Raw genomic sequence first — 57,671 nt, 5'->3', positions numbered from 1 at the left:
AAAGATGGACGCTGAGAAGAACAAATGTCGTGGCGTTGAGCGCATTATCTCTGCAGACGACTCGAAGGTGAAGGTGCTTCTGATTCCTACAGACGAGGAGATTGTGATTGCTCGCGATACTCAAGAACTTGTGTCAGAGGCTCGAAAGTAAACAACAACACTCATACCAACGGGTGCAAACAACGGATAGCCAACATTTGTTGATTGTTGCAAACTTCTATCCTTGTTTCGCTCCATAGTCTTTCCCCGTTAGCTAATAGTAGCGTGCTATTGCTAACGAGGAAAGACTTTTTTTATGCAATGCCATAACAACATTCGCCAGTAAAGAAACTTACATCTATTTGTTTTAAACCGCTATACCTGTGAAACAACATTTAAATGCCGATAAAACGATGTTTAAATGCTGATGTAATGATATTCTCATACTAGTGTCGTACTATTATTTACGTGTAAGTAGAGTTTTACTTACGTGTAAGTAAAGTTCTACTTACGTGTAAATAAAGTTTTACTTACGTGTAAGTAAAGCCATGTGTTGCGTGTGAAATTAAACTGCAGACGTGAGAGAAGTAACTCCGTGTAGTGAATAAATAGTTGTGCACACGTGTTTCGGCACCTCTTCCTTAGTATGCCACTCAGTGTTCAGCGCATAGTAGTGTTTCGCTCAATAGTTTCGCTCCGCATAAAAAGTGATAGGAGTGGATAGCCTATTTAAAATATGTGCCGTAGAATATATGCTATTTATAGAACGCCAACTACTTATAATAAGCGAGTTGCCTACAGTTACAAAGTTTTTAGTAACTTTGCACGTAAATAAAAAACAAAACAAACAATATGACGATAGAAAACCAAATAGCTGTTGCAGCATTGGCTGCCATAAAAGAACTGTATGGTGCTGATGTTCCAGCAAAAATGATACAGTTGCAAAAGACGAAAGCAAACTTTGAAGGAAACCTTACATTGGTAATGTTTCCGTTGCTAAAAACCTCGCGTAAAAGCCCAGAAGCAACGGCGCAAGAGGTGGGCGAATATCTAAAAAACAACTGCACGGCTATTGCCGACTTTAATGTTGTAAAGGGTTTCCTGAACCTTGTTATTGCTCCCGCAGCGTGGATAGGGCTTCTTAACGATATAAATGCCAATGCGAAGTTTGGCGAACAACAAGTAACGGCAGATAGTCCGCTCGCTATGGTTGAATATTCATCACCCAACACCAACAAGCCGCTACACTTAGGCCACGTACGCAACAACCTTTTAGGTTGGTCGCTTGCAAAGATAATGGAAGCTAACGGCTACAAAGTGGTGAAGACAAATATAGTGAACGACCGTGGTATACACATTTGTAAGTCGATGCTTGCATGGCAGAAGTGGGGCAACGGCATAACACCAGAGCAGGCAGGCAAAAAGGGCGACCACCTTATAGGCGACTTCTATGTTCTGTTCGATAAACATTATAGAGCAGAAGTAGCAGAACTAACCGCGAAATTTAAAGAAGAGGGCTTAAACGACGAAGAGGCAAAGGCAAAAGCCGAACAAGAATCGCCATTAATGAAAGAAGCCCACGAAATGTTAGTGAAGTGGGAAGCAAACAACACCGAAGTTCGTGCACTATGGGAGAAGATGAACAACTGGGTGTATGCAGGCTTCGACGAAACTTATAAAGCACTCGGCGTAGGTTTCGACAAGATATATTACGAAAGCAATACCTACCTCGAAGGAAAGAAGAAAGTGGAAGAAGGCTTGGCTAAGGGCTTATTTATTCGCAAACCAGATAACTCTGTGTGGGCAGACTTAACCAACGAAGGCTTAGACCAAAAGCTACTTTTGAGAAGCGATGGCACTTCGGTTTATATGACGCAAGATATAGGAACAGCCGAAATGCGTTTTAAAGACTATCCAATAGATAAGATGATTTATGTTGTGGGCAACGAACAGAACTACCATTTTCAAGTACTTTCCATTCTTTTAGACCGTCTCGGCTTCAAGTGGGGTAAAGATTTGGTACACTTCTCTTACGGTATGGTAGAACTTCCAAACGGCAAAATGAAGAGCCGCGAAGGAACAGTGGTAGATGCCGACGACCTTGTTGCTTCGATGATACAAAACGCTCGTGCACTTAGCGAAGATAAGATGAACAAGCTGGACGATATTACGGAAGAAGAGAAAAACGAAATAGCACGCATTGTGGGTTTAGGTGCACTGAAGTATTTCATTCTGAAAGTAGACGCACGTAAGAATATGCTCTTCAATCCAGAAGAGTCAATCGACTTTAATGGCAATACGGGACCATTCATTCAATATACCTATGCACGCATTAGAAGTATCTTGCGTAAAGCAGCGGCACAAGGTATAACCATTCCAAAGACAGTTGCAAACAATGCTCCGCTCAACGAAAAAGAAATTGCACTCATACAGAAAATGAACGACTTTGGTGCTGTTGTTGCGCAAGCAGGCATAGACTACAGTCCGAGTGGTATTGCAAACTATTGTTACGAACTAACAAAAGAATTCAACCAGTTCTACCACGATTACAGCATACTAAATGCAGACACCGACGACGAGAAAACCACTCGACTAGTTTTAGCGCAGAATGTAGCCAAAGTTATAAAGAACGGTATGGAACTTCTGGGAATAGAAGTGCCAGAACGTATGTAGTAGAGCAGCGTTTCCTTCTTGTTGCAGAGAAGGAAACGCTTGCCAAATGGTCGCACAACATATACTTTAGTTATACACTTATGAAACATATATTTTTAAGTTTTCTCATTACAATCTTTATGGCTATACCTTGTAATGTAAGTGCACAGAACAACGATGCACCAGTAGCAGAAGCTCCTTCTGCCGATTATGTAGCTACAATAGACAAATTATTGGAAGTATCGGGTTCCAAAGAAACAATGAAAGCACAGTTCCCTGTTCTTATGAATACATTGAAAAATATGTTGCCAAACATTCCAGAAGATGTATTCGCCAAAATAGAAGCTAAATATAGAGAGCTGTTTATTAACCGAATGGTAGAATTTTATGCACCCATTTACAATCGTTACTTTACACTAGAAGAGTTAAAGAACTACATTGCCTTCTACGAAACAGACTTAGGACGTAAGATTGCGAAAGTAAATCCAACGTTGATGGGCGATTTATTCCAGGTAGGCGAACAAGCAGGCGCATTTATTATGCAAAGTGTAATAGCCGAACTGAAGTCAAAAGGCTTCGATACAAAAGGCTTGTAAACACCTCTTCTATCACTATGTCGAGAATGGAAGAACATTAGAGTCGCAATTGTTTGTTTTATACATTTACTATATGTAAGATATTATATTAAAGACCAATGGAACTACAAAATCCACCTGAAAACAGACACGACACAGTGTTGCCTTTGCCATTGTGTGTAAATGCAAATGCATGGGCAGTAGATGCCGCATGTTCGGGAAATCCTGGACCAATGGAATATCAATGCATCGATCTTGCTACGGGGCAGCGCATTTTTCATTTTGGTCCAACAATGGGAACAAATAACATAGGAGAGTTTCTGGCAATAGTCCATGCATTAGCATTGATGGAAAAACAGGGCATTACAAACAAGGTTATTTACAGCGACTCGTACAATGCTATTTTGTGGGTGAACAAAAAGAAATGTAAAACAACTTTAGAACACAACAATAAAACTACAGAGCTGCACAACATAATAGCACGAGCAGAACAATGGTTGCGTACCCATAATGTTACTACACCAATAATAAAGTGGGAAACAAAAGAGTGGGGAGAAATTCCAGCCGATTTCGGTCGTAAGAAGTAATATTATTAATAATACATTGAGTTATTAATAATAGTGTTTGATGATGTTACAGCTTAACAAACCAATTTGGATTAATCAACAACAACCTTCAGTGTAGATTAGAAGATACATATTTATTGTTTAACCCAAATTGGTTGTGTTCGTTTGTATATGCGTTAATAAGCGCAAAGAATAGTGCAAAGCGTAGCAAGCATAGCACTTCTATCTTGAATGCTTCACTAATTTGCCTTTATAAACATAGTTTCCTATACATAGTTTGTAAGTATATACTCCGTTGTTTAAGAAACTTATATTGGCTTTTCCATTAATTAGAGCAATATTCCTCTTAATACCATTCACGTCAAAAATGTCTATTGTAACATTGTCTTCTATATTCGAACACAGCGTGTAGCCATCTATGTAAATGGAAATGTTCTTGTTTCTGTTAGCTCTCTCTATACCTGCTGCCGGTGTTAGCTCTGTTTTCTTAAATCGGTATAATCCACTTTTCTTCGAAACGCCTTGTGGTTCGTAAACCGAAACATATATGTAGTTTGTTGTTGCGAACAGTTGTGTAGGCGTTAAGTATATGTTTCCCATCTGTTCCATTTTAGGATAACCCTGACTGAAGTTTACCCACTTATTTCCTTTATTAGATGTATAGAATAAGCCCCCTTTTTGTAGTCCTACATATATATATGTATCGTCGCTTGCCATAGCCCTAATGTTGTTGTCCATAACGCCAGTAGGTCTTGGCAGACTGCCCCACTTGTCTTCATCTTCGAGCGTAAGAATGAATGGCGTTTTAAAGTCATCGTTCGGTACGCTTCTACCCAATAGTAAAGTATTATCGAATATAGTAGATACAGCCATAAAGTTACTTTTATCGCTTATAGTTTTCCACGTGTTGTTCGTTTCATCGAGACAGAAAACAAAATATACACCAAAAGCATATAGCTTTCCTTTATACGATACTAGTTGGTATATGTTTTCAGTGTTTTCAACAGGAACGCCATCATCGTCTTCTGCTTTATATTTTAAAGACGATAAGTCTGTTCTCTTCCAAGTTTGTGCAAAGTCTTCAGAATACAATATACCACCCCCACAGAAGTCAGCTACATACAGCTTGTTTTTGTGGTATGCACACGCATAGCATACGGTATATGGCATGTTGTCTTCGCTAAAAATATCTCTCACCGCATTGGCGTAAGTACATTCTGTCCAAGTATGTCCTCCATCGGACGACCGTGCAATATTTGCACCATACCCAATAGCGAAGATATAGTTGCCTACTTCAACAAACTTATTGTAATTATAGTCTTTTGCGTTTGTCTTTGTCCACGTATCTCCTTCGTTGGTTGAAATGTAGATACCTCCATCTCTTTCTATACGAAAATCAGATAAGAGAATGTTTCCCGACTTAGTAACAAAGGTAGCATACGTTGCATCTAATTGTTTAACCTGTTCCCAATCGGCGTACGAATTGATAGTTACAAAGAACAACAATAAGAATAGTAGTACTGATCTGTTTTGTTTAGCGAGTTGTTTTTTCATAATTCAATTTGTTAAGTTAATGTACGATATATGTGTGTTGCAAATATAGATATTTTTTCTTATTTACACAACACAACAATAATATTATATATATAATGTAGTCATATTTACTTTTGTATTGTATGCGGTGTGCTAACGAGTTATTTTTGCAACCTTACATTCAAATATCTATCTTTCGCTTGCTTTGTTTGTTCTGCTGTCATTAAATTACTATATTTGCAAGCAAAGAACAAATAACCCAAATCATTATTATTCTTTAAAAGTTAAATGTTATGAAGAAACCTATTATTATTATCTGCATCTCGTTATTGGCAATAATGAGTGTGCAAGCACAAAGACAAAATGTGTGGGGAAAAGTATTAAACCAATCAAACAAAGTTGCAAGAACCTCAGAAAGCGGAGAGATGATTGTAACACAACCCGAAGGTAAAGTCTATAAAAATCTTTATAGCTATGCTGAAGGATTTTACTCTATGTGGGGGCTTATATTTGATGGAAAGAAAGACGGTGTGGCGCGTGATGTGGTTGTTGCCAATGACGGAACAGTCTATATTCAAAATCCCATGACCTTCTTTCCTACTAATTCGTGGATAAAGGGACACAAGACAATTGGCGACACTATTGCTGTAGAACTTCCACAACTTATTTATGTAAATGATAACGATGTTAATTACTACGCTACACGAATGAACTTTGAAGTGGTAGATGGTAATAATCAATATGTAAAAGACTCGCTTTCACAGACAGTCAAGTATGTATGGCGCAACGATTCGCTTATAAAGACAGAAAACAATGTATTGATAGGAATGACTAATGCAGATGGCGATTGGAATGGTATTGGCGATTTAGTGTCGTCGTCTGCTCTTTGTACCTATACTAACATAGCACCATCGTCTACAGCGAATGCTAAAAAGTACATCTTCTCTTTCAATAATGGTGGCAGAGAGATATTTGAACGTATGTCTGAAGTTGTATTCGAAGGTAACTATGTTTATGTTAATAATATAGATTCGGATATACCTGATGCATGGGTGAGAGGAGATATTAAAGGCGACAAGATTATTTTTAATAATGCTCAATTTATGGGGCTCTTTTCAAGTAAACACGCTTATAAATGGGTAATGCCAGCCGATGTTAGCTATAATTCGCAAGATGGTACAACCGATTATAAGTCGTTACCATTTGTAAGTTTCAACTATGATAGTAAAACCCAATCATTCTCTTGTCCTGAACACGGTTTTATGGCAAACTACGGTTATCGTTTAATAGATTTAGAGATGCAAGTGATGATGCAGCCTACTTTTAGACTATTGGTTGAGAATATTGCCAAACCAAAGAATCCGATATTCACAGGAATACAGGAAATGGGTGGAGATACAAAGCGGTTTATATTTAGTCTTGATAGATATAATGAACGAGGTAGTTTTATGAATTCGAAGAATGTGTATTACAATATTTATCTCAACGATAAGAAGTACACTTTCACTCCATCGGTTTATCCGTGGTTAAATGCTGAAATAACAGACATTCCAATCGATTTCTCCGATAAAACCCGCTACGATTTTGAGAATCATGGTAGTGCACATGCCATAATGATTTACGACAAGGCAACTCGTATTGGTGTGCAAGCTTTCTATCAAGATGGCGATAAACGACTTGTTACTGATATTGTGTACAGCGATGGTACAACGGTTTCGAGCATTAATGGTATTACCGATGTTGTTACTGGTGAAACATTCTACACCGATTTGAGTGGGCGCAGAGTTGTAAAGCTAACGAAAGGCATTTATATTAAAAGTGTACGAATGGCTGATGGAACTATTAAGTCGGAAAAGATAATAGTTCAATAGTCTGTTTTCTTTAAACTATTTCATAGGAAAGTGTGCCCACTGTGGTACACTTTCTTTTTTGTTAAGTTACAATTTACTAATTAACTGGTTAGAACTTTATTTGTGTGTTTTCAGTGCCTTTGCCACGTTTATTCTAACAGCTTGTTTATTTCTTCTTTCACTTGTTGGGCAGGCACTACTTGTAATCCGTTTTTGTTTAACTCTACTAAACGGTCGGCAATACGTAGAGCTAATTCCAAATCGTGTGTGGATAAGAATACCACTTTATTAGTTTCTTTTGCCAACCGATGAAGTAACTGCAACATTTCTACTTTCGATGGGAAGTCTAAGAACGATGTAGGCTCGTCTAACAATATAACGGGAGTTTGCTGTGCAAGTGCTTTCGCTATCATTACCTTCTGTCGTTCGCCGTCCGACAGTGTTTGTATCATTCTGTTTTTTAAGTGTTCTATGCCTACCATCTCTATAGCCTCAGCCACAATTGTTTGGTCGCTGGTATTAAGTTTACCCCAAAAGCCAGTGTACGGCATACGTCCCATTCCTACCATTTCTGTAACACTAAGGTTTTGTACATCGCTTTTGTAAGTAAGCACAATGCTTATATATTTAGCTCGTTCGCGTTGCGAAAGCATATTAATGTCGTGCCCATCGAGCAGTAGTCGCCCACTAAGTTTAGGCAGAAATCCTGTTAGTGTTTTTAGCAATGTTGATTTCCCAATTCCGTTTGAGCCTATTAAACAAGTAAGTTCTCCACTTTTAATCTCTACGTTTATATTAGAAACTACGGGTGGAAAGCCTTTATAGCCAACCGATAATTGTTCGAGTGTTATGTTCATTGGTTTACGATTTGTTTGTATTGAGTTTGTTTACTCGTTTAAAATACTGTGCAATTTGGCTATCTTCTCTTTTCTGTCAATAGAGTATATATTTTGTTTCTCGTCTACATATATGAACAGCAGATAAGCTTTCTCTAGCAACATATTGCGTAATGGGTTTGTTTTGTAGCTGCCCTCAGCATACAGAAGTTCTGCCAGCATTTCTAAACGGTCTATCCTCTCGTTGTTGTTCCATTCGTTTGCAGCATACTCCATAAGTTCGTCTACACTCATATTGCGCAGCAGTGTGTAATCGCCAACATACTGTCGGTATAAGTCTTTCAAACTATCGTCGCGCTCGTCTTCCTTTTTCTTCATCATTGTGGCAAGCGCAGTAGCAAACTCTTCTATCAATCGAATGAAATAATCTTGTCGTATCATTATTCTATTATAAAACGAAGATAAATTGTTAAACCGCAGCAAAGGTAATAAAAGTTTTAAGAACAGCATATAGTGCTTGTGCTTTTATGGATAAACTTGTATAGAAAGATGAACGAAGAGCTATTTTGGAATATCTCATCGCTCTACAGTGTGGTTATTATGTGCTATAAGATTATATTTCTACATTAATGTTACCAGAATAGCATTTAAAACAACTATCTTTGTAGCGATTAATGGAATTATTAACACAATAAATTAGATTTTTAGGATATCGCTTATGAATGCAATTATAGCTATTATACCAATTGTATTGCTTTTTGTTCTGATGTTAGGAATAAAGATGGCAGGACACAAGAGTGCACTAATTACTTTGCTTGTTACCATAGCTTTAGCTTTGTTTGTTGCTCCGGCTATGGGTTTCGTACCATCAAACTTTACTACTATAGGTGTAGGTTGGGCTGTTATAGAAGGTGTGCTGAAAGCAGTGTTCCCAATTCTGATTATAATATTAATGGCAATTTTTAGCTATAATGTGCTGGTGGAAAGCAAAGATATAGAAGTTATTAAAAACCAGTTTATATCTTTCTCAAACGATAAGGGTGTAATGGTACTTATGTTGGTGTGGGGCTTTGGCGGATTGCTTGAAGGTATGGCTGGTTTTGGAACAGCAGTTGCAATTCCTGCCGCCATTCTCATTTCGTTAGGTTATAAGCCAATGTTTTCGGCTTTGGTATCGCTTATTGCCAACAGTGTACCAACGGGGTTTGGTGCTGTGGGTGTGCCTGTAATAACACTTTCTAACGAGGTGGCAGCAGGTGGCGTAGCATCGCCCGAACTTATTCGCGAAATTTCTACCTATTGCGTAGTGCAGCTTTCGCCACTATTTGTTATATTACCTTTTATTATTCTAACGCTCACCAATAGAAGTAGTAGTGCCATTGGTCGCAATCTGCTTATAGCGTTGTGGGTAGGTGGAATTTCGTTAGCAACACAATATGTAGTGGCTATGTTTCTTGGTGCAGAAACACCAGCCATTATAGGTAGTGTGGCAGCCATAGTTGCTTTAGTGCTTTACAACAGACTGTTTGCACCGAAAAAAGATAATGCAAATGCAAAACACTATACGGTTGGCGAAACCTTACGTGCGTGGAGTGTTTACGGTTTCATTTTGTTGTTCATTCTCTTGTCTGGACCATTATTTCCCAGCATTAATGGCTTTTTAAAGTCGCACCTTGTATCGCACGTGTCTTTACCCATTTATGCCGATGGAACAACTTTCAACTTTGGCTGGATTAGCAATGCAGGAATAATGTTGTTTATGGGAACAGTGTTAGGTGGCTTTGTGCAAGGTGTATCGCCCAAACAACTACTGGTGCTTCTGGCTCGTACCACAGTAAACTTGCGCAAAACAGCAATAACCATTGTTAGCTTAGTTGCGTTAGCTTCGGTAATGAACTATGCTGGAATGATAGTAGTAATAGCTTCGGCTCTTGCAACTGTTACGGGGCAACTCTACCCTGTGTTTGCACCCCTTATAGGGGCAGTAGGAACATTTGTAACGGGTAGCGACACATCGTCGAACATTTTGTTTGCTAAGCTACAGGCTAACGTAGCTCATCAGCTAAACTATAGTAACTCCAACTGGCTTGTGGCAGCAAATACGACAGGTGCTACTGGTGGAAAAATAATTTCGCCACAGAGCATAGCCATTGCCACTGCAGCCTGCGATATGCAAGGGCGCGATGGCGAGATATTGAAAGCTGCCATTCCGTATGCAATTTTATATATTGCCGTAGGAGGACTAATGGTACTACTGGCAGTTTAACCCAAAACAGAGTATAAAACCGCAACGCTATTATAGCGTAGTTTATACTATTCGTTCTAGCCTTTTTTAGTTGTATTGCAGCCATCTTGCTTGCCTGTTTAATCAAACGTAGCAGGCTGCACCTTCCTTATAAGGTTGATTAATTAGCTTAACAACAAAACAAAATATATTAAAACTATAATGGCTAGTTTTAGTTTAATATACCATACTCTATTTGGTTTCTAATTTCTTAATAGAGTATGACATATAACACATGTTGCGCCATAAAATGAGATGCTTCACGATGTGATGTCATATCTCTTAGTTTCAGACGTCTGAAACACTCGTTACAGACGTCTGAAACTAACGTGGCAGACGTCTGAAACTTGTGCGATAGATATCTAAAACTTTTATGCCATTTGTTTCGTAATGAACTTTCATATTCCACACCACGCATAAGAATGTGTAATTGCTTGCTAATCTGCTAACAAATACGTACCTTTGCACGCTGAATAAACAAGGAAAGAAGTTAATGAAAAGACTCTATATAGAGACATACGGCTGTCAAATGAATGTGGCAGACTCAGAAGTGGTTGCTTCTGTAATGAAGATGGCAGGATACGATGTGTGCGAAGACGAAAGTCAAGCAGACGCAATTTTTATAAACACTTGTTCCATACGAGAGAACGCAGAAAACAAAATATACAACCGTTTAGAAACACTCTACGCAGAGAAACGAAAGGGACGCGAGGTTATTCTTGGCGTATTAGGCTGCATGGCTGAACGTGTACGTAAAGATTTAATAGAGAACCATCATGCAAACCTTGTATGCGGACCAGACTCGTATCTTAATTTGCCCGAAATGATAGCACGTTGCGAAAATGGACACAACGCAATGGATGTAGACCTCTCTACCACCGAAACATATAAAGACGTTGTGCCACAGCGCATTGGTGGCAACAGAGTATCGGGCTTTGTTAGCATTATGCGTGGTTGTAACAATTTTTGCCACTATTGCATTGTGCCATTTACACGAGGCAGAGAACGCTCGCGCGACGTGGAAAGCATATTGCGCGAGGTGAAAGACTTGCACGACAGAGGTTTTAAAGAGGTTACATTGTTAGGTCAGAATGTAAACTCTTACGGACTACTGCCAAACGGCAAACGCCCAGAAAACGGAACATCGTTTGCAGAGTTGTTGCGAAAAGTGGCACAAAGCGTGCCCGATATGCGTGTGCGTTTTTCAACTTCCAATCCAGAAGATATGACGGAAGATATTTTGCACGCAGTAGCCGATGAACCCAATCTCTGTAAACATATTCATTTCCCTGCACAAAGCGGAAGTAACACAGTGCTGAAGAATATGAACCGCAAATATACTCGTGAAGATTATTTAGAGAAGGTTGCTGCTATTCGCCGTATAATTCCAAATTGCGGATTAACAACCGATATATTTGTGGGCTATCACAACGAAACGTTAGACGACCAAGAATTAACACTATCGTTGGTTCGTGAATGTCAGTTCGACTCAGCCTTTATGTTTAAATATTCGGAACGACCGGGCACATACGCTGCAAAGCACTTACCCGACAACATATCGGAAGAGGAAAAAGTGCGCCGATTGAATGAACTAATAAAACTTCAAACCGAAATATCGGCAGCACAGAATAAGAAAGACGAAGGCAAAGAGTTTGATGTGCTGATAGAACGTTTCAGCAAACGCAGTCGCGAACAACTTATGGGTCGCACCGAACAAAATAAAGCAGTAATTATTCCACGTGGTAAACACCACATAGGGCAAACAGTGCGTGTGCGTATAACAGGTTCTAGCTCGGCAACACTTATTGGCGAAGTAGTAGAATGAGATGGTATAAACCTAACAATGGTAAGTTATGAAAGAATTTCTCCAGATATTACGCAGATTCGTTCCACCTTATAAAAAGTATTTAGTGTGGTCGGTGGTATTCAACATTCTATCTGCCATTCTAAATATCTTCTCGTTTGCAGCACTCATTCCATTACTTCAAATACTGTTTAAAGTAGACACAGGAGCAAAGGCAACACAAGTAATGGCATTGAGCGATGGTTCGCTGAAAGATGTTTTAGCAAACAACGCCAACTATTATACACAGCTATTTATTTCAGATTGCGGACCAACAACAACGCTACTAATTATAGGACTGATAATGGGGTTTATGACTTTTCTGAAAACAGGCGCTTACTTCTTATCGTCAGCCTCAATCATACCAGTAAGAACAGGCGTAGTTTGTGATATACGCAATCAGCTATATCAAAAAATAACATCGCTTTCGCTCAGTTTTTTCAGCGAAGAACGTAAAGGAGATATTATAGCACGTATGAGCGGCGATGTACAAGAAGTAGACTCTTCTGTTATGTCATCACTCGATTTGTTGTTTAAGAACCCAATTCTCGTTTTGATATATTTCATAACGTTGATGTTTATTTCATGGCAACTCACAATATTTACACTACTCTTTGTACCACTCTTTGCTTCGCTGATGGGAATAGTAGGACGAAAGCTGAAACAAGGTAGTATTACAGCACAGGCTCTTTGGAGCGACACAATGAGCCAAGTGGAAGAAACACTGGGCGGATTACGCATTATTAAAGCTTTCTGTGCAGAAGCCATAATGAATCAGAGGTTTCAGAAAGTAAACTCTATGTATCGCAACGATATAATGCGTGTGAACATTCGACAACAAATGGCACACCCTATGAGCGAATTTCTTGGTACTATAATGATAATTGTTGTACTGTGGTTTGGCGGTACATTAGTATTGGGGAAATATCCAGTAATAAGCGGTCCTACTTTTATATATTATCTTGTTATATTGTATAGCATTCTCAATCCGCTAAAAGAAATATCCAAAGCAGGCTATAGCATAGCAAAGGGATTGGCTTCGATGGAACGAATAGACAAGATACTAATGGCAGAGAGTGCCATTAAAGAAGTGGAACAACCAAAACATATCGACAGTTTTAACCACCAAATAGAGTTCCGCAACGTTAGTTTCGCATACGATACGATGGTAAAAGAAAATGGAACAACCGAACCTAAATGGGTGTTACGTAACATTAATCTTATTATTCCGAAAGGCAAGACCATAGCACTGGTTGGACAAAGTGGAAGTGGAAAGTCTACATTGCTCGACCTTATTCCTCGCTATTACGATGTGCAAGAAGGCGAAATACTTATAGATGGTATTAATATTAAAGAACTATCAATACACGATTTACGTCATCTTATAGGTAATGTAAATCAAGAAGCTATTCTTTTTAACGATACATTCAAAAACAACATAACCTTTGGCGTATCGGCAGACAACACTAAGGTTATTGAAGCAGCAAAGATAGCTAATGCGCACGACTTTATTTCTCAAACCGAAAAGGGTTACGAAACAAACATTGGAGACCGTGGCGGTAGATTGTCTGGCGGACAACGACAACGTGTTAGTATTGCCCGTGCAATCTTAAAGAACCCTCCTATTCTTATTCTTGATGAGGCTACTTCTGCTCTCGATACAGAAAGCGAACGCTTAGTACAAGATGCTCTTTACAAATTAATGAAGACACGTACGACAATTGCTGTTGCACACCGCCTTTCCACCATTAAGAACTCTGACGAAATATGCGTTATGCACGAAGGCGAAATAGTGGAAAGAGGAACGCACGAAGAGTTAATGCTGCTCAATGGATATTACAAGAAGCTGCACGATATGCAAGAAATTTAATTCAATGATAGCATTAAATAAAAACAATATAGCATTTAAGGCATTGCAACCAATGTTTGCTGTGGTAGCTAATATACTATTAGCTTACATTGTTTATTTTGTAGCTCGCGTGGCTTATTTGTTAGAAAACTATTCGTTATTTAAAGAAGGCTTAAGTTTTGAACATTTAATAAGAATGTTTCAGGGTGGTTTAATGTTCGACACTACAGCCATTGTGTATAGTAATGCTCTCTATATACTGTTAATGTTGTTTCCACTTTGGTTTAAAGAAACAAACACCTATCATCGCTTCTGTCGTTGGTTGTTTGTTATTGTAAATGCCATTGGCTTATTCTTAAATCTTTGCGATGCTGTTTACTTTCCATTTACATTGCGACGAACTACAACAAGCGTCTTCAGAGAGTTTGATAACGAGAACAATTTAGGAAGTATTTTTGTTACCGAACTTGTAAATCATTGGTATTTTGTATTGGTCTTCGTTGTTGTGGTGTGGGGTATGTATAAACTTTATAGAATGCCCAAAAGCAATATATTCCACTTCAATACTCTCAAAAATAGATGGCAGTTTGTAGGAATAAACTTCCTATCTTTGGCATTTGCAACTGTATTTTGTGTGGGTGGAGCACGTGGCGGATTACAAAGTGGAGTGCGTCCTATTACAATTAGTAATGCCAACGAATATGTAAAACGTCCTATTGAATGTGCTTTGGTGCTGAATACTCCTTTTGCTTTAATGAGAACCATTGGTAAAAGCATATTTAAAGTGCCTAATACTTTCGCTTCACTTAATAATGCTGCAAAATATTTTACGCCCATTCATACTCCCAATGCAAATGTAAAAGCCAATAAAAAGAATGTTGTTATACTAATTGTAGAGAGCTTTGGACGCGAATATATTGGTGCTTATAATAAACAACTTGAAGGTGGACACTACAAAGGTTATACGCCAAACGTAGATAAGCTTATTAAAGAAAGTACAGTATTTGAATATTCGTATGCAAACGGACATAAAAGTATAGATGGAATGCCATCTTCGTTGTGTGGTATTCCAATGTTCATAGAACCTTTTATTCTAACTCCCGCATCAATGAACGATTACACTGGAATTCCAGGATATCTTTCTCGTTGGGGCTATCAAACTGCATTTTTTCATGGTGCTAATCGTGGTTCTATGGGCTTCCTTGCTTTTGCCAATAAAATAGGTTTCCAAAAATATTATGGCAGACAGGATTATGCACAAGATAAACGCTTCGGAGGTGATGCTGATTTCGATGGAAATTGGGGCATCTGGGACGAACCTTTCTTGCAATATTATTGTGCAAAGATGAGCGAAATGAAGCAACCTTTTATGACAGCGCTGTTTACTGTTTCGAGTCATCACCCATTTGTAGTGCCAGATAAATACAAAGACAGCTTAAAAGAAGAACAGTTACCTATTCATAAATGTATTCGTTACACTGATATGGCTATCGGACGTTTCTTTGAAACTGCCCGAAAACAAGCTTGGTTTAAAAATACTATATTTATATTGGTAAGCGACCATACTAACCAAAGTAATCATCAACAATATAAAACTGATATTGGAGAATTTAGTGCGCCCTTTATTCTTTACGATCCATCGGGCGAAATAAAGCCTGGAATGCGTGCTGGTATAGCACAACAAATAGATATTATGCCTACTATATTTGGAATTTTAGGCTATAACAAACCCTACTTCTCTTTTGGTTGCGACCTTTTAAATACTCCTCCACAACAAACTTATGCACTCAACTATATCAACGGAGTATATCAATATACAAAGAATGGTTACACAATGCAGTTTGATGGAAATAGAGTAACAGGCATTTATAGTTTGAAAGACTTGCTAATGCAGCACAATCTTCTGGGAAAAGTGCCTGAACAAGCACAAATGGAACAAGAACTAAAGGCTATTATTTACCAATATATGTACCGTATGGTAAATAACGAACTTAGATAAGTGCAGTATTTGATTAGAAAATTCCACAAACAACATATCTTGTTGTAATAAAGAGACAACACTAAGTTATTATGAATATATAAGCTGATAAAGAAACCTTTATCGGCTTTATTTTTGTTTCCAATTCTTAGTGGATTAGTATTAGAACGTGATTTCTTAATATCTTTAACCTGTTTTACGTTTGCTAACCACTAAAATAAGTACAGCGGCAATAATAAGCACAAAACCAATTACGATAGGAAACGTTATTGGTTCGCCAAAAATAAGTATTCCCACGCACATAGCCGTTAGAGGTTCGAATACTCCTAACACAGCTGCCATTGTACTGCTTATTTGTTTCAGCGAAATAATAAGCGTTATGTTACTTATTGCTGTAGGAATTAAACCTAACAGGAATAAATGGAGAAGTTGGCTATGCGTTTCTATAATATCTATATGTCCCATAGTGAAAGTGCCATATAAAGTAAGTATGAGCATAGCAAAAAAGAAAATATAGAATGTAAGTTTTAGCGATGGCATCTTACGAATACGCATTCGTGGGAATGTTACCATATAAACAGCATAAAGAAACCCTGAAGCAAGAAGCAAAAACAATCCGGTTACTCCCTTCATACTGCCACCACCATCGAGTATTCCTGAAAGGAAAAACACACCAGCAACTGCAATTGCAATAGAAATGGCTGTGGTTGCAGATAGTTGTTCGTGCAAAAATACCACTGAAAGCAAACAAGTCCATACTGGATACGAGAACAATAGCGTTGTAGCAATGCCACTTGCCATATAATTATACCCCTCTATAAGTGTGATAGACGATGCCGAATACATAAGAGAGAGAAACAATATGCGCAAGAAATCGCCAAAAGCAAGCCACATTCGGGTGCGATGAAACATAAGCATTCCCAACATTGCAAGACAACCAAAGGCATAACGATAAATTAAAACAGATGTAGAATGCATACCTGTAGAAAGCACAGGTATAGCAAATAGCGGAATTAGTCCAAATGTAATGCCTGATATGCTGGCATTTAAAAATCCTTTTATTGTAGCTGACATCTAACAATTTGTTTTTATAGAAATAAGGCTACAGTTTGCCATAGTGTTCACAGCTTTTTTGTGTAGCACTAAATTATCTTTATTCCTTGCAGATAGTAAAAAAATCTATTCTTGGCTTATATTTTACACTAATATCTATCTATACGTAGTTTTAAACATACGAATATTTGGTAGAAAAAGTATAACAATATTGTGTCTTTGCCGCATTTTGTGTATGCAAAGTTACGAAGTTACTCTACAATAACCTTATAATATAGGGCATATTTTACTTTTATGGCAAAGAAAGTAAGTAAAAACAGAAGATATAAGAGTAAATAATAGAATTTATTAAAATAATATATTGTTATATCAAACCAATTAACTACATTTGCACTCGTATAATTTTGTTTGATAACGTATATGGCAGGTGCAGCCTTTATATTACGTATAAACAAACAGAACACAGAATGAAGATTAAAAATAAAATACTCTACGGAATTGCATACAGCTTCTGGTTCGTCCTATCGCTGTTGCCATTTCGTATTCTTTTTATATTGTCCGACTGTCTATATTTTATTGTTGCAAAGGTGGTGAAATACCGCCATAAGGTAATTAGGAAAAACCTTAGAGAAAGCTTTCCTGACAAAACAGATAAGGAATTGCGCGATATAGAAAAAGGATTTTACCATTGGTTTTGCGATTATCTTGTAGAAACCATTAAGCTAATGACAATGTCGCCTAACACACTTCGTAAAAGAATGAAATTTATGGGAATGGAAAAATTTAACGAAGTGCTGAAAAATGGTGGCTCATGTGCTGTCTATTTAGGGCACTATTGCAATTGGGAATGGATAACATCTATTCCTTATTGGATACCAAACAACGTGCAATGTTGCGAACTTTATCACCCTTTAGAGAATGAAACCATAGACAAACTATTTAAAGAGGTACGCGAAAAACAGAATGCTCTCTGTATTCCAATGCAAGAATCGTTACGAAAAATTATAAGCTTTAAACGCAATAGTAAGTCGATTGTTGTGGGATATATTGCAGACCAAACACCTCTTTGGTGGAATATACATCATTGGGTAGATTTTCTTCATCACGATACACCTGTGCTTACAGGTGCCGAACGTATAATTCGACATACTAATCAGGTAAGTTTCTACGGATATATGCGTAGACCTAAACGCGGATATTATGAATGCGAAATGAAACTTATGACCGATTGTCTAACCAAAACTTCAGAATTTGAAATAACAGATATATACTTCCGAATGCTCGAAGAAAATATTAAAAATGCTCCTTGCTACTATCTGTGGAGTCATAACAGATGGAAGCGAACACGAGAAGAATTTAACGAAAAGTGGGAAGTTGTAGATGGAAAAGTACTAAGAAAGAAACATACAAACTAATTAAACAGTTTTATAACAAGTATGAATATGCCAAAAATGAAAGACGAAAAACGCATAAGTCCTGAGGAAACAAAAGAAATGCAACACATTATATTGGGCATTTTAAAAGCCATAGATAAAGTTTGCAGAGAGCATAATTTGCAATATTTTATGATTGCTGGCACAATGTTAGGTGCTGTACGTCATCAAGGTTTTATTCCATGGGACGACGATGCAGATGTTGCATTGCCACGTCCAGACTATGAAATTCTGTTGAAACACGCTAATGAATGGTTGCCTAAAGAGTATGAACTTGTAGATTATGAAAAGAATTGCCATTATCCATACCAATTTGCACGCATACAAGACAAACGAACTACTTATATTTTACGCCGTAGTTTCAATTTCTTAGGTGGTATTCCTGTAGATGTATTTCCTATTGACGGAATTACAGATAACAAACTTGCCTGTAAGTTCCATTATATGCGCTATAACTTTGTAAACAAACTACTTTATTATTCGCAGCGCGACCCCTACAAACACGGTAAAGGCATAGGTTGCTTGTTTTATAAAACACTGCAAAAAATATTTTCGCCACAAAAAATACATCGTGTTCTCACCAAAATTCAGTCGCAATATTCTTATATAAATAGTAAATTGGCAGCCGACCACGACAATCGCCCCGAACGAGGTATACTTCCAAAAGAAGTTTATGGAACACCCACACCTATTATGTTTGAAGGTGTTGAACTTATGGGAGTAGCGCAGCCCGATGCATATCTTTCTTATTGTTATGGCAATTATATGGAGCTACCAAACGAGATACCTCCACAGAATTTTCGCTATATGGATATGAATTTGCCGTATAAAAACTATAAAGGCTCTGCTTCAATGAAGAAGTCGTAAACTCTGAATTTCATTTATAAGAGCTAATAAGAAACAAAAATGCAGGTAGGGGGGCAAGAAGTGTTATAAACCAATTATTGTTTTGAATTGGGGAGTAAATATTTTGTAATTACAAAATGGAGAAACAATAATAAGAAATTTAAAAAGTATAATTATGTTTTTCTAATTTCTTATTATAAATTAAGCAGAGTATTCTTTATGGTAGGGAAGTATATTTTATGGTGTTAAATATTGATAGGTTTTATTCGCTATGGTGTCATCATATTTCTGGCAATACTCTCCTTACTTTCGTTAAAAGTAAATTACTTTGCTCAATATAAAAACACATCTGCAAAAAATTAATGAACATATTGAACAAAAATGCCTTTCGTAGCCCATTGAGTTGGCTTTAGTTGATGGGCTAATTATATTTGTTTTGCATTATTGGTTATATTTATTTTCTGGAGAAAAAGTAAAGGTATAGTTTGTTTTTATGAGGTAAAATGTGTTATGGCAAATGTATATCGGGCGGATATAGAACAAAAAAGAGAGGTGTTTACAAGAAACACCCATCTGTTATTCTAAATCTATATGTTCCACTTCAATATCATCGGTTATAAATATGCGTGCAACCTCTTTAAATTTTTCGGCATTTTCGGTGGTGTAATAGTGTGCAGTTCCATTTTTTGTACAGCGAGCATCTATTTCTGTATGACGTGTTAGATAGTCTTTTAAACTTTCTGCAACATATTCGCCTTGCGATACTATTTTTATGCCGTCAGGAACATATTGTTTTATTTTTGGCATTAAAATAGGATAGTGAGTACAACCCAAAATTAGAGTATCAATATCGGGATCTAACCACAAAATATGGTCAATTCTTTTTTTAATAAAATAATCTGCCCCAGCTCCTGTAGCTTCATTATTCTCAACAATAGGAACCCATAACGGACATGCTACTCCCGTAACATCTAATTCGGGCCAAAGTTTATTTATCTCAATGTTGTAACTATTGCTTTTTGTGGTTCCCGGTGTAGCAAGAATACCAATATGTTTTGTTTGGGTAAGCTTTCCTACTATTTCAGCTGTAGGACGAATAACACCAAGTACCCTGCGTTGTGGGTCTATTTTTGGTAAATCGTTTTGCTGAATGCTGCGAAGAGCTTTTGCCGAAGCTGTATTACAACCAAGAATTACCAATTGACACCCCATTTCGAATAGTTTTAATACAGCCTGACGGGTGAATTGATATACAATATCGAACGAACGTGTACCGTATGGCGCACGAGCATTATCGCCAAGATAAGCATAATCGTATTGTGGAAGTAGCTCGCGAATAGCTTTTAATATAGTAAGTCCACCATATCCTGAGTCGAATACTCCTATTGGACCCGGTGTTTGTGTTAGCAATTTGTTCATACTTTTATTGCAAGGCAGTTTTTAAAGCAACAGTAATATCTTCGCCAACCATATTGTTTACGTATGGCAGTGCATTATTATCGGCATTTAGAATAAAAGCGTAACCACTTTCTTGTGCCATTTTAGCTATTGTTTTTTTTAGTTTTGCATGCACTGGTGCGTATATTTGTTGTTCGGCTTGTTCAATTAGTCGGTCAGCTTCCTTTTTAAAAGCAATATTTTTGTCTAACAATTCTTGCAATTCAGCCTGTCGTTTTTTTAATATAGATGGTGCAAAGTTGCGTTGTCCTTCTAAAAATTCCTCGTATTTAGTGTGGAAATCGTTCTCAGACCGTGTTGTTTCTGCATCGTATTTTGCACGAAGATCGTTAATACTACGTGTAGCTGCAGCATATTCGGGCATAGATTTTAACACTTCGGTATAATTGAAGTAGGCAAACTTTAGTGTGTTTTGTGCATTTGTCGTAATTGTAATGACGGCAAATGCAAGACAAACGAAGATTTTTTTTATCATAATTGCATACTTATTTTTTTGTTATATAAAAAAAAGACCACAGCAAGAACAAAGTTTTTGCGGTAGTCTTACTCTTTCCATAAAGCATTAATGGCTCTGGAAAATAATAACGGGGCAGACGCCCACTTTATTAATAAGAGTTTGCAGCATAAGCCGCAAACATTCTTATATCTTACTTCATTTTAGCAAGCTGAGCTTTAACTTCTGCAGTAATATCTTTGCTAATGGCTTCGTTAATATACAATGGTTGGCCAGCACCTTTTTCCATAATATAAACATAGCCACCAGTTTTAGCTACAGTTTCGATAGCTTTACGTACTTTATCGAGTACTGGACCCAACTTTTGTTGTTGTTGTTCGTTAAAAGCCTTCTGGTTGTCTTGAGCAGTTTGTTGAATTTTAGTGTACATATCCTGAAGAGCTTTTTCAGTTTCAGCCTGTTTTGTGGCATTCATTGTACTCTTTGTTTTGTCGTACTCCTCTGCTTTGCGTTGCAATTCGGTCTGCATATCGGTAAGTTGTTTCTCGTATTCCTTACCTTTAGCCTCTAATTCTTTTTGAACATTAGTAGCTTCTGGCAATGATAGCAAGAGAGCTTGTGAATCGATATGACCAAATTTCTGTGCAAATAAACTCATAGGAGCACAGAGCATCAACATTAAAATAAGCTTTTTCATATTCTTTTGTGTTTTAATTGTTTGTAAATTTCTATTTTTGTTTACTTTATTTTATCTCTCTCAACTATTATTGGTTACCATAACCCAATTTTGCTAATACTTCGTTGCTAATATCTACCTTTGGCGAGCCATATATAATGCCAGAAGTAGAACTTGAACGGTCGATTACAAGACTATAACCACGTTGGTCGGCAACATCTTTAACAGCATTGTATATTTCGTCTTGAATAGGTGTAATAAGACTGGTGCGTTTTTTGAAAAGTTCGCCCTCTGGTCCAAAATACTTACGCTTTAAGTCGGCTGCTTGTTTCTCTTTCGCCATAATAGCTTCTTGTTTCTTTTTCTTCTGTTCTTGCGAAAGGAAAACAACTTCGTTCTGATAATTCTTATACATTGTGGAAGCTTCGGTGTTAAGTGCTTCAACTTCTGCTTGCCATTTCTTACTAACCTGATTTAATTGTTCGTTGGCACGCTCGTAAGCAGGAATATTGCTAAGCAAATATTCCATATCTATGAGTGCAAATTTCTGTGCATGGGCTGCAATAGACGCTACAGCCATTAAACAGAATACTATAAACTTTTTCATTGTTAATATCTTTTCTTGTTATTTATGTATGCTGCCGCTAAAAGAGTAGCATTGTTAAGTTGTTAGAATTCTTGTCCCAATATAAAGTGGAACTGACTTCCTCCTCTTTTACCAAATACTTTATCGAAACCGTATGCCCAATCGATACCCATCATACCAACCATTGGAAGGAAAATGCGTACACCTATACCTGCAGAACGTTTTACATCGAATGGATTAAACTTAGAAGTTTCTGTCCAAGCATTACCAGCTTCTACAAAACCAAGACCATAAATGGTGGTATTACCCAAAAGGAATGGATAACGAAGTTCAAGAGTCATACGTTCGTAAGCATAACCTTCTCCGTGTTGTGTAAGTTGTCCGTTCTCGTAACCTCGTAAACCAATAGTTTCTTGTGCATAATTAGAAGAGTATCCACTCATACCATCACCTCCCATATAGAATGTTTCAAATGGACTCTTTTTATACTTGTTGTAGCTTCCTAATAAACCAAATTCTATACGCGTCATTAGCACGAAACATTTGTTGCCATTATTGAGAGCAGTAAAGGTACGTGCCTTAAACTTCCACTTATGATATTCTACCCAACGGTATTTTTCTTGTTGTTCTTCCTGATAAGTTGCTGAAAAACGGTCGTTGGCAAGATGTTTATAATCTTTCTTATCGAATTTAGACCATGGTGGTGTAATTGATAACGAGGCAGAAAATTCGGAACCTGTACGTGGATATAGTTGGTTGTCGGTAGAACTACGATTGAGCGTTATGTTCAAACTTAAATTATTGGCTGTACCATTAGACATTACAAAGAAATAGCGCCAATTCTTTAAGATATAACGTTGGTAAGATAATTGTAAAGACAACTGGAAATAGTCGTCTGGCCATCTTAAACGTTTACCCCAACCAGCATAGAAACCCCATATTTGAATGTATTTATCTGGATCGAGATAATTTTCGTAGTTATTATAATTATAATTTCCTACACCATACATATAGTTATAATAATTCTCCATATAACTACGGTTGTAATAGCTGGAATTTAAATCGGTAGATTTAGAAAAGTTTGCACCTAATGTAAACTGAATAGGGCGTTTTCCACCAAACCAATTTGTTGCATATTGCAAACCATACGATTGATAATACTTACCATTTGTTTGAGCATTTAACGACATAGTTTCACCATCGCCAATAGGTAAGAAACCTTTGTGATCTTTATTCTTTTTCAGCAGATTTGCTATAGAGAAGTTGTTCAGTTTTAAACCTAATTGTAGCAGAGCACCCATCTGTCCCCAACCTAATGACATTTGAATTTGGTCGTTCGATTTCTGTTTTAAGTTCCAGTTTATATCTACAGTACCATCTTCGTAATTTGGTTTTGGTTCTGGATTTACCGACTCTGGGTCGAAATGTCCCATAGAAGCTAAATCGCGTGCAGTACGCATTAGTGCAGCTTTAGAGAAAAGATCGCCCGGTTTTGTACGCAATTCACGACGAACTACATTTTCGTAGATACGAACGTTTCCATTAATGCGCACACGTTTAATACGTGCTTGTTGTCCTTCGTAGATACGCATTTCCAAATCTACAGAATCGCCAACAATGTTTACTTCTGTAGGTTGTAAGTTATAGAAAAGATAACCGTGGTCCCAATATTGGTTACCAACAGACGATTCATCTTCCGACAAACGTTTATTAAGATATTTCTGATTGTAAACATCACCTTTCTTAATGTCGAGTAATGAGTTTAAGAAATCTGTAGAATAAACAGTATTACCCACCCACGTGATATTACGAATATAGTATTTCTTTCCTTCGTTTACTTTAACATATACGTTTACATGTTTATCGTCTGCATTCCAAATACTATCTTTTAAAATAGCAGCATCGCGAAAACCATATTCGTAATACTTATCTATTAAATGCTTTTTATCTTCTGTCCAACGTTCTGGAGTAAACTTTTTAGCTTTAAGAAGAGTAGAAAGTTTTCCTGCTTCGTTTGTTTTAGTGAAAGCTCCCTTCTTAAAGAAAGTTCCTTTTATTATTTTATCGGATAGTTGTGCATTACCGTCAATAAAAATATGACGTACCTTTTTCTTTTCTTTTTTATCTACGTCTATATCAAGAATAACCTGATTTTTTGCAGTAACATCATCGCGTTGTCTAATTTGCACAGTGGCATCTTTATATCCTTTATCATCGAAATACTTTTTTGCAAGTATCTGAGCACGGTCTATCATATTAGGTGTTATTTGTCCTCCTTTCATAATACCTAACTTCTGTTCCATATCCTCGCGTTCGCTTTTCTTTAATCCATTATAGTTAATGGTAGAAATGCGTGGACGTGCCTTTAGATAGATATGAAGATATGCGTTATCTCCTACCAAAGAATCTACAGCGATTGAAACATCAGAGAACAAACCATGTTTCCAATAGCGTTTTACAGCATTTGTTATAGCTGTTCCTGGAATTTCTATATCCTGTCCTACAGACAATCCTGATATTCCTATCAAAACATAATCTTCGTAGCCATCTACTCCCGACACAGATATACCAGCTAACTTATATGTTTGTGGGTTTGCGGCGTATGAGATGATTGGATTTACGATCTTCTGTTGGGCTTTTATTTGCAAACCAAAGCTAAGAATAAAAGCTAATAGTATTAAGACCTTTTTCGTATTACTCATTTATAGCGTATCTTATTTGTTTCTTTGTTCTGTTTCTATTTGTTTCTCTGTTTTTCCGAAACGGCGTTGCCGTTTTTGATAGTCGGCTATTGCTGTATGCAAATCAGCTTCGTTGAAGTCTGGCCAATAAGTATCGCAAAAATATAGTTCCGAATAGGCTAACTGCCAAAGTAAGTAATTGGAAATGCGATACTCTCCTCCTGTTCTAATCAATAAATCAGGGTCGGGCATAAAGTTTGTACAAAGATGTTTATTTATAATATTCTCGTCGATGTCTTCTACTTTCTGCTCGCCTTTTTGTACTTCTATTGCTATTTGTTTTGTTGCTTCTGTAAGTTCCCATCGTGCCGAATAACTTAGTGCAACAACCATAGTCATAGCATTGTTGTTTGCTGTATGTTCTATCGTTTCTTTCAGCTTTTCGGCAACGGCAACAGGTAAACGTTTAATATCTCCGATAACTTGGAAGCGCACATTATTCTTCATAAATATTTCGTCTTCAAGAGAAGTCAGCACTAATCCCATAAGTGCAGCTATTTCATCTGACGGACGATTCCAATTCTCTGTAGAAAATGTGTATAATGTTAGGTATTTCACACCTAATCGTGTGCATTCTGATGTTATTCGACGCACAGTTTCTACTCCCGCTTGATGTCCATACGATCTTGGGTTATTGCGTTCTGTAGCCCAACGTCCATTGCCATCCATTATTATGGCAATATGTTGTGGAATGCGTTTCATATCTAATTCTTCTACCATATTTTTCGAAGATTGTTTTTATTTCTTTATTTATAGATGCGATAAACTGGAAAGCTACATCTTACTCGTCTTCGTTATGACACGTTCTACATTTAGCCATAAAGCTATAAGTTACGGTAAGTTGTAAAGTTGAATAACAGTCGGTATTCTTAAATGCTCCACTACTTTTTATATCGTATGGATCCTTTTGTCCGTCCAATTCATCAGATAAACAAAAGTGCATAGCCCACTCCAATCCAATATTTGTTCGTTCGCCTAATTTATATTTAACACCTATTCCTATTGGGACATTTGCAGAGAATGCCGATTTTTTGGCTCCGTTCTTTATTTGTACATAAGTAGCACCTAATCCTCCAAAAACAAAAGGAGTTAAACGTTGCGCTCCTCTATATTCTCTTCCAGTACCATAAGGCCAGAAATTGTATTCGTATGTAGTTCCTACATCTATTAATGTATTATTAAACTCGTAAGGTGTTGTAGCAAATTTTGGGTAATAGGTTTTGATGTCGCTTGATTTTCCCTTTATCTTGCCATACGAAATATTGAATTTTAAGCCCATATACGGATTAAACGCATAACGTGCTAATACAGTTCCCATTGGCTGAAGGTTTTTTGTTAGCGAACTATTAAAGTCGCCTAAGTATCCCATCATTCCTATTCCTGCACCCAATTCCATTCTGTACTCTTCACCATCTTGTGCCTGAATAGGAACATAAGCTAAGAGGAACAATATATAGAAAAGGATACGTTTCATTTCTTTTATTTTATAGTTTGACAGTTTGCCCGATAGAGCCTTATAGTCATTAATAACTTCTTGTAAATTCGGTTTGTTGTTTACTCCAACCTTCACTGTTTAATCTGCCTTTCCAAACCTTATTGCCACAAACAATCCAAATATATTTCTGACTGTCTGCTGCTATTGCAAAGTTTCTTGATGGAGTTTCTGTTGGATAAACATAATGTTTATTGGTTGTCCAAACTATGCCATTGTTTATACTTTCTTTAATTGGAGCAAACTTGCCATTGTCTGTAACTCCAAATGCCATAGCCTTATTGTTGTAATAAATCACTGATAGATGGTTGTATTTAGGTAGTTGAAACTCACTACTTACTTCGGTTTCAACAAATGACCATTTGTAACTTGTAGATGTACTCGTACCATCAATTAGTTTAGTCCATGCCACTACGAAATTGTTGGTTGTATTTGTGCCGAAAAGTGTAACTCTACTTATTTGGTTATCTGTAGCCGATGGTTGATATATAAAACCAATGCCGTTGGTTGGCAGATAAGAAGAATTTGCATCTAATGCTTCGTTAGTCCAACTTACACCATTATCTTTCGATACCATAAGCGTATTACTATTCGATAGTGCATACAGTTCTGTTGCACCTGCAGCTACTAATTGTTGTAGTGGAGCAGTACTTACCGTAGTCCAAGTTACTCCATCGTTCGAATGTTTAATTTGTCCATTGTCAAGCAAAAACATTCCATTTTCAGTCGCAATTACGCTTTTATAACTTGTGGCACCGAATGTTGTTGGGACTTGTGTCCACGTGTTTCCATCGTTCTCTGCTGTGAAGTAACATATAGTTTGACTTCCTTTTTTGCCAAACACATACATTTTTTTATTATAACTGACCATTTTCACATCATCGAATAATGCAAAATTTGTATTATCATTAAGTGTGTTCCACTTAAATTCGTTACCACGTTGCTTGTGTACATTTACTGTTATGGTGTATGTTTTGCGATATTCTCCATTCTGTGAGTAAACTTCGATAATGCGTGGCTGTGAGAAATCGATAGAGTCGTTCTCTTTATAAGGCGTTGCTACACCAATGGTTAGCGGTCTTATAAATATTTTTCCATTACTCTTGGCAGTTATGTTTGTAAGCACTGCTTTTGCTTTTGTTCCATAGGGCAATGAATCTGGGTTGTAGATAGTTCCATTATTCTGATTTATATAGAACCTATATGTTGTGGGCTTATACTTGGTAACAACAACTGTATCTTTTCCAGCTGCATTTACGGTATCGTGTAGAATCTTTACTTCCTTAATAGAGAAAGCAACAATTGCTGTAGCTTGCGAACTATTATCTGGTACTTTTTCTTCTTCTTTAAAGCAAGATGTTAGTGCAAGTGCCATTGTTAGCATTGCCACAAGGGAATATATCTTATGTTTCATCGGACAATAATTATACTATATTGTGTGCAAATTTACTTAGAATTCTTTAGATACTGCTCACTTTTGATAGTTTATTATGTAAATTATTGTTTTTAATGCCTATTTTTAAGTTCTTTAAGTAATGCCTAATCATCTAAATAACGTAAGTCTGATGACCATTGTATTCCCGATCAAAAATCTTACAGGCCACTGATAGACAAGAAATATCAGAAGATTGATGCTTTATCTATCCTTTAATAACGAAGTGGCTACGCCCATATTCCAGCTGTGAATGCTCTTTTGATTGTACAGTAGGTATAATCAGTAAACAAATAAATATTTGGTGTGAAAGCATAGTTTATATTTACTTGCCCATTGAAAGCAATTCTTGGTAAACAACTCCAAAATTTAACTGAGCAAAGTTTGACCGGGTAAGATTCTTTCTGTAGTTCAATTGGAAGAACCAATTATCGTTCGGTCGATATTTTATAGTAACTACAGGAATGTAACAAACCCGAGAAAATTTGTTTCGTTAAGTACAAACATAAGTTTTTTGCACAAAGGTAGCATAATCGCTATAGTAGGCAAAGGCGGATAGTATAGTCATTCCCTTAAAAGCCGAATATTAGGCTTTTAAGGGCTGACTATTTAATAACATCTATTCTTTTAAGGATTTTCGAAACCTCTTTATCTGTACGTAAATTTATGTTTATCTGCTACTTCGTTGTTGGTACAATGCCTGCATCAGTATCAGAGTTATGAATACGTTGGTTCACCTCAGAGCCATGCTTTCCAAAGTTTAGGTTGAAATGAAAGTCTATGCCAAAAACCTTACATAGATTTTTCGACCATACCATTTGATTATAAGGAGCAAGATGGGAAAGATTCTCTACAGACATTTCATAACGTGAACTGAAGATGTTCTGCAACTGGAGTTCTACACCCCATTTTTCTCTATTGTACCCAAAAACTATACTATGTGATTTCTCATCTTTGTTAAGTGTCTCCCCCCACAAGCTATGAAAACTTGTCTCAAGATTGGCACCTACATACCAATTCTTGTACATTCCCATTAAGTTGGCACGCAAGCCCCAGTTGGTATGTGTATGCGTATAAGTATTACCATTGCTGATATAGCGATTGACAAATGGGGTTAATTGAATGGATATATAATCCTTCCAAGGTTGTACTTTTAGGTTTATTTGAGAGTTCAGACGATGGAAGCCTCTTTGATTGGCATAACTCCTAACATAGAAGCCATTCGAATAGGTTGTTTCTTCCATATATGGTTTATCATCATAGCTATAACGAGTAAACCATTCTGCACTGATATACTTTGTTTCTACGCTAATTGATAGTTCATTAGAGAAAAATCTGACCGCCTGTAGATTTGGATTTCCACGGCGTATTTGGTAAATATCTATGTGTTGTTCAACATCGCTTAATTCGGCAAGTGAGGGTGCGTACCCTCCCATATAGGCTTTATAGCGTATTGACAGATAATTGTTGAAACGATACCCCAGCAGAATAGTCGGGCGAAATATATATTTTACCTGTTTTGCATTTCCTTGGCTAACATAGGTTCTCATAGCACCTACACCTACCATATAATCCAGTTTCCCTAACTTTGAGGCCCATTCTCCAAAAGCATAACTCTCACCTGTATTCATCTTTACACTTGAGGATGTATTTCCATCGTATGCATTTTTTGTGTACATCTGCTGATGTCGCAGACCGAATGACAACCGCGAATACTTGATTTTCTGCTCGTAAATAACTTCAGCTATAGCCGAATATTTATTACCATCGACATGAGATGTTATTTCTTGTACAGCATTTCCCTGAGATTGGCGATATAAACGGTCGTTTTTAGTATTGATATATGTTCCTATCAGGTCAAAGAAAAGATGCTTATCCTTGGAAAACTCATGTTGATAATAAATATCTAACGATGGATTGTTGCTCCTTGACTTGGTGCGGTCCATGATATCGAATGTGTTGCTATCCTGGATAAGTTTAGAATTTCTATCAGATACCGCATGCGGCGTATTGTTATATAAATCATGAAAAGTAACACTCAATATGTTTCCGCTATTTATGTAATCGTATCCTATGGATAGATTGATGTTATCATATTGTGCCTTTGTCTTTTGCCCTATCTCATAGTTCCTGATACTGGGTGTCGTTGCATTGAAAGTTTCTATGTTTTCACGTAACCAGTTTATATCACGCCGATTCCAGTTTACAGATGTCTTGAAGTTTGACTTACCTATATGATAATTACCCGATAGCTGATAATCTCCTATACCTAAAGGATTGATAGTGTTCATCAACTCTCCAGAGATACTCCCTCCATTCTTCTTTTCCTTTAAGATAATGTCAATTACAGCAGCTACATTTCCATATCTTAGACCGGGACTATCATAGTATTCTATTTTCAATACATCTGCTGGCAAGAGAGCCTTCACCTCCTGTATCTCCGCCTTTACACCATTAATACGCAATTCTACGGCATCTCCTATCGTGGTAGTTACCTTACTGTCAAGCGTATTCACTGAGATGCGTGAAAGCTGAAGATGCTGCAACAAATTAAAACCATTGCTTGATGTCTTTCGCTGAAGCTGATTAGGGATAATAATTTGTCGGTCAGCTTTTTGTGTTACGCTGTTGACTGTCACTGTCACGCCATTAAGCTGCTTACTATCTGGTTCCAACACTATTGTACCTACCGATAGGTGCTTAGAAATGTTTTGGCATTTAATTTCCTGCGTAGAATACCCAACAAAAGATATCCTTATTCTATAGTTCTCTCCTTCATGCGTATTCAGTTCAAAGCCACCATTCATATCAGTTACCACTCCATCAATCATCTTATTTTCGCTTTCACGAAACAACGAAACCGTCGCAGCTGGTAATGGTTGCTTGTTTTCATCTACTACCGTACCCGTAGTTTGTGCAGCAAGAATACCATAGCAGCCAGACATGAGCAACGTGAGAATTTTCTTTTTCATAAACATTATATTATTTATTATATGTATTGTCTTATTATAATTTTGGAGTAAACATCATGATATGCCGACAACTTTTCTTGTCTTTCGATGTTGCAAAGGTAATATTTTTTTATTTTCACTACGCAAAAGTATAATTCTTAGTTGTTTGCTTAAATTTAACATCAAAGTGTGATTATGTTGCTTTATAAATACAATACTCATTTATAGTCTATTTAATTCAGTAGTTGATTTTTCCCCTCTATATTTATTTTTAGATGGATTTATTTGATAGCTTACTGTAAAGATAAACGTACATCTATTAGCATCGTTCCATTTATTTAAAATTATATTATTGGTATTTTTACTCCACTTTTCGCGACTTGTGTTAAATAAATTATTAACTGCAAATTTTAATCGTAGCTTTTCATTAAAGAAGTCTTTTACACAATGAATGTTACAATTGAAATTCTGAGAGTAAGAAGCTAAATCTGTATCTAAATTCCCACATGTATTAAAGCTCATATCTACTCCTATTTGGAAATGCTTAGGCAGGGTTATTATATTATCGAATAGCAAGGAGTAAATGGGCTTATTATATTTACTGTTATTGTAAACCAAAAAAGGTTTAGTAAAATCTATTGTAAATGATGGTCTCCATATTTTAAACCATATCGGTGAATAATATAAAGCAATATCAAAAGTTTGGTTGCTTTTTATATTCTGAGTATGAAAAATGGCAATGGAATCACTTCCATTGTATCTATCGTATACATACATAGTGCTATTTTTCATAATAGAATAGTTTGCCATTACTTGAAAATCATTCCACCCTAATGAAAATGAAAACATATTAGTTTTTTGTGGTAAAAGATTAGGAGTCCCACCCTCATATTCATAAGGATTATTATACTCAACTGAATTTCTAAGCATAAAATAACTTGGACGTAATGTCGTATAACGATATGCAAGCGTCATCTGTACATTATCGTTTTTATAATTAATGGCAGCAGAAGGATAAAAGCCTTTATCTTTCTGAGAATCTTTTTTAGAATTATTGCTATTGTTATAATAATTAAAATTCATATATTCAAACCTAATTCCCATACTTATATCCCAGTGTGTACCAAAAGGTTTTTCATATTCTGAGAAAAATGAATATAGTTGTTGTTTAGCTACATTGGAAGCAGGTAATAGGCTATTTTGCAAGGTTGTACCATCAAGTATTGAATAACGATTTTTATTTGTAGTAAAAGCTCCATCAGTTCCAGATGTCAAAGTTCCACCAAACAAAGGACTTATTACCTTTGCACGATACGCATATAGCATATTGTTACTATGATTCTTTGAATGGATTTCCTCGCTATTAAGAGAATAATCTTGGTTACTCTCATTAGATGAATTCATATAATCAAAATCAACCTTTAGATATGCGTCTTTTGTAAAATAATAAGAGAGATAACTATTTATATAATGGCTGTATATGACAGATTTTCTTTTATCGTTTGAAATAAAATCTTTAAGATGTCCCATATATTTAACTTCAACATAATCATTAGTTGTGAAATTTTCATGGGGTAAAGATGTATACTTGTATATAGCACCCATTGCTAACTTATCTCTATGCTCGTAATTCAGCCCTACTGTTCCGTTCCAAGAAAGAGCGTTAGTTTGCATATCTATGTTCTCATTTACCTGCTGAGCTAAAAAACTTCGATTCGAGAGTTGCTTAGCCTTAGATGATGTTCGATTATATTGTAAATCCGCAAAAAGGTCAAATTCTTTCTTGCGATATTTTATGTTTAGTCCACTATAATGAGACAAATTACGCTCCATACTTAAACCTGCATTAGCCAAACAGCCAAATCCTTCTCCTATTGGTTTTGATGTGATTATTTTTATCACAGCACTTATCGTAGCATCATATTCAGCTCCAGGATTGGTTATGATTTCTACTCGTTTAATATCAGAAGAATTTATTTGATTCAATTCGCTTAGATTACGCACCAATCTATTATTGATAAAGATTAAAGGCTTTCCTTTACCCAAAACACTAATATTTCCATTCTTGTTTATAATAAAGGGAAGATGAGATAACACATCTAAGCCATTACCAAGTTTGCTCAATGGACCAGAAGCAATATTAGCAATAATACCTTTTGCTGTATGTAAGTAGGTCTTTCTTTTTACTATAACTTCTTTTAAAAGGTTTTCATTGGGCTGTAAGAAGAAGTTATATAAGGTGTCTTTAGGCATTATTTGCCTAAATTGGGTTTTACAGTCAATGTAACTTACCTTTATAATACCATTGGTTATAGTGTTTGGAATTATAAACATACCCAAAGAGTCCGTAGTGGTTCCTGTTATAAATGCACTATCAGATGCAGAAAGAAGGGTAACGTTTACAAACTCCATAGGTAAATTACTATCTTTTTCTCTTACTATTCCTTTTATTTGTGCAAAAGTACAAAGTGAAAGCATAAAAAATTTTATAATTAATATGCTTCGTATCTTATTATTAGTATTCATAATTTCTTTTGTTTCTTGATTTATACGGCAAAGATACTTCTTATGCAAATATCACCTATTATACTTTTGTGTAAATTTGCTCCTCTCTCTTTGTTTTTTACACTTTTGTGTATTCTTTTTGCGGTATTCCACATTAAAAATGTACTTTTGTAGTGAAATATATCAGAGAACCTTAGCACGTTTAGCATATATGACAGACATAAAAGATTTCTTTATAGCATCGAACACCGTGCGTAATGCACCTGACTATGATTCCAATGTACTCTCTACATTGGTGCAAACCGTAGAGGCTTTTGCTCGTGTTACCTATCAGAGCATTTATTTGATAGACTGAGACCTCTGCAAAACCTACCATTCTTTCAACTTTCATCCGTATGCTCTTAGATGTATGACTATTTTCTGACCAACTGCTACCGTTAAAATTTGAGATAGACAAATAGTATGAGGGGGCAGAGGTCTCTATTTATCGTGTTCTTATTGTTCCGTGCACCCTTTAGTAAAGTTTAATTGCAGTTCAATATAAACTTTTGAATCCTATCGAAACTATTAGGAATATATCGATGCCATACTAATTGAAGCTGTGTGTGATATGTACGTTTATGTTGGCATGATGCGGAAAACACATTTATATTAAATATTTTTATGTAATTAGGCTGACATGTTAGAAAGATATGCTAACTTTGCATTTTTACAGTGCAGTATCATGACAAAAACAGCAGGGACTTGTGATCTTTATAGCATCGAACACTGTGCATAATGCACCAGATTATGATTCAAATATATTGTCAACATTGATTCATACCGTAGAGGCTTTTGCTCGTGTTACCTATCAGAGTGTTTATTTGATAGACTATTACAGGCAGGAATTTCTTTATGTGTCGGACAACCCTTTGTTTCTTTGTGGTCATACAGCAAAGGAGGTGAAGGAATTGGGATATAGTTTTTATTTGAAATATGTACCAGAAGACGAGCAAAAAATGCTTGTTGAATTGAACAGAAGTGGTTTTAAGTTCTTTGATACTTTCGACAATGTTGATAAATACCAATGTTCCATGTCATATCATTTTCATCTGAAGAGTGGAACAAAAAGTAAGTTGATTAATCACCAGCTTACTCCCATTCTATTGACAGATGAGGGCAAGATATGGATTGGTATGTGTGTCGTATCACTATCTTCACATAAAACAGTGGGGCATGTAGAGTTCCACAAGAATGGGCTCAGAAACTATTGGAAATACTCTTTCGAGGGGCATCGATGGAAGGAGTGTGAAGGAGTGTCTTTAAAAGAAGAAGAAATTGAGGTGCTGCGGTTATCTGCAGCAGGACTTACCATGACGGAAATTGCAGACAAAATGTGCCGTTCGTTAGATTCTATCAAAACCTATAAACGCCACGCCTTTGACAAATTAGGCGTGGCGAATATCACCGAAGCTATTTCAAGAGCTACCTTAAACAAACTCTTCTGAAAATAATAACTTACGGCAAAAGTGAAGAGAGATAGAATTTGGGGAAATAGTTTACAGGTTTTCCTGTAGCAAGATTGTACATTGCCGTTGTGCATAATCCTGCTGCAATCCATGATGCTATGGACAGTTGTGGAGGTGGTAGCATTTCGCTTTCTTCTCTATATTGAGTAACGATTTTATCCAACCACTCTTTAGGTTGATTCCAGAAAGCCCCATGCCCGGTTACATACTCTGCTACCTTTAATTCAAATCCTTTAGGATCGTCTGCCAATTCTGATAAAGAATGCCCCAATGGGTCTACAATCGTAACAAAGCCAGCCCAACCAAAGTTGTATGGGTGCAGTACTGGGATTTTTCTTTCTTTGCAAATCCTATCAAAGACAAAAGGTGTATCGTCCTTAAAGTCCAATGCATTGATAGCCACATCATGACCATTCAGCATCTCTTCGATGTTATCAGGAGTCAAGAACTCTGTATGGTAATCTATCTGCGCATCAGGATTGATACTTTGCAAACGCTCTGCCAAACATTCTGCCTTGTATCTGCCAATGTCATTCTCTGTATAGTTCTGCCTATTAAGGTTGCTTTCCTCCACCTTGTCTCCATCAACAATAGTGATATGTTCGAAACCAAATCTTAAAGCGCATTCAGCAATAATACTGCCAATACCAGCACCACCAAGGAATATCTTATAATCCTTGATAATGCTTTGTTCTCTTTTGCTCACGTAGAGCCTGTTTCTGCTGTATCTTTCTTCCATAACGAAATAATTATTTTAGGCAAATGTAGATGTAATAAAGCATATATGCATTACACAAAAGTGTAATAATCAATTACATTGTTGATTATTTTAGATTTTATAACATAATCGGAGGCTATTATCCCGATATCCTGCAAGATGTATGGGCTGATATACAGCCACTCACATACTTGGAAAGCGAATTAGAATAAGCTGAAAGGGAAATGTTACAAGATGATGTAATACAATAAGTTACAGAGACAAAAATAAGATTTCAGAAAAGCATTCGTTTGTTGGTCGCATTTTAGATATCTGTCACTCTCGTCTCAGATATCTGAAACGCAACTGATAGATATCTGAAACGAACAAATATGACGTCATATTTTATCGTACTATACATAACAATTCAATCTTATGTTCATATAATGTTTGTGTATAAACAATCAATACAACTATTTTGCATTAAGTAGGTGTTCACAATTAATTATCAATATATTTAAGCCCATCTCTCAGTCTGTCTATCCATTTCAACGAGTGAGTGTAGCGAGATATACGATAGTTGAGAGATGGTGGGATAACGAAAAAGTAACATAAATATATTGGTAAGGCAAAAACGAAAATAGGTACAAAGCATATATGCGTTTAGTTTTTGAAAATCTAATTACCTACAATTAGGTAAATTAAGTAGAAAACAACAAAAGGATACACTCAATTCAACTATTTTTCATACATTTGCCTATCGAAGTTACATCTTAAAATAAATGTATTTATGAAAGAAAACAAAGTATTGATAAGCAGTTTGCCATCAGAATGCACCACTATTATTGTGGGACAAGATATGACAGCCGATGGCTCTATGATTGTGGCACGGTCGGAAGACTGGGACGCTATGGAAGCCAAAAACTATGAAATTTACGAGGATACCGTCGAAGGTGCAACGGAGTATGTAGCGAAAGACAGTCCATTTCGGTGCGAACTTCCTAAAGAAGCCTTAGGTTATGGCGCTTTGGCACCTTATTGCTTGCCAAACCACTGGGGAAGCGCAGGCTTCAACACGGCAGGCGTGGGTATGAGTGCTACTGAAAGCATCTTCAGCAGCGATGCAGTGCTAAAGTTCGATCCGCTTGTAGAGACAGGAGTCGCTGAAAACGCTGTATTCAATGTTGTATTGCCATACGTTCGCACAGCGCGCGAAGGAGTAGAACGGTTAGGTATGTTGATTGAGAAACATGGTATTGCCGAAGGCTTCGGTATAGGCTTTGTAGACAATAAGGAAATATGGTACTTGGAAACTGCATGCGGACACCGTTGGCTGGCTTGTCGTATGCCGAAGGATAAGTATTTTGTTACAGGCAACCAGAGCCGCTTCCGCGATTACGACCCGTTAGACTCAGAAAACTACATGGCATCTAACGACTTGCTGGAATTTGCTGAAAACTGCGGACTGTACGACCCAAAGAAAGGGAAATTCGATTTTCACGAGGTTTATGCACGCGACATAAAGCTCGACACCACTTACAACTATCCACGTGTATGGGGATTACAAAAAATGTTCTCGCCCGGCATAAAGAACGATGTTACTAAGAACACCTTCCCAGTTTATGCAAAAGCCGAACAGCCCATAAGCATTGCAGACATGCGCCGCGCTTTCCGTTTCCACTACGATAACACAGAACACGACCCTTATTTGCACAGCAATCCTAAGGAACCTTATCGTCCGGTATCAATCTTCCGCACCACTCAAACCCACATTTTACAAGTTCGTCCCGAACTTCCACAGGCTATTGGCTGTGTAAATTATGTGGCTATGGGAATGGCAGATCTCGGCTTGTTCCTTCCGCTCTATCAAGGCATAACCTCTTATCCTGAAGCTTATACGAAGGGAACAAACGAGGCGAGCGTAGATTCTGCGTATTGGAAATTCCGTAAGGTAATGACTTTAGGTATGGTGAACTACAACAAATATGCACCCATTATAAAGGAAGCTTACCTGAAGTTTGAGGCAGAAACCGACCAACGACAGCGCGAAATGGAAGAAGAATATCTGCGAATTTACAAGACACAACCGTTACGTGCCAAAGATATGCTGCAGGAATTTTCAGACAGCATACTTATAAAAGGTATGGAACTTGCCGATCGTCTGCAAGAAAAAATCTTCACTCAGCTAACAAAGGATATACAAGCTGAATATCTTTTCCACGGTGCATAATATGTTATATTGCTAAAGCGATTTATAGAAGAGTAGGTGTGCTCAGACAATCAGTTGAACACACCTATTTTTATTGCTAAATATTGCTTTACTTGTTATGCAAACTATTGCTAAGAAATAACCATATAAGGCAGATGAGTTTATTCTTAAAGTTGTTTTGTGTTATAAAACAAAGCACAAGTACGAACGATTGTTCCTGCATAGTTTTATAATAGAGCCTGTTTCGTTGCGCAATAAAATTAGTATTGTAAGGTATTGGTGATACAATAATTATATGCTTCTTTTTTTAGAGACAATTAAATGAATGCAAATATTGTAATAAATACAATAATTTCGGCTGATGTTTGAAAATAAATGTTTATCTTTGCATTATATTAGCTATTTATATTTAATAAACAGGATAAAATAATTTAGAATAAAACATTTATGAGTAAAATTGCATCAGGAATTGCATCATTCGTACATTTTATACTCGAATTAGCAGCATCGCTGAAAGGTATAGGTATTCATTTAGTACGCGTTGCAATCTTTATAATTTTTGTGTGGATTGGTGGTTTGAAATTTTGGAATTATGAGGCAGAAGGCATTGTCCCTTTTGTTGCTAATAGTCCATTCATGAGTTTCTTTTATACGAAGAAAGCACCAGAGTATAAAGATTATAAGCTGAAAGAGGGAGAATTCAACAAAGTTAAACACGAATGGCACGAAGAGAATAACACTTATACCTTCTCTCGTGGTTTAGGTATAGCTATTATGTCGTTTGGTATATTGACATTGTTAGGCATTTGGTTCCCTAAGATTGGTTTCGTTGGAACAGGGTTAGTAATAATAATGACTATAGGAACGCTGTCTTTTCTTGTTACCACACCAGAAGTATGGGTTCCCGATCTTGGTAGTGGAGAGCATGGATTCCCGTTATTAACAGGTGCCGGTAGATTGGTAATAAAGGACGTATGTATTCTTGCCTCGGCAGTAGTAGTCTTAGCAGATTGCGCGCAGCGAATACTTAAGAAGCAACGATAGTATTAAATTTATAGCATAATAAAAGGGAGTAGCTTATAAGGCTCTCCCTTTATTGTTTTCTGTTGGTTATATCAAACAGATAGTTTTGTTTTTTTAGTATGAAACTAAGTAATGGGTCTTATACTATCGTTTGATGAACTTTACAGATTGGTTAGCAACATTAACAACGTATATTCCAGCTGTTAAGTTCTCGATATTGACTGTAGTTTGTGAACCATTTGCAACAAGACTGCGCATAGATGCACCTGTGGCGCTGAATATTTGCAATGTTTTTCCAATAAGAGATGTAGGAATATTTACTATGAGCTGATTGTCTATAACGTTTGCTTGTAACGAATTGTTAGAAGAAGATGTAACATTGTTTATGCCGTCTGATGTACCAACAGCTTCGTATGTTATCTCTGTTTCGTCGGTAGTTTCGCTTATCGGTGCGTGCTTAAAGAATTTTTCCATTGGCAATTCTTTAAAGAGTGTACAGTTAAGCGGACCTTGTAGTGCCCATTCTGCTTCAGTAGCTTCGAGCGGCATAAATGTTTCAGCGGCGAGTTTCTGTTTATCGTATTTAAACTCTTTGTTAAAGCCGTTGCTACTTGAGTGTATATCTATGTCGCCATCGTTATCGTAATGCCACGTCCATGATAATATTTGCTGTGATGTGTAATTAGGGCCAGGAACTTTCTTTATAGAAATGCGCCGACCTTGTTCGTCGTATGTAAATTCTTCTTTCCATACCAATTCGTTGTTATCAGGATATATCTGACTAACACAGCTAACAAGTCCAGCATCATTATATTCAACTTTACAAACGCGTCCGACATTCTCTTCGAGTTTATCAGTTGGATAATCAAATTGGCGAATATCTACGTGGTCGAGTCGCATATTGTTGTCGTAAAAGAATTCCATTACAACGTCTTCGGTCAGTGTTTTCTCGTCAGGTTCTGTTCCGTGATGCGTAGCTCGAGTATATTCGGTTACATATCCATATTCGTTACGTTTATAGTTGTGTCTTGATGATATTATCGACTCACCATTTTCAGTTTTTAAAGCTTCTTCTTCTTTCTGAATCATATAGCCTTGCTGGTCGTAAGTGTAGTTGTATGCATATATCATAGGACCCTCACTTCTTTTGTATTCTTCCTTAACAAGGCACCCCATCTTGTCGTAGACGTACTGTGTAATTTGTTCGTCTTCTGTATCTTTCCACTCCACAACTTTCGCCATTCTGTATTTGTATACAGCAGGGTCTGCTCTGAAATAGTTAGGAGCCATTTTTATTTGTGCAGTGCTCACTTGTGATGTGGCAAGCAATAGAGCTGCCACTGTTAAACGTAATAGTTTCTTCATTGTTATCTTTAATTATTGTTACTGATTAAATTTCTTTTAAAGTATATCGTATTCTTGCATAAGAAATACCGCTGTATTTCTTGTGCAAGTAATAACCTTCGAGGCAATTAGTCCTCTCTCTATATATATGTTATATTGTTATAGATTACTTGTTCTTAATGAACTTATATTTGAAGCTAACTTCTTTCTTTCGTCCAGTAGCGTCCTTTAAGCCTGTAAACTGAATGATTGCGTAGCTACCATCTTTAAATCGTACTAAGAATACAGGTGCCTTTTCAGGATCTGACTTCGACATAGTTAGTTCGTATTGTCCCATTGTGCCTTTTACTTTATGCATCCAATAGTAGAGTCCCATATTTACATAGCTCTTCATATATCCTAATACAGCAGGAACAGTCATCATTCCTTTCATATCGTAGATGAGATATGCTTTAACGTCGCTCACCCATTTCACATTTGTAGGCAATGTCTTAATGGTTTCAATAGATGTTGTATCTGTCATATATCCTTCGCCTCCGTTAGTTCTTATATCGTAGACGTGGAATGCCAAGTGCCATTTTTCAGGAGCGTTTGATGGTCTTGCTTCTACAGTTTTGGTTATGTCGTATTGTCCGAATCGGTCTTTCTGTTTACCGTCTTCAGAATATGTTCGCCACTCTTGTTCACTAACATCTTCTTTCATTACGGTTTCTCCCGTTTCTAAGTTTACATACACCCACTTGTCGTAGTCTTCAAGCGTCTTCTCTTGTGTTATGAACGATAACTCTTTGATTGGAGTCTCTTTGATAGGGTCATCTTGTGGTTGAACAGGTTTGGGCTCAGGTCCGTCTTCATTCTTTGTACACGATACACACAATAACCCAGCAAGGCACATTAATGCCATTAGTAATTTAAGTTTCATAAATAATAGTGTTTAAATATAAAATTAATTGTACGGGTGCAAAAGTATATATTAGCGAATGGCTGTGCAATACCTCGTATTAGGTATTTTGTGTAGTATAAGTTAGGTATCGCATTATAGGCTATTGTGCGATAGTGTAAAGATGGTACTTAAGGTTTTGTAAGACACTATGTGTTACACAAATAATAACTTTTTACAACAGATGTGTAAAGCTATTTGTTGTGAGTAAATATCAGCAAAAATGGATAGATGTGCCGTATCTTCTTTATTGGAACAATATTTCTGAAAAACACTACCTATAAATGGTTAATAGGTATTACGCAAATAAAGGGCATTTGTGATGGTATATTACCTTGTTTGTCTTTAACCACCAATATATTTCTCGGTTAAATTGTCGTCATATCTTAGTCTTTGTACATTCCGTAGTGTTCTATTCTGAATGTGTATAATTGTATTTAAAACGAATGTGCAAGGGCTACAGTCTATTTATTGCTTTTACAATTCGGTTTACAAATCAAAGCGTGTGTTTGGATATTCGGATAGCAACTTTGTTTTTGCTTTTTCAACAACTTCAATTACAGGTATGGCAACTTTCTGTATTTGCCAGTTGTTTATAGACATTTTTAGTAAGTCGTTATTGGGTATGTATTTTGCAAAATTCATTCTCTCACGAATGTTCAGCCATAGAAGAATCTCTACGGGGAAAATGAAATAATCTGCTGAAGAGAAGTCTGGAATATGATTTTTACGTTCGTATTCATCTGATTCAGCAATATGAAAATCAACCAGTTCGTTCACTAATTTAGACAATAGGTCGTTATCGTTTGTATCCCAATACTGAAGTGCCTGCGCATATACTTTCATATCTTCTGGATAGTTCAAACGACTATAATCTAATTCTATTCCTTGCCATTTACAAAATATCTCAAGCATAAACCAAGCATGCTTATATGCCGCATGCCAACCTTTATATTGTTTACCATAAAGCATATTGATTAAAAGTTTGCCATAGTTTATAGCTAATGTGTCCCAACCTAAGAGTAAAGCCTGTGAAAGATGTTTGATAGCATTTTGGAAAGGTATAGCACTATGATATTTTTCGTGATTTTTACCCAAAAAGAAATCCCAGTTATTAGCTTCTATTCCAAGAAGTGTTGATTTGGCTAAGCTACTTAAATCGGTTGTTGCACTATCGGTTGTTGTTAAGAAAGAATATATATAATTGTAATGAAACCATGACGAAATAAAGTCTAATGCCAAACCTATACCAGCTACAGATTTCTCATTTCTTATATATTCTTCTATATCTTTTATAGGTTCTATATAAAAATAGTCTTTCTTTTCTAACTGGTGTTTCTTCTTAGACTTTGTGTAGTCTACTAACGTCTTAATTGTTTTCATAACTTATATATAGATGTGTTGTTATATAGGTTCTCTTCCTTGTCTACATAAACGCCGATATTTCTGTTTCTACTTCTATTTAGTAGTAAAGAGTTTTGGACACTTTTAACAAGTAGACAAATATAACAAATTCTGCCTTTATATAACGATAGTTCCACATTAAATATTGTACTCATATATTTATAATAATGTCTAAATCGGGCTATAGCAGATTATAAACCAACGAAGTTTATAATTCTCTGCAAAATTAATATCTGTTGAGCATTATAATGTGCCCTCATAAAGGCGGTGTTTTTTTATGATATCTAAAATGCAACTGACAGATATCTGAGACGAACGTTACAGATGTCTGAGACGAGCGTTACAGATATCTGAAAAATACGTAACAGATATCTGCGATAAAAGTGGCTACATTCACCATGCTTTTCTAAACAGCTGATGTTGTTTATTTGGTTGTGAAATAAGCAGTAAGCATAGCTACAGTTTTCTCCGCCAATATTCTACAGAATATCTACTTTCTCACCAACAGAATTTTTTAGCAACAACATTTACGCCATACCTATACTTGTTAGGTGCCTCTTTCTAATAGTTACCAAATAGTGTGTTAAAATGTTTCCGATGGTTATTCTTTTATAGTTTCATAGCTTAGTTTGAGTTATAAATATAGTTTTATAGCAATCATCTACATCTTTAATTTCGTGGTAGTAAACTTCCGTTCCTTTTATATATTCGCATTCTAATAAGGTGCATTGTTTTAGCCAACTAATAATATCAGCATTATTTTTGTTGTATATATATAGCGATGGTGGAGTGTCAATTCCTTCTAAAATAGCATTATCCCATTTACGGGGGATATTAGTTTTAGTGTAAAAGTTACTTATGCAAATACACAATATAACTCCATATTCAAGATTAAGTTCTTTGATATAGCTGGTAAAATCATTATAAATGTGAACCGAAGCATTCCACCAGAGTTCTTTAGCTTTCGACAAGCTGTTATCAATCTCATCGATATGATAGTCGTCGTAAAAATCGTGCGATGTATTATTATAACGTTCTATCCATTGTTTAATGAAAGAGATATTGTTTTGTTTATTGTGCTTATATGTTTTTTCCATTTTCTTTTATTGCTAAAACACCTGAGTTTAGTCTATTTTATATAAGGTGTAACTAGCTCCTCCATTCACCTAAAAAGCCCCAACTAACTATAATTTACTTCGGTTAGTGTGTTTATCTCCCACCACAATATATAGAAACAATTCGAGGCGCAATTTTGTAGAATAGCCAATATACACCCACGCTCACGGTGAGCATTATAACCGGACTTAGTATATATATAAGGAATGCTTCGAGCTCGTTGTGTGGTACCACTATTCCACGCTTCAATATGGTGAGAATGCCACCCAACACAATAGAGTGAAAGGCAAACACAAAGAAAGTGGAATTGATTAGAACAAGTGGCAGTGGAAAAGCAAGTTTGTTTTGTTGTTTGCGACGCTCTAAAATGCGTGTTGTTGTAGAGACTGTGAAAACTATCAATCCAGCATACATTAAGTTAGCACAATTTATCTGCCAAGCAAATATAGCAAAGAAGAGACCTCCCCACTTTAACGGACGCATAACATCTATAAATTTTATTTGTTTAATACTAAAGAATGCTCCGAAAGAAAAGAACAACAGTCCTTGAACGCTTAATCCCGGTAGGTTTTCAGCCCAACGCGAGACATAAAGCAAAGCAAAAAACAACAGTATAGATATCTCTTTTCGTTCGTTTGCAAGCCAGTGCAATACCTTATATATAATAGGTGTAAAAAGGCAAATCACCATTAAGTCGCGTATGTACCAAAACGGAATAACCAAGGGTGCAGCTATGCCGCCTTGTGGACCAATCTTACTTATATCCCAAAAACACAACAACCAGTCGGTAAAGCTAAAACTTTCTATGGGTTTATGCACAATAGCCGTCCAGTTTGGCAATATCCCCTCTGCTACAGATAAAAGAAAGAGATAAGTGCTAATCCATAGAATGTAGGGTAGAAGTAACGAGAAAGCACGTCGTTGCAGCTTATGTAAATACAAATCTTTAGAGAATAAGCCTTCTTTAAAGAATAACGAACCACTGATGAAGAAGAAAAACGGATTAGCCAGTGTTGCTAACGAATTAGAAATGATATCAAATACATCGCCCAGAGATGGCACCTGTGGACCAATTCCAGTTGTATTTATTGTCCAAAATACGTCCCAATCGGCACTAATATTGTGGAAATTAGAGTGAATGAAAAGTATTAACACTACCAACGGGAAACGCAAGATACTTATAACTTGCGATTGTGTGTTGGCAGTGTTTATACTTATTCTCATTCGTTTAAGCCTTATCTGCTAACAATTTTGCTGCCATTTCTTTGCCCAGTCGCCAGCATTCGGCTTTTGTTTCTTCGGTAAGAGCTTGTCGCATTTCAACAGGCTCGCCCACCTTTTCGAAATGTCCACGTGTTTCGTTCCATTCACCAATAGCCGTAACGGCTCTACTAGCCCAGCCGTAAGAGCCAAACCAACCAATGTAATGGTTCTTAATGTCGTGATTGGCTATTTCAGAAAGCAACACTTCCATTTCGTGATACAAGCCATTGTTATAAGTTGGTGCGCCAACTATTAAACCTTTATAACGGAAGATATCGCGGAGAATATAGCTGTGCGGAGTCTTCGAAATGTTGTACATCACAATATTCTTAACACCCTCTGACGAAGCTGAACGAGCAATTTGTTCTGCTACACGCTCGGTGTTTCCATACATTGTGCCATAACAAATGACAAGACCTGGTTCTGTTTCATATTTAGACATCTTGTCGTACAGTGCAACCACTTTCTCCACATTGTCGTGCCATACCGGCCCATGTGTAGAGCAAATATAATCGAACTTAACACCAGCAAGTTTCTTCAGTGCATTCTGTACAGGAGTGCCATATTTACCAACAATGTTAGAATAATAGCGTACCATTTCCAGCCAATAAGGCTCTGTATTGATGTTTTTATCAATAATTCCACCATTTAATGCGCCAAAACAGCCAAAGCCATCGCCTGAGAAGAGAGCAGAACTCTCACCTTTGTAGAGAGTCATCATTGTTTCTGGCCAGTGTACCATAGGTGTCATAAAGAATTGTAACGAATGTTTTCCCAATTCCATTGTCTCACCATTCTTCACTTCTATAGTATTCTCCTTTATACCGTAGAAACCAGACAGCAAGTCGAATGTCTTTTTGTTTCCTATAACTTTAATGTCTGGATAATACTGTTTGAGAAGTGCTAATCCACTTGAATGGTCTGGTTCCATGTGATGGATTACAAGATAGTCTATTTTGCGGTCGCCAATGACCTCGCGTATATTCTCTAAGAACTGCACGAAGAAGTCTACTTCTACAGTATCTATCAATACGACTTTCTCATCGTCTATAAGATAAGAGTTGTAACTGACACCATTAGGTAAGGGCCACAAACCTTCGAAGAGTTGTTTATTACGGTCGTTTACGCCTACATAGTAGAGCTTATTTGTTATTTCTATCATAGAATCTGTTTGTTTGTTACTTTGCAAATGTACCACTAATTCGTCATATTTCAAAAAGAAAATAAGTAATTTTGCACTCGCAATGAAATATAATACAACACGTTTATTGAATGGTCTGCGCATTATTCACCTTCCATCGGCATCGCCAGTGGTTTACTGTGGATACGAAGTTAATGCAGGCTCGGCTAGCGAAGAACCTATCGAGGGGGGGATTGCTCATTTCTGCGAGCACGCTACCTTTAAAGGAACACAACGGCGAGATAGTTTAGATATTATAAGGTGTCTTGAAAATGTGGGGGGAGACCTGAATGCTTACACCACTAAAACCACCACTGTTTACCATTCTGCTATTCTTAGCGACCAGTTTCCACTGGCTGTAGATTTACTTTCTGATATTGTTTTTAGAAGTGTCTATCCACAGAAAGAAATAGAGAAGGAAGTTGAAGTGATATGCGATGAAATAGAATCGTACAACGATAGTCCTGCCGAACTTATATACGATGAGTTTGAGAACTTGCTATTTAAAGGACTTCCATTAGGACATAGCATTTTGGGTACGAACGAAGTGGTGCGACAATTTACATCTGACGATGCGCAACGGTTTACAAACAAATATTATCGTCCAGACAATGCCATATTCTTTGTGTATGGAAATGTGGAGTTTAGCCAAGTGGTTGCGCTATTGCAACAGCACACAGAGAGCATTGTGCCTCCTAATGCTCTCTGTATAGGCTACACGGAAGATGCTACAAACACACTAACAAAGATAGAAGATACGTACGAACCATCTACTATTGTGGTTGATAAGAAAACACATCAAGCACACGTTATGATGGGCACACGTAGCTATTCGGTACACGATGAGCGGAGAATTGCACTCTATTTGCTGAACAATATTCTTGGTGGTCCTGGTATGAGTACGCGTTTAAACCTCTCGTTGCGTGAACAGAATGGATTGGTTTATTCGGTTGAAAGTACGTTCGCATCGTTTAGCGCAATGGGTATGTGGAGTACTTATTTTGGTTGCGACCCACAAGATACCAATAAATGTATTGCGTTGGTGCGAAAAGAGTTTGATAAGGTGATGCAAGACCCCCTATCTGATGCTGAATTGGATAGAGCAAAGCACCAGATTAAAGGACAAATAGGTATAGCATGCGATAGTAGAGAGAATTTTGCTTTAGACTTTGGAAAGAGTTTTTTGCACTTTGGTTGGGAGAAAGATATAACGAGTCTTTATGCACAAATAGATGCTGTTACGGCAACTGATATTCAGAATGTAGCAAACGATTTATTTGTGAACGATAAACTTACGACACTTATCTACAAATAAATAGACCCGTTTTAGCATTTGTGAATAGCTATAGCCTATACCCCAAACAGGTTAGTAATGGGTGCTGTATAGCAAGCTATTATTTATACCGACAATAGCAAATCTGCTTAGCTGTTAAAACTGTTATAATAGTGCCTTATATGGGTTGTGGTTTTTTGTGATGTCTAAAACGCAACTAACAGATATCTGTAACGAGTGCGACAGATATCTGTGACGATTGTTACAGATATCTGAAACGAGAGTAGCAAAAATATGAATGTTTTTTCTGGAAATAGAGATGTTCCATTAGGTGGCTAAATAACCAGTAGACGATGCTTATAATTGCTCTATTTATATTTTGCAGAGGCTCTGTTTTATGTGGGCAAAACACATTGGTGAAGTGTTATAATATAATGTGATGTGATGAAAAAGCATATACAAACTTTGGTGATTTGTGGAAAATTGTATGGTGTTGTTTTTAGTTTAATATGATATAGAATAAAAAAAGCAGCCAACCGTTTCTCCTGAAACAATCGGCTGTCTTTGTAGTGTATCTTGTAAGATTTTGTATTTGTTTACTAACAAATTATCCCACCTGGCTACCAGGTTTTACTTCGCCAAGTGTAGTGGTAACACTGAGTGAACCATCAAAGTTTACGGCTGAAAGTATCATTCCCTGACTTTCAATACCCATCATCTTGCGCGGTGGGAAGTTAGCAACGAAAAGCACATCTTTGCCAATGAGCTGTTCCGGTTCGTAGTAGGCTGCTATACCACTAAGAATAGTGCGCTCAGTGCCTGTTCCATCGTCAATGGTAAACATCAAAAGTTTCTTGCTCTTCTTTACCTTTTCGCAGTGCAATATATGGCCTACTCGAATATCGAGCTTCTCAAAGTCGTCGAACGATACCTCGTTTTTAATGGGTTCTGCCACATAGCTTGCAGCTTCATTCGCCTTTTTGGTGTCTTCGAGTTTCTTAAGTTGAGCTTCGATAGCTTCATCTTCAATCTTATCGAACAACAAATGCGGCTCATTCAGTTTATGTCCTGCAGGAAGAATGTCAGTACTGCCAAGCTGTGCCCAATCGTATTTGGGTAGATTAATCATATTGCGTAACTCTTTACTGCTGAAAGGTAAGAAAGGTTCAAACGCAATGCTAAGGTTTGCCACCAATTGGAGCGAGATGTATAAGATGGTTTCAACACGCTTCGGATCAGTCTTCCATACCTTCCATGGTTCGCACTCTGTAATGTAGCGGTTGCCAATTCGTGCTAAGTTCATAGCCTCTTTCTGTGCTTCGCGGAACTTAAATGCATTGAGATAGCTTTCCACTTTCTCCTTCACATCTTTAAATTCCTGAATGGTTTGAGAATCTACCGCCAACAATTCGCCACATACGGGCACTACGCCATTCCAATATTTCTGTGTTAGTTGTAGTGCTCTGTTTACAAAGTTGCCATACACAGCCACCAGTTCGCTATTGTTGCGTTCTTGAAAATCTTTCCAAGTAAAGTTGTTATCCTTAGTTTCTGGCGCATTGGCAGTAAGCACATAGCGCAGCACATCTTGTTTGTTAGGAAAATCTATTAAGTATTCGTGCAACCATACAGCCCAATTGCGACTGGTAGATATTTTATCGTTCTCAAGATTTAAGAATTCATTAGATGGCACATTATCGGGCAAAATGTAGTTGCCGTGTGCTTTCAACATACTTGGGAAGATGAGGCAATGAAACACAATGTTGTCTTTTCCGATGAAGTGAACAAGGCGTGTTTCTGGGTCTTGCCACCACTTTTGCCACGTGCCGAATTGTTCGGGCTTACTATCGCAAAGCTCTTTCGTGTTTGATATATAGCCAATGGGAGCATCAAACCATACATAAAGCACTTTACCTTCCGCACCTTCAACCGGCACAGGTATACCCCAATCCAAATCGCGTGTCATAGCGCGTGGCTGTAAATTCATATCGAGCCAGCTTTTACATTGTCCGTACACGTTTGGTCGCCATTCTCTGTGGTCGTTCAATATCCATTGTTTCAGCCATTCTTGGTAATCGTTCAGTGGTAGATACCAATTCTTGGTCTTCTTTATTACGGGCTTTGAGCCAGAAATAGTAGAGTGCGGATTAATTAACTCCATAGGGCTAAGGTCGCTACCGCACTTTTCGCACTGGTCGCCATAAGCGTGTTCGTTATGGCAATGTGGACATTCGCCCACCACATAGCGGTCGGCAAGGAATTGTTTTGCCTCCTCATCGTAGAGCTGTTCACTTTCCTTTTCAATTAGTTTGCCATCATCGTAGAGCTTACGGAAGAAGTCGGATGCAAACTTATGATGTGTTTCGCTCGTGGTGCGGCTGTAAATATCGAATGAAATACCAAACTCTTTGAACGATTCTTTTATTAATTTATGATAACGGTCGCACACAGCTTGCGGAGTTATTCCCTCCTTCTTTGCCCGTAAAGTAATAGGCACGCCGTGCTCGTCGCTACCACCAATGAAGACAACATCTTCTTTTTTAAGTCTTAAATAGCGTGCGTAAATATCAGCCGGAACGTATACACCAGCAAGGTGTCCTATATGTACACCACCGTTTGCATACGGCAATGCAGCCGTAACGGTAGTTCGTTTGAATTTCTTCTCTTCCATATCTGTAATGTATTGTTTTTGTTTCTATTTATTTGCAAAGGTACGTCAAATCAGCGAGATTAGCAAAGGGTGCAGCTATCTTACGGTCTATTGCACCCTAACAGTTTTCAAACCCTCGTTGCAACCTATAGTGCGATTACCATTCTTGTACACATCTTCGTTGCCTGGCATATCAAGCACGAACCCAGCAGCTTTCACTTGTGCAACAAGGTTATCGTACGCAGTCTGATTGAATACACCTATAATAATAGCACCATCTTCTAAAGCTACATAGCTTGATATGCCCTTTTGTAGCGGTTTCGGATAGTCTTCGTACTTATTGGCGGTAAGAATTTTAGCAAGACGACAGTTCTTGTAATACATCTTAGAAAACTTATCCAGGCGGTAAATCTCATAGTTCTCTTTTAGTTTATAGTCGTATTTCTTCATTATATTAGCTATCTTTTCCGGGTGCTCCACCATATCTATAGCCTCTGCAATGCTTATAAAGTTTGTATTTGCTTCTACGTTCTCCGTTGTGGTAGTAGGTGTTGTTGTAACATCTGTATTAGTGGCAGATTTTTTTATAGTGCCACAGCTGACTAATGTTAGTGCAATGGTAGCCATAGCTACTGTTATCCATTGGTTTTGTTTCATATCTTTCTTACTTTTTGTTGATATTTATTTTTATCAAATGCTTTGTATATGGGCAAATGATTTATATATAATGTTTATATATAATAAGGTGCAAAGGTACAATAATATTTCGTACTTATAGCATAAAGCAATACATCTAAGTACGAAATTGGTATAAAATCGCTACAAATGATATTCGCTTAATGGCGTAATATTAACCAGTTTACCTACTAAAAATAGCTTTTTACAACGCTTTTGCTCACAGTAAGTACAACAAATAGAGCCAAATTTGAAAAAAACATTCAAAAAAAATAGTTATTCCATTTTTTATTTGTACTTTTGTGATGTCATCATATTATATTTACTATCACAGAAAAAGGTGCAGAATAGTCTTTATGATATGGGAATATAGACAACAGAACAACTATTGCATTCTTATAAATATAGGAACGCTTTAATGAAAAGAAACAGAAGTAGTAATAAATCGAATATTAACTAAACCAAAAACAAATGAAGAAACTTCTATTATCATGCGTTGCATTTGCAATGGCAATTGCTGCCACCGCACAGAATGGTAGCTTAACCTTGAACGAGGCAGAACCTTTCCTCGCTCAACCAATTAGTTCGGTAAAGTCTCATAATAGTCTTAAGGCTACACGTGCAAACTTGCCTGCTAATCAGCGTTATATGGGTAATTACACTAGCGATAACTACAACGATAAAGGTGTAGGCTTTACGCAAAACGAAGGTAAACTTACAATGGTAACACCTATTCGTAAAGAGATTGCAGGCTCATTCGATGGTGGTAAGATTATTAGTATGCGTGTTGCGATACCTGCCGATGGCGTTGGCGCAATCACTCTAAAGGTGTTTACTTATAGCACTGCTAGTGGTAAGATGAGATGCGATTTGGTTGCTGAGCAAGAAATTAGTAATGCGAAGAAAGGTTGGAACGACGTAACATTTACCAATCCTTATACTATCGATTTTAGCAAAGCAGAGGGTATAATGTTAGGTTTTACTTATACACAGAAGAAAGGCTCAACTCCTGAATGCTATCCTATATCGTTACAAAAAGAAGGAACGATAGAGAAGGTATATGCTATGATGGAAGGTGGCCAAGACTTGTACGAGTTTGGTTCAGAGAAATATGGTAACCTTGCAATTCAAGCTGTAGTAGAGAAAGACTATCCTGCAAAGGATATTATGCTCCACAGCGTTACTTACAATAAATTTACAAAGGCGTCTAACAATACAAAGTTCACATTAAACATTAGCAACTATGGTACAACGCCTATCAATTCGTACACAGTAACAGCTACTGTTGATGGTAATCAGATTAAAGAGCAAACAGTGAATGGCACTGTAGATGGTAATTTAAAGGCTGATGTTATAGAAATTCCTACAACTGGAATTGCATTAGGTTCACACAAAATTAAGTTTGCTATTACTAAAGTAGATGGTGCTGCGCCAACAGGAAACACAGCTAATGATGTTTACGAATCTGACATTAACTTATATGAAACAGCACTTCAAAGACAAAAGCAGCTTATAGAACAATTCACTGCTGTTACTTGTACTTGGTGTCCTACTGGTTCTAGACTCTTGAAACAGTTACAAGAGAAGCGTCAAGATTTGGCTTGGATTGCACTTCACGGTCCAATGGGGACTGACGATCCTTTCCAAACAAAACAATCAATCGCTATTATGAAGGCACTTGGTGCTAGCGGTTATCCGATGGCAGCATTTAACAGAAGCCTTATCGAGGGCGAGCTTACAACAGCAATTGCCTTCAAAGAGGCTGCATTCAGTCAGGCTATTGAAATGTTCGGCAATATGTTTGACCAAACAAACAATGACCTTCCTGCATTCGTAAATCTTGATGTTGCTGCAAAGGTAGATAGAACTGCAAATGAGCAAAACGACCAATTGATAGTAGATGTTAAGGGTACTGGTGTTAAGAACGCTGCAAACTTCCTTAAGGATTATGCTATTTATGTTTATGTAACTGAAGACGGACTTGTTAGTCCACAGATTGATAAAGGACAGAAAATTAAGAACTATGTTCACAACAACACATTCCGTCAGTGCTTAACAAACATCTTTGGCGATAACATTAATTGGAATAATGATAACTTCGACCAACAATTCACTTACACAATTCCTGCTGGATATAAAGCAGAGAATATGCATGTAGTTGCTTTCGTGGCTCCTAAGTTAGGCAATAACGCTACTCCTAAGAGTGAACTCGTTGTTAATCAAACTAATTTGACTAATGTTGTAGTTCTTACAGCAGGTATTGAGAATGCAAATGTAGACGCTCAAGACGAAATAGTTGCTCGCTACAATCTTGCAGGACAGAAGATTGACACTGCACAGAAAGGTGTGAACATTGTTAAGTATAAGAGTGGTAAAGTGGTAAGAGTAATTGTTAAGTAATTTGAGTATACATCTCATACAATTATTATTACTGTAATCAGATAATAAATACTACTTTCGCTGACTCTATAAATGCGCAACACTATAAGCATTGTGTAGCAGAAGCGAAATAACAGAAAAGGCTAGATTTCACAATAGAAGTCTAGCCTATTTTTTTATGCAACTATTAGCTGTTCTTTCTGTAAATTAAAGAACAGTAGAAAATAGAACGCTAATTTATAGTAACAATCTACTGGATTTTCATTAATCAGATGGAATGTCTCAAATGTCCCTATAAATCAGATATAAATAGTTGCTTCTGTTTCAGATATCTGTTACGAACGTTTCAGATATCTGTAACGATTGTCTTAGATATCTATGGTGTTTGTTTCAGTTATCTATCGCTTGTGTTTCAGATATAATATAGAGCAACAACCTTTGTTAGTAGTAGTGTGAATAGTATAGATTATATACAACGAGAGTTATGGTTTAGCAACAATCAATCATTAGAGCTTAAACATATTTTGTTTTATTATCAAGCAGATTGTCAGTCGTTGCAATGCAGGCGTAGTGGGCTATGTAAAGTTACAAAGACAGATAAGATGCTGATAAGAAAATAGAAGATGTAAGGAAAACAATACCATACTAATAAGAACTATACATATTGTGGTTTAATGCCGATTTGGTTTTAATAGCCAATGTGGCATAAAACAAAATATGTATAGGCTCTAATGGTTGGTTTGGGGTAAATGAAACTGGAAAAGCAGAGGTATAATATGCTTTGATTGTTAAAACCATTATAGGCAATAAGTCTAAATAGTTGTCTTTCCACCTCTGTGGTCTATATAATCTATCAGTTCAGAGAAAAGAAAGTTCTGTCGTAGAGTAGCTTCGTTACCAGTAAGAATAAGTTGTTTGCGTGCTCGGGTAATGGCAACATTTAGTTTACGGTCTATTGGCTTATCGTTCTCCATAAACGTATTGGCAGTAAGGAACTCCAGTTGGAAGCGGTTCTGAATGGTGAACGAATAGATTATAATATCGCGTTGGCTACCTTGATAGCGTTCCACAGTGTCGATGCTTATGTCCTCAATAGCTGGAATGTTAAGTTGTTCTAACTCTTTTCGTACCATAGCAATTTGGTTTCGATAGGGCACAATAATACCAATCGACTTTTGTGCATCGAAACCTGTTTCTATTTGGCGATAAAGGCGGCGAACAACGTTAGCTACGATACGTGCTTCTTCTGTATTTACCTTTTCTGATATGTTGGGTTGATGACACGATTTAGAAGAGATAAATATCATTCTGTGTGTTTTTAAAAAGTCATCGAATGAGTCTTCACTTGGTTTGTTATAGCACAAATGATCTTCTTTTTGGTGTGATAGCGGTACACATTCTAATTGTTCTTGTGCATAGAAATAAGTATTTGGAAAATCGGCAATTTCTGGGTGCATACGTCCTTGTTTGTGCAGTATTCCAACAAAATTGGTGCGATGTGCAGCCTGCTCGGTTAGTATAAGACGTTCGAATAGCGAGTTAGCACAGTTCGGTAGGTGTATGTTTTCTAGTAAATGCGAGTTGGTAGCCGATTCTTCGCTATCTTGTTGCACTACGGCTGGCAACTGCTTGTAGTCGCCAATCAGTATAAACTTATCTATAACTTGCTTTTCGCCGTTGTGTGCAGCAAGTAAACCAACAATGTTGGGTTCTAAAATCTGACTAGCTTCGTCTATAATAGCAAGCTCGAAATGCTTAATGCTAAAGATAGCCGTGTGAATAGAGAGGTTAGCTGTGGTACTGACAATAATGCGTGCTTGGCTGATAGTTTGTTTTATGTGGGTGAGTGTGGGGTTAGTCTTTACGGCATTGCTAAGCAGGTTGTTGGTATATTGTGGGTCGCACGAGTATTCTTTAGAGAGTCTAAGAAATGGGATATTATTTTCGGTAAGCATTCCGCATATTTCGTCTACGGCTCGATTAGTATAAGAAAGCAGCAAAATATTCTTTTCTTTGTGTTCTCTTACAAGATATTGCAATGCCATAGATGTTTTCCCTGTTCCTGGTGGGCCAATTAGAAGGAAGTAATCGGTAGCTTGTTTAGCACGCAAAATAACATCATCGTAAGTTGGGTTATAACTTTCTGAGAGTTGTATTTTAGTGTCTCGCTGCGGTGTACGTTGTCCTAAAAGCAAATCTTTACGTTCTTTGGACGCTGTAATGAAAGTATGTAGACCTTGAATGGCGGTAGTGCAACCAATGTCGCTGCTACAGTGTTCAATGGCAAATAATTCGCCTGCGAGCGAATTTCTATTCTGCTGTCCATTTCTCAAATGTACTACAATTGTATCGCTGTGTAGCTCTTGTAGTATTCCACGAAACAAAAAAGCCTTTCGTATGTCTGGAATTTCGTTTTTTCTATAAGCATAGAGGTACACCATATCGCCACGGCGAAAGTTTGGAAGAAAGTCATCGCCTTGTTTTGGTACTTTAAAAGTAATGCAATTGTATCCACTATGTTCAGTGCTTCTTTCTTCTTTCGTTATGGTTAGTGCAGTATATATGTTTCCCGATTCAATTTTACTAGTTAAAGGCATATTCCATAAGTCGGCATTGCTACTTCCTGTCCCCTCTTGATATCCCACTTTCGATATGATTTGTTCTTTCATCACAAAGCGCATCATTCTACAGAAGTATGCTTCTTCTAACGGTGTAAGCGTGTGGAGTGGTGTTAAGGTGGCATTTAAACGAGGAAAAACCCATTGCTGGAAGAAGTTTTGATTACAGTTTTCTGTTACTAAAGTACTGGGCGTGAGAAATGGAATGAGTTTTGCGAAGTCGTTACTACCTATCCAATATTCTGTTGCAACTACCTGATTGCGAAATTTAATAGCCTCCATCATTAACGATTGAAGCGATTCCACTTCTAAGAGACCATTGGGAAGTGGATATTTAGAATAGAGGAGATGAATGTTTGTAGTGCGTGCACTTTGGTTAAAGTTGTATTGCAGTATACCAAAATAGAGTAGAACCTGCACGTAATGCTTTTCTATGTGTTTTGAACCATGCTTATTAAGTCGATTGCTTGCAATATAGAAATTCTTTCCAGACTTTTGTTCCACTAGTAAACGAAAGTCGGTTGTCATTAAATCGACACGTCCTTGAATACCTAAACTCTCGCAAACGAACGATGGTTCGAGTATAGCCTTCTTCTTATCATAATTTTTAAATAGGTCGTTAACGATGTCTTGGATATTCTTAGTTTGCTCTTTACAGTCGTATTTAAACCTTTCCGGATAGAAATCGGTGCATGTGGCAAAGTCTAAAGCTTTGTTTTGGAAATTAGTCTTTAGAGTTTCGTTTAGTTCATATTGTGGATTGTTAATGATTTCATCGAGTGCTGTATCAGAAAAGTTTCCCAATAGAATTGCTGCAGATGTAGTTTTGGTTTGTAAACGGTTTGTAATGAACGATAATGGGTGGTGCCCGTAGTCTTCAAAGCAGTTAGCTATCGAAGAGATATCTACCAGAAAGTCGGGTTCTACAACAATTATTCGTGGTACAATACGCTTGCCAGTAACGCTACAATCTAAGAGATTGAGTTGCATACCCTCGCATAATATTTTACCAATATAGTTAAGGTCAATATGTTCAGGAGTATTAACATAGTCTACCAATACCTCTTCTTCGCTACATTCTTGATTCAATACGTTCACCTTAATATATTTGTTGTTCCACGAAAGAACAGTACAGCGAATGTATTTATAGTTTGCTATCTGTATATTAGCCGTGCGCCTACCTTCGATAGGTATTTTGTCTACGAGATAAGAAGGTATTGAAGTGTTGAAAACAGCAGCAATAAAGAGAGCTAATGCCCTACAATCGTATAGTAAATCGTTGTGTGAGATGGGCGCAATAGAATTGCTATGGCGTCGCATTAAGTGTATAGCAATAACATCTTGTGCTTTTATATTATGTTTTTTACAAAGCGAATCGACTTGTGAAGAGAGGTTTCCAAATCCGTGTCGAGTACCTTTCAGTCCTTCATGGCACGCCAATACAAGCGTTTCGTGCATTAAATGATTTTGCAGGTCGTAACGGTTGTCGGTAAATTCAATAACTTCTAATACTCTATTGAATAATTGCTGAGCCGTTATAAAGCTTTCTGTCATTGTCCTCCTAACCGTTCAAAGAAAGTAATAACCTCTTCCCATGTTTTAAATTCATCACTACCAAAAGGTAATATCGTTCCCATAAACTCATCATAAATATGTGTACTAATGAGATAATCGCCCAGAAGAAATTGTGGCTGATTAACAAAGATGGTGCGATTCCATGCAGGTGCACTGAAAGCATCGGATATCCATGCCTGTATTTCTGTAAAACTTGTAGGCTTATTGGTGAGTGCTGGCGCAATAAAATAAACATTGTAGTTGTT

Annotated in this window: 41 protein-coding genes and 1 pseudogene (2 of these 42 cut by a window edge); 17 read left to right on the top strand and 25 right to left on the bottom strand. The window is 37.0% G+C overall.

Annotated features, from left to right (window positions below; all coding sequences use genetic code 11):
• The 4 genes from HMPREF9144_RS00475 to HMPREF9144_RS00460 all read left to right on the top strand — a co-directional run.
• Positions 1 to 151, top strand: partial view of an acetate/propionate family kinase gene (locus HMPREF9144_RS00475; protein ID WP_006043800.1) — the 3' portion only. 1,055 nt of this gene lie to the left of the window's left edge; 151 of the gene's 1,206 nt are visible here — the last part of the coding sequence; its start codon lies beyond the left edge, outside the window; its stop codon occupies positions 149 to 151.
• A gap of 680 nt (positions 152 to 831) precedes the next feature.
• The gene (argS, locus tag HMPREF9144_RS00470) at positions 832 to 2,652 is read left to right on the top strand and encodes an arginine--tRNA ligase (protein ID WP_006043799.1); all 1,821 of its coding nucleotides are present in this window, start codon (positions 832 to 834) and stop codon (positions 2,650 to 2,652) included.
• Between the two features lie 80 nt (positions 2,653 to 2,732).
• Positions 2,733 to 3,227, top strand: coding sequence for a DUF2059 domain-containing protein (locus HMPREF9144_RS00465; RefSeq protein WP_040595336.1), 495 nt, complete (start codon positions 2,733 to 2,735; stop codon positions 3,225 to 3,227).
• 98 nt (positions 3,228 to 3,325) lie between these two features.
• Positions 3,326 to 3,793 carry an RNase H family protein gene (locus HMPREF9144_RS00460; RefSeq protein WP_006043797.1) on the top strand — a complete coding sequence of 156 codons (468 nt, stop codon included), beginning with the start codon at positions 3,326 to 3,328 and terminating at the stop codon, positions 3,791 to 3,793.
• Positions 3,794 to 3,994: 201 nt separating this feature from the next.
• On the opposite strand, the gene HMPREF9144_RS00455 is transcribed toward HMPREF9144_RS00460, so the two are convergent.
• Positions 3,995 to 5,326 carry a hypothetical protein gene (locus HMPREF9144_RS00455; RefSeq protein ID WP_006043796.1) on the bottom strand — a complete coding sequence of 444 codons (1,332 nt, stop codon included), beginning with the start codon at positions 5,324 to 5,326 and terminating at the stop codon, positions 3,995 to 3,997.
• A 272-nt stretch (positions 5,327 to 5,598) separates the two neighbouring features.
• Between HMPREF9144_RS00455 and HMPREF9144_RS00450 the strand changes: the two genes are divergently transcribed.
• Complete coding sequence (locus tag HMPREF9144_RS00450) at positions 5,599 to 7,176, top strand: hypothetical protein (protein WP_006043795.1); 1,578 nt, start codon at positions 5,599 to 5,601, stop codon at positions 7,174 to 7,176.
• Between the two features lie 128 nt (positions 7,177 to 7,304).
• Here HMPREF9144_RS00450 and HMPREF9144_RS00445 read toward each other — a convergent pair whose 3' ends face one another.
• Together HMPREF9144_RS00445 and HMPREF9144_RS00440 are read right to left on the bottom strand one after the other, a co-directional pair.
• The gene (locus HMPREF9144_RS00445) at positions 7,305 to 8,012 is read right to left on the bottom strand and encodes an ABC transporter ATP-binding protein (protein ID WP_006043794.1); all 708 of its coding nucleotides are present in this window, start codon (positions 8,010 to 8,012) and stop codon (positions 7,305 to 7,307) included.
• Positions 8,013 to 8,042: 30 nt separating this feature from the next.
• Positions 8,043 to 8,432, bottom strand: coding sequence for a hypothetical protein (locus HMPREF9144_RS00440; RefSeq protein WP_006043793.1), 390 nt, complete (start codon positions 8,430 to 8,432; stop codon positions 8,043 to 8,045).
• A 277-nt stretch (positions 8,433 to 8,709) separates the two neighbouring features.
• Between HMPREF9144_RS00440 and HMPREF9144_RS00435 the strand changes: the two genes are divergently transcribed.
• From HMPREF9144_RS00435 to HMPREF9144_RS00420, 4 genes are all read left to right on the top strand, one after another.
• Positions 8,710 to 10,257 (top strand): L-lactate permease, encoded by a 1,548-nt coding sequence (locus tag HMPREF9144_RS00435; RefSeq protein ID WP_006043792.1) that lies wholly within the window; start codon positions 8,710 to 8,712, stop codon positions 10,255 to 10,257.
• A gap of 511 nt (positions 10,258 to 10,768) precedes the next feature.
• Entirely contained in the window at positions 10,769 to 12,100 is a 1,332-nt protein-coding gene (gene miaB, locus HMPREF9144_RS00430) for a tRNA (N6-isopentenyl adenosine(37)-C2)-methylthiotransferase MiaB (protein WP_040595335.1), read from the top strand.
• A 28-nt stretch (positions 12,101 to 12,128) separates the two neighbouring features.
• Entirely contained in the window at positions 12,129 to 13,988 is a 1,860-nt protein-coding gene (locus tag HMPREF9144_RS00425) for an ABC transporter ATP-binding protein (protein WP_006043790.1), read from the top strand.
• A 4-nt stretch (positions 13,989 to 13,992) separates the two neighbouring features.
• Entirely contained in the window at positions 13,993 to 15,966 is a 1,974-nt protein-coding gene (locus tag HMPREF9144_RS00420; RefSeq protein ID WP_040595334.1) for an LTA synthase family protein, read from the top strand.
• 165 nt (positions 15,967 to 16,131) lie between these two features.
• On the opposite strand, the gene HMPREF9144_RS00415 is transcribed toward HMPREF9144_RS00420, so the two are convergent.
• Positions 16,132 to 17,019, bottom strand: a complete 888-nt coding sequence (locus HMPREF9144_RS00415; RefSeq protein WP_006043788.1) for a DMT family transporter — start codon at positions 17,017 to 17,019, stop codon at positions 16,132 to 16,134.
• Positions 17,020 to 17,465: 446 nt separating this feature from the next.
• Here HMPREF9144_RS00415 and HMPREF9144_RS00410 point away from each other — a divergent pair, with 446 nt between their 5' ends.
• Together HMPREF9144_RS00410 and HMPREF9144_RS00405 are read left to right on the top strand one after the other, a co-directional pair.
• On the top strand, positions 17,466 to 18,413 hold the full coding sequence (locus HMPREF9144_RS00410; RefSeq protein WP_006043786.1) for a lysophospholipid acyltransferase family protein: 948 nt from the start codon (positions 17,466 to 17,468) through the stop codon (positions 18,411 to 18,413).
• A 21-nt stretch (positions 18,414 to 18,434) separates the two neighbouring features.
• On the top strand, positions 18,435 to 19,298 hold the full coding sequence (locus HMPREF9144_RS00405; protein WP_006043785.1) for a LicD family protein: 864 nt from the start codon (positions 18,435 to 18,437) through the stop codon (positions 19,296 to 19,298).
• Positions 19,299 to 19,853: 555 nt separating this feature from the next.
• On the opposite strand, the gene murI is transcribed toward HMPREF9144_RS00405, so the two are convergent.
• From murI to HMPREF9144_RS00355, 10 genes are all read right to left on the bottom strand, one after another.
• Positions 19,854 to 20,696, bottom strand: a complete 843-nt coding sequence (murI, locus tag HMPREF9144_RS00400) for a glutamate racemase (RefSeq protein ID WP_006043783.1) — start codon at positions 20,694 to 20,696, stop codon at positions 19,854 to 19,856.
• Positions 20,697 to 20,700: 4 nt separating this feature from the next.
• Positions 20,701 to 21,210, bottom strand: a complete 510-nt coding sequence (locus HMPREF9144_RS00395; protein WP_006043782.1) for an OmpH/Skp family outer membrane protein — start codon at positions 21,208 to 21,210, stop codon at positions 20,701 to 20,703.
• A 172-nt stretch (positions 21,211 to 21,382) separates the two neighbouring features.
• On the bottom strand, positions 21,383 to 21,886 hold the full coding sequence (locus tag HMPREF9144_RS00390; RefSeq protein WP_006043781.1) for an OmpH/Skp family outer membrane protein: 504 nt from the start codon (positions 21,884 to 21,886) through the stop codon (positions 21,383 to 21,385).
• A 67-nt stretch (positions 21,887 to 21,953) separates the two neighbouring features.
• Positions 21,954 to 22,472, bottom strand: coding sequence for an OmpH/Skp family outer membrane protein (locus HMPREF9144_RS00385; RefSeq protein WP_006043780.1), 519 nt, complete (start codon positions 22,470 to 22,472; stop codon positions 21,954 to 21,956).
• A 62-nt stretch (positions 22,473 to 22,534) separates the two neighbouring features.
• Positions 22,535 to 25,153, bottom strand: a complete 2,619-nt coding sequence (locus HMPREF9144_RS00380; RefSeq protein ID WP_006043779.1) for a BamA/OMP85 family outer membrane protein — start codon at positions 25,151 to 25,153, stop codon at positions 22,535 to 22,537.
• A gap of 12 nt (positions 25,154 to 25,165) precedes the next feature.
• The gene (locus HMPREF9144_RS00375) at positions 25,166 to 25,912 is read right to left on the bottom strand and encodes an isoprenyl transferase (protein ID WP_006043778.1); all 747 of its coding nucleotides are present in this window, start codon (positions 25,910 to 25,912) and stop codon (positions 25,166 to 25,168) included.
• Positions 25,913 to 25,973: 61 nt separating this feature from the next.
• A complete protein-coding gene (gene porG / locus HMPREF9144_RS00370) occupies positions 25,974 to 26,666 on the bottom strand; it encodes a type IX secretion system protein PorG (RefSeq protein ID WP_040595448.1) in 693 nt (230 codons plus the stop codon).
• 49 nt (positions 26,667 to 26,715) lie between these two features.
• Entirely contained in the window at positions 26,716 to 28,098 is a 1,383-nt protein-coding gene (locus HMPREF9144_RS00365) for a DUF6242 domain-containing protein (protein ID WP_006043776.1), read from the bottom strand.
• A 695-nt stretch (positions 28,099 to 28,793) separates the two neighbouring features.
• Positions 28,794 to 31,088: a TonB-dependent receptor gene (locus tag HMPREF9144_RS00360; protein WP_249031143.1), complete on the bottom strand. Its 2,295-nt coding sequence runs from the start codon at positions 31,086 to 31,088 to the stop codon at positions 28,794 to 28,796.
• 201 nt (positions 31,089 to 31,289) lie between these two features.
• Complete coding sequence (locus HMPREF9144_RS00355) at positions 31,290 to 33,593, bottom strand: TonB-dependent receptor domain-containing protein (RefSeq protein WP_006043774.1); 2,304 nt, start codon at positions 33,591 to 33,593, stop codon at positions 31,290 to 31,292.
• Between the two features lie 190 nt (positions 33,594 to 33,783).
• Between HMPREF9144_RS00355 and HMPREF9144_RS00350 the strand changes: the two are divergent.
• Both HMPREF9144_RS00350 and HMPREF9144_RS00345 read left to right on the top strand, forming a co-directional pair.
• A pseudogene (locus HMPREF9144_RS00350) lies at positions 33,784 to 33,924 on the top strand (helix-turn-helix transcriptional regulator); the annotation flags it as partial.
• Between the two features lie 394 nt (positions 33,925 to 34,318).
• The gene (locus HMPREF9144_RS00345; protein WP_006043772.1) at positions 34,319 to 35,059 is read left to right on the top strand and encodes a helix-turn-helix domain-containing protein; all 741 of its coding nucleotides are present in this window, start codon (positions 34,319 to 34,321) and stop codon (positions 35,057 to 35,059) included.
• 10 nt (positions 35,060 to 35,069) lie between these two features.
• On the opposite strand, the gene HMPREF9144_RS00340 is transcribed toward HMPREF9144_RS00345, so the two are convergent.
• Positions 35,070 to 35,819 (bottom strand): ThiF family adenylyltransferase, encoded by a 750-nt coding sequence (locus HMPREF9144_RS00340; RefSeq protein WP_006043771.1) that lies wholly within the window; start codon positions 35,817 to 35,819, stop codon positions 35,070 to 35,072.
• Between the two features lie 748 nt (positions 35,820 to 36,567).
• Between HMPREF9144_RS00340 and HMPREF9144_RS00335 the strand changes: the two genes are divergently transcribed.
• Both HMPREF9144_RS00335 and HMPREF9144_RS00330 read left to right on the top strand, forming a co-directional pair.
• Entirely contained in the window at positions 36,568 to 38,007 is a 1,440-nt protein-coding gene (locus tag HMPREF9144_RS00335) for a C69 family dipeptidase (RefSeq protein WP_006043770.1), read from the top strand.
• 426 nt (positions 38,008 to 38,433) lie between these two features.
• Positions 38,434 to 39,030 carry a DUF417 family protein gene (locus HMPREF9144_RS00330; RefSeq protein WP_006043769.1) on the top strand — a complete coding sequence of 199 codons (597 nt, stop codon included), beginning with the start codon at positions 38,434 to 38,436 and terminating at the stop codon, positions 39,028 to 39,030.
• Positions 39,031 to 39,153: 123 nt separating this feature from the next.
• Here HMPREF9144_RS00330 and HMPREF9144_RS00325 read toward each other — a convergent pair whose 3' ends face one another.
• The 6 genes from HMPREF9144_RS00325 to HMPREF9144_RS00300 form a co-directional block, all read right to left on the bottom strand.
• Positions 39,154 to 40,374: a T9SS type A sorting domain-containing protein gene (locus HMPREF9144_RS00325; protein WP_006043768.1), complete on the bottom strand. Its 1,221-nt coding sequence runs from the start codon at positions 40,372 to 40,374 to the stop codon at positions 39,154 to 39,156.
• Between the two features lie 145 nt (positions 40,375 to 40,519).
• Positions 40,520 to 41,275: an HmuY family protein gene (locus tag HMPREF9144_RS00320; protein WP_006043767.1), complete on the bottom strand. Its 756-nt coding sequence runs from the start codon at positions 41,273 to 41,275 to the stop codon at positions 40,520 to 40,522.
• 507 nt (positions 41,276 to 41,782) lie between these two features.
• Entirely contained in the window at positions 41,783 to 42,676 is an 894-nt protein-coding gene (locus HMPREF9144_RS00315; protein ID WP_006043765.1) for a hypothetical protein, read from the bottom strand.
• 638 nt (positions 42,677 to 43,314) lie between these two features.
• The gene (locus tag HMPREF9144_RS00310; RefSeq protein WP_006043763.1) at positions 43,315 to 43,794 is read right to left on the bottom strand and encodes a hypothetical protein; all 480 of its coding nucleotides are present in this window, start codon (positions 43,792 to 43,794) and stop codon (positions 43,315 to 43,317) included.
• A gap of 112 nt (positions 43,795 to 43,906) precedes the next feature.
• Positions 43,907 to 45,037 carry an acyltransferase family protein gene (locus HMPREF9144_RS00305; RefSeq protein ID WP_006043762.1) on the bottom strand — a complete coding sequence of 377 codons (1,131 nt, stop codon included), beginning with the start codon at positions 45,035 to 45,037 and terminating at the stop codon, positions 43,907 to 43,909.
• A 4-nt stretch (positions 45,038 to 45,041) separates the two neighbouring features.
• Entirely contained in the window at positions 45,042 to 46,238 is a 1,197-nt protein-coding gene (locus HMPREF9144_RS00300; RefSeq protein ID WP_040595332.1) for an FprA family A-type flavoprotein, read from the bottom strand.
• An 82-nt stretch (positions 46,239 to 46,320) separates the two neighbouring features.
• Here HMPREF9144_RS00300 and HMPREF9144_RS00295 point away from each other — a divergent pair, with 82 nt between their 5' ends.
• Complete coding sequence (locus HMPREF9144_RS00295; RefSeq protein ID WP_040595331.1) at positions 46,321 to 47,571, top strand: M16 family metallopeptidase; 1,251 nt, start codon at positions 46,321 to 46,323, stop codon at positions 47,569 to 47,571.
• Positions 47,572 to 48,136: 565 nt separating this feature from the next.
• Here the strand turns inward: HMPREF9144_RS00295 and metG are convergent.
• Positions 48,137 to 50,209: a methionine--tRNA ligase gene (gene metG, locus HMPREF9144_RS00290; protein WP_346243145.1), complete on the bottom strand. Its 2,073-nt coding sequence runs from the start codon at positions 50,207 to 50,209 to the stop codon at positions 48,137 to 48,139.
• A gap of 78 nt (positions 50,210 to 50,287) precedes the next feature.
• Positions 50,288 to 50,836, bottom strand: coding sequence for a hypothetical protein (locus HMPREF9144_RS00285; RefSeq protein WP_006043758.1), 549 nt, complete (start codon positions 50,834 to 50,836; stop codon positions 50,288 to 50,290).
• 489 nt (positions 50,837 to 51,325) lie between these two features.
• On the opposite strand from HMPREF9144_RS00285, the gene HMPREF9144_RS00280 reads away from it, so the two are divergent.
• The gene (locus HMPREF9144_RS00280) at positions 51,326 to 53,254 is read left to right on the top strand and encodes an Omp28-related outer membrane protein (protein ID WP_006043756.1); all 1,929 of its coding nucleotides are present in this window, start codon (positions 51,326 to 51,328) and stop codon (positions 53,252 to 53,254) included.
• A 791-nt stretch (positions 53,255 to 54,045) separates the two neighbouring features.
• On the opposite strand, the gene HMPREF9144_RS00275 is transcribed toward HMPREF9144_RS00280, so the two are convergent.
• Positions 54,046 to 57,405, bottom strand: a complete 3,360-nt coding sequence (locus tag HMPREF9144_RS00275; protein ID WP_006043754.1) for an AAA domain-containing protein — start codon at positions 57,403 to 57,405, stop codon at positions 54,046 to 54,048.
• Positions 57,402 to 57,671, bottom strand: partial view of a YqiA/YcfP family alpha/beta fold hydrolase gene (locus tag HMPREF9144_RS00270; protein WP_006043753.1) — the end only. The gene runs 726 nt beyond the window's last position; only the last 270 of its 996 coding nucleotides appear in the window; its start codon lies beyond the right edge, outside the window; the stop codon is at positions 57,402 to 57,404. The genes HMPREF9144_RS00275 and HMPREF9144_RS00270 overlap by 4 nt, the downstream gene beginning before the upstream one ends.

This window comes from Prevotella pallens ATCC 700821 (assembly GCF_000220255.1).
Classification (GTDB): Bacteria; Bacteroidota; Bacteroidia; order Bacteroidales; family Bacteroidaceae; genus Prevotella; species Prevotella pallens.
The sequence above is the reverse complement of the archived record's forward strand: the minus strand, read 5'-3'. Positions and strand labels throughout refer to the sequence as shown.

Coding starts and splice junctions, on each gene's coding strand:
- argS (WP_006043799.1), top strand. CDS start 832: ATGACGATAGAAAACCAAATAGCTGTTGCAGCATTGGCTGCCATAAAA.
- HMPREF9144_RS00465 (WP_040595336.1), top strand. CDS start 2,733: ATGAAACATATATTTTTAAGTTTTCTCATTACAATCTTTATGGCTATA.
- HMPREF9144_RS00460 (WP_006043797.1), top strand. CDS start 3,326: ATGGAACTACAAAATCCACCTGAAAACAGACACGACACAGTGTTGCCT.
- HMPREF9144_RS00455 (WP_006043796.1), bottom strand. CDS start 5,326: ATGAAAAAACAACTCGCTAAACAAAACAGATCAGTACTACTATTCTTA.
- HMPREF9144_RS00450 (WP_006043795.1), top strand. CDS start 5,599: ATGAAGAAACCTATTATTATTATCTGCATCTCGTTATTGGCAATAATG.
- HMPREF9144_RS00445 (WP_006043794.1), bottom strand. CDS start 8,012: ATGAACATAACACTCGAACAATTATCGGTTGGCTATAAAGGCTTTCCA.
- HMPREF9144_RS00440 (WP_006043793.1), bottom strand. CDS start 8,432: ATGATACGACAAGATTATTTCATTCGATTGATAGAAGAGTTTGCTACT.
- HMPREF9144_RS00435 (WP_006043792.1), top strand. CDS start 8,710: ATGAATGCAATTATAGCTATTATACCAATTGTATTGCTTTTTGTTCTG.
- miaB (WP_040595335.1), top strand. CDS start 10,769: ATGAAAAGACTCTATATAGAGACATACGGCTGTCAAATGAATGTGGCA.
- HMPREF9144_RS00425 (WP_006043790.1), top strand. CDS start 12,129: ATGAAAGAATTTCTCCAGATATTACGCAGATTCGTTCCACCTTATAAA.
- HMPREF9144_RS00420 (WP_040595334.1), top strand. CDS start 13,993: ATGATAGCATTAAATAAAAACAATATAGCATTTAAGGCATTGCAACCA.
- HMPREF9144_RS00415 (WP_006043788.1), bottom strand. CDS start 17,019: ATGTCAGCTACAATAAAAGGATTTTTAAATGCCAGCATATCAGGCATT.
- HMPREF9144_RS00410 (WP_006043786.1), top strand. CDS start 17,466: ATGAAGATTAAAAATAAAATACTCTACGGAATTGCATACAGCTTCTGG.
- HMPREF9144_RS00405 (WP_006043785.1), top strand. CDS start 18,435: ATGAATATGCCAAAAATGAAAGACGAAAAACGCATAAGTCCTGAGGAA.
- murI (WP_006043783.1), bottom strand. CDS start 20,696: ATGAACAAATTGCTAACACAAACACCGGGTCCAATAGGAGTATTCGAC.
- HMPREF9144_RS00395 (WP_006043782.1), bottom strand. CDS start 21,210: ATGATAAAAAAAATCTTCGTTTGTCTTGCATTTGCCGTCATTACAATT.
- HMPREF9144_RS00390 (WP_006043781.1), bottom strand. CDS start 21,886: ATGAAAAAGCTTATTTTAATGTTGATGCTCTGTGCTCCTATGAGTTTA.
- HMPREF9144_RS00385 (WP_006043780.1), bottom strand. CDS start 22,472: ATGAAAAAGTTTATAGTATTCTGTTTAATGGCTGTAGCGTCTATTGCA.
- HMPREF9144_RS00380 (WP_006043779.1), bottom strand. CDS start 25,153: ATGAGTAATACGAAAAAGGTCTTAATACTATTAGCTTTTATTCTTAGC.
- HMPREF9144_RS00375 (WP_006043778.1), bottom strand. CDS start 25,912: ATGGTAGAAGAATTAGATATGAAACGCATTCCACAACATATTGCCATA.
- porG (WP_040595448.1), bottom strand. CDS start 26,666: ATGAAACGTATCCTTTTCTATATATTGTTCCTCTTAGCTTATGTTCCT.
- HMPREF9144_RS00365 (WP_006043776.1), bottom strand. CDS start 28,098: ATGAAACATAAGATATATTCCCTTGTGGCAATGCTAACAATGGCACTT.
- HMPREF9144_RS00360 (WP_249031143.1), bottom strand. CDS start 31,088: ATGAAAAAGAAAATTCTCACGTTGCTCATGTCTGGCTGCTATGGTATT.
- HMPREF9144_RS00355 (WP_006043774.1), bottom strand. CDS start 33,593: ATGAATACTAATAATAAGATACGAAGCATATTAATTATAAAATTTTTT.
- HMPREF9144_RS00340 (WP_006043771.1), bottom strand. CDS start 35,819: ATGGAAGAAAGATACAGCAGAAACAGGCTCTACGTGAGCAAAAGAGAA.
- HMPREF9144_RS00335 (WP_006043770.1), top strand. CDS start 36,568: ATGAAAGAAAACAAAGTATTGATAAGCAGTTTGCCATCAGAATGCACC.
- HMPREF9144_RS00330 (WP_006043769.1), top strand. CDS start 38,434: ATGAGTAAAATTGCATCAGGAATTGCATCATTCGTACATTTTATACTC.
- HMPREF9144_RS00325 (WP_006043768.1), bottom strand. CDS start 40,374: ATGAAGAAACTATTACGTTTAACAGTGGCAGCTCTATTGCTTGCCACA.
- HMPREF9144_RS00320 (WP_006043767.1), bottom strand. CDS start 41,275: ATGAAACTTAAATTACTAATGGCATTAATGTGCCTTGCTGGGTTATTG.
- HMPREF9144_RS00315 (WP_006043765.1), bottom strand. CDS start 42,676: ATGAAAACAATTAAGACGTTAGTAGACTACACAAAGTCTAAGAAGAAA.
- HMPREF9144_RS00310 (WP_006043763.1), bottom strand. CDS start 43,794: ATGGAAAAAACATATAAGCACAATAAACAAAACAATATCTCTTTCATT.
- HMPREF9144_RS00305 (WP_006043762.1), bottom strand. CDS start 45,037: ATGAGAATAAGTATAAACACTGCCAACACACAATCGCAAGTTATAAGT.
- HMPREF9144_RS00300 (WP_040595332.1), bottom strand. CDS start 46,238: ATGATAGAAATAACAAATAAGCTCTACTATGTAGGCGTAAACGACCGT.
- HMPREF9144_RS00295 (WP_040595331.1), top strand. CDS start 46,321: ATGAAATATAATACAACACGTTTATTGAATGGTCTGCGCATTATTCAC.
- HMPREF9144_RS00285 (WP_006043758.1), bottom strand. CDS start 50,836: ATGAAACAAAACCAATGGATAACAGTAGCTATGGCTACCATTGCACTA.
- HMPREF9144_RS00280 (WP_006043756.1), top strand. CDS start 51,326: ATGAAGAAACTTCTATTATCATGCGTTGCATTTGCAATGGCAATTGCT.
- HMPREF9144_RS00275 (WP_006043754.1), bottom strand. CDS start 57,405: ATGACAGAAAGCTTTATAACGGCTCAGCAATTATTCAATAGAGTATTA.